Raw genomic sequence first — 41682 nt, forward strand, 5'->3', positions numbered from 1 at the left:
AAATCATTTGATTGGGATAAGTTCAATCTATTTCTTAGAAAATATCCATTGTCGAAGCTACGAGTAAAAGTGAACATATACGATCTTAGAAGCGAATTAAGCTATATTCTGTAAATGATGATGGAGAAGAGCCGTGTGCGGGAGTACCGCTCGCACGGTTCTGTGAGGGGGGCGGAGCACAATCCATAATGGAAAGGCTCCCTCCTACTCGACAAATTTTGCTGCATAGATGCAATGTCTAGCTTCAGCGCCTAGGTGCTCGAGGTCGCTTCGATTCTTCCACAAACACAAAAAGCGTGTTATGTTGCAGAATCTCCAGCGCTTGCACTCACAAGCATAAGTGCAACTAAGGCAACCGCCTTCACAAAGCTTGGCGCTTACCAAGTTTTCTTTATCGCACCTGGTCAAGGCGCTTCCGCTTTTCTTATTAATCTATCGAATGCTAAAGTAAAAGAATAAAAAATTTCATTCTAGGAAAAGGAATTCTACTCTGTTTTGTCAAATATGTAGGATGGGTCTTTATCGGCAAATTTTTCAAAAAACAGTAGACCATTGATACATAGAAGGAGATGAATGAAATTGACAAATACGACAGCTAGCAAATCTGAGCAAAAATTCATGGAACTTTCTCAGAAGATTACGAGCTACAATGAAGCAATTGGACTCATCGTTTGGGATTTAAGAACAGGGGCTCCGAAAAGGGGAGTAGAACAACGCTCAGAAGTGATTGGGACACTTTCCTCGGAGGTATTTAAGCTATCCACCTCCAAAGAAATGAAAGAGTGTTTAGATTCCTTAAGTGATAACTCACTGCACCCTGAATTATCAATGACAACGAGAAAAGCAGTAGAGGAGTCAAGAAAGGAATTTGAACGCAACGAAAAGATTCCTGAAGCAGAATATAAAGAGTATATTATTCTTCAATCAAAGGCAGAGAATGTTTGGGAAGACGCAAAAACTAAATCGGATTTCTCCATACTACAACCTTATTTACAAAAACTTGTTGATTTCAAAAAGAAATTCGTTGGTTATTGGGGCTATGAAAAGCATCCGTATAACACGTTGTTGGATTTGTATGAGCCAGGTGTAACTGTTGATACAATCGATCATGTTTTCGGACAATTGCGGGAAGCGATTGTTCCACTTTTACAGGATGTAGTTGATGCAAAAGATAAGCCTGAGACATCCTTTTTATTTCAAAACTTTCCTGCAAGCAAACAAAAGGACTTTAGCCTTCATGTATTAAAACAAATGGGCTATGACTTCAATGCTGGACGACTCGATGAAACCGCACATCCATTTGCAATCGGATTGAACCCTGGAGACGTACGTGTAACTACGAAATACGATGAAAAAGACTTCCGTACAGCGGTATTCGGGACGATTCATGAAGGTGGTCATGCTCTCTATGAGCAAAATATTGATGCGAGTTTAATCGGAACACCATTATGCACAGGTACTTCAATGGGGATCCATGAATCACAATCCTTATTCTGGGAAAACTTTGTTGGGCGTAATGAGTATTTCTGGAAGAACAACTATGAAACATTTAAGTCTTATGCAAATGGTCAATTTGATCAAGTATCGGTTGATGACTATTATCGTGCAATAAACGTTGCTGGTCCATCTCTAATCCGAATTGAAGCAGACGAAATGACTTATCCGCTACACATCATTATCCGATATGAGATTGAAAAGGGATTGTTCAGCGATCAGCTGCAGGTTAAAGATTTACCTGAAATATGGAACGAAAAGATGCAAGAATACTTAGGTATCCAACCAAAGAATGATGCAGAAGGTGTCCTGCAAGACATCCATTGGTCTGGCGGTGACTTCGGTTACTTCCCATCATATGCGCTTGGCTATATTTATGCGGCACAATTGAAGGAAGCAATGGTAAAAGACATTCCGGACTTTGATGGTAAACTAGCAGAGGGAAATATGTTGCCAATTAAAGAATGGTTAACCGAAAAGGTTCATAAGCATGGTAAAACGAAGCAACCAATTGAAATTATTAAGGATGTCACAGGTGAGGGCTTGAATGCCGCCCACCTAATTAAGTACCTAAATACGAAATACCGTGACGTCTATCGAATCGGATAAACTAATTAAAAAAATACTGATCAATAGAGAAGCATTTATGCAAAAGTTCTCTGTTTGATCAGTTTTTTTGATTTAGGATTTTCAGAATGATCTCATCACGTTCATCATCCGTAAATACCGAAATGCAATGTAAGAACAAAGTGCAGCAGGCAAGCTTCCTTTTAATCGAATTAGGCATGCCTTCGTCCTCCTTTTTACTTATGGCAACTTTTTTTGTTTAATACAATATATGTTGCTTGTTGATGATTTGAAACATAATTATCTACCTAAATTTTTTCATTGGGAAAAAATAAATTCCCCTTGTAGCGACCTGCCATGAAGGAAATAGAATGAGCTAAGGCGAATTAAATAAAGAAATGTTTGAATTCGAATTGTTTGTGATAGGGTAAAGTATAAAAGTAAAAAAAGTAATAACGAAGGAGATGGTCGTATGTCTTATCAAAAACCTGATCAAAATACCATCAATGAAATCTTAAAAACTAAGACGCGAATCGCTGTCGTTGGATTATCAGATCGTCCTGAGCGAACCTCTTATCAAGTTTCCCAATACATGCAAAAAAATGGATACGAGATTATTCCGGTGAACCCGACGGTTTCGGAGGTGCTTGGTGCAAAGGCATATAAATCCTTAAAAGATATACCAGGGGATATTGATATCGTAAATGTCTTTCGTAGAAGTGAATATTTGCCAGAGGTTGCAAAGGAAACGAAGGAAGTTGGGGCAGATGTTTTCTGGGCACAACTAGGACTCGAAAACGATGAAGCAGCAGAGATATTGCAAAATACAAATACAACCGTTGTTATGGATCGTTGTATAAAAGTTGAACATGCTTCAATCTAGCTTAGATGAGCCACTCGGCACGGGGTGGTTCATTCCTTTTTTCTATACACCTGTATGAAACGAACAAGTTTCGGAAAGATTCAATGGTATATTCTTAATTCAGCATCTGTTGAGGTCGGATTAAGAATGTGTCATTATAGATATCTAGCTAATTTCGTTTTAGCCTTATGGTATAATGATTCACTGTGAGTAGAAATACTTAATAAGAACGGGCTATTTACCGATATTTTAAATGAAATGAACATTGTATGTGAACAGATGTTCTGGTATGATAACAAAGAAAACTAGGCAATACTGGGCTTTGGCGTAGACTGAGCCTAAGTTGCGTTTATTAAAAAGAAAGTAATAGATTGTTTGAGTTTTTGAAAGGGGCACGAGGGTTTTGGCTACTAGAGAACAGCTTACTTATAATGATGATGCGATTCAGGTTTTGGAGGGTCTTGAAGCTGTCCGTAAGCGACCTGGAATGTATATCGGGAGTACCGATGGCCGTGGGTTACACCACCTCGTACATGAAATTGTAGATAATTCTGTTGACGAAGCACTCGCGGGGTACGGAAATGCGATTACCGTCACAATATATAAAGATAACAGTATCAGTGTTACTGATGAAGGGCGCGGAATGCCTACGGGAATGCACAAGACAGGAAAGCCGACACCTGAAGTGATCTTAACTGTCCTCCATGCTGGCGGGAAGTTTGGACAGGGTGGATACAAAACAAGTGGCGGTCTTCACGGAGTTGGTGCCTCTGTCGTCAATGCATTATCTGAGTGGCTTGAAGTGACCATCCATCGTGATGGAGTGAAGTTCCAACAGCGATTTGAAAATGGTGGACGACCTGCTTCAACGTTAGAACGTATAGGTACCACACGCAAATCGGGTACAATCATCCACTTTAAACCAGATACGCACATCTTTTCGACCACAACGTTTAACTACGATACATTAAGCGAACGTTTACGAGAAGCTGCTTTCTTGTTAAAAGGATTGAAAATTGAGCTAATCGACAAGCGAAACAACCAGCAGGATATATTCCAATTTGATACCGGGATTGAGGCATTCGTCACGTATTTGAATGAGGAAAAAGATACGTTGAGCCCAGTTGTTTCCTTCCAAGGGTTCCATAACAGCATTGAAGCCGAATTTGCCTTCCAATTTAACGATGGCTATTCTGAAAATATGCTATCATTTGTAAACAATGTCCGTACGAAAGATGGAGGAACACATGAGTCAGGCTCTAAAACGGCAATGACACGTGTGTTTAATGAGTATGCCCGTAAAACAGGACTACTGAAGGAAAAAGAAAAGAACCTTGATGGATCTGATATTCGAGAAGGGTTAACGGCCATTGTTTCTGTCCGTATTCCTGAGGAAAAGCTCCAGTTTGAAGGACAAACGAAGAGCAAGCTTGGAACAAGTGATGCTCGTTCAGCGGTAGATGCCGTTGTTTCTGAGCAACTCAATTACTTTTTAGAAGAAAACCCAAAGACGAGTGAAATGCTTATTCGTAAGGCAGTTAAAGCTGCTCAAGCACGCGAGGCTGCTCGAAAAGCCCGTGAAGATGCTCGCAATGGTAAAAAGAACAAACGGAAAGATTCGATGCTAAGTGGGAAGTTGACACCTGCCTCATCTCGTAATCCGAATAAAAATGAACTATACCTGGTTGAGGGTGACTCTGCAGGTGGATCTGCAAAACAAGGACGCGATCGTCGTTTTCAGGCCATCTTACCGCTTCGAGGTAAAGTCATCAACACCGAAAAGGCAAAGCTCCAAGACATTTTTAAAAACGAGGAAATTAATACGATTATCAATGCAATCGGTGCTGGTGTCGGTACTGATTTTACAATAAAAGAAACCAACTATGACAAAGTCGTGATAATGACAGATGCAGACACGGATGGTTCTCACATTCAGGTCCTGTTGTTAACATTCTTTTACCGGTACATGAAGCCATTAATTGAAGCAGGCAAAGTGTATATTGCACTACCTCCTTTATATAAAATTAGTAAGGGAAAAGGAAAGAAAGAAGTTGTAGAATATGCGTGGGATGAAGACGGCTTAAAGGATGCAATTAAAAAGATTGGCAAAGGCTATACAATTCAACGCTATAAGGGTCTTGGTGAAATGAACGCAGACCAGCTATGGGAAACCACGATGAACCCTGAAACCCGCACTCTCATACGTGTGAAAATTGAGGATATTGCTCGTGCTGAGCGTCGTGTCTCGGTATTAATGGGGGATAAAGTGGAGCCGAGAAGAAAATGGATCGAATCGAACGTTGCATTCGGTCTGGATGAAGAAACGAACATCTTAGAAAATGAGAACCTGGCTGTTGTAGAGGGGGAGTAATGTTTTGTCGAACGCAGAGAAATATCTTGATTTACCTTTAGAAGACATCATTGGTGATCGTTTTGGTCGCTATAGTAAATATATTATTCAAGAGCGTGCATTACCAGATGCGCGTGACGGTTTAAAGCCAGTACAGCGTAGAATTCTATATGCGATGTATCAAGACGGAAACGTAGCGGATAAACCATATCGAAAATCTGCCAAAACAGTCGGGAACGTAATCGGGAACTTCCATCCACATGGTGATACATCCGTCTATGATGCTATGGTCCGGTTAAGCCAGGATTGGAAGGTAAGGAACGTCTTAATTGAAATGCATGGGAACAACGGAAGTGTCGATGGAGATCCGCCTGCTGCAATGCGTTATACCGAAGCAAGACTTTCAGCAATTGCATCTGAATTGCTTCAAGATATTGATAAGAATACTGTTGATTTCACCCCAAACTTTGATGATACACAAGAGGAACCGGTTGTCTTACCAGCGATGTTTCCCAACTTACTTGTAAATGGCTCTACAGGTATTTCAGCTGGATATGCCACAGATATACCTCCCCACCACCTAGGAGAGGTAATTGAGGCTGTCACCATGCAAATCGATCAACCTGATTGTACCGTTGATGATTTGATGACAGTAATGAAAGGTCCTGATTTTCCGACAGGTGGTATTGTGCAAGGGGCAAAAGGGATTAGGCAGGCTTTTGAAACCGGTAAAGGAAAGGTTGTCGTGCGTGGCAAGACTGAAATCGAAGACATGCGCGTGGGACGTAAACAGATCGTGATTACGGAGATTCCATACGAAGTGAATAAAGCAAATCTCGTAAAAAGAATGGATGAACTTCGTATTGATAAAAAAGTGGACGGTATCTCTGAAGTGCGGGATGAAACGGATCGTACTGGTCTTCGAGTCGTTATTGAGTTAAAAAAAGATGCAGATGCACAAGGCGTTCTTAATTATCTCTTTAAAAACACCGATCTTCAAATTTCATTTAACTACAACATGGTTGCGATTCATAATCGAACACCGAAGTTAATGGGCTTGAAATCATTGATTCAAGCATATATTGAGCATCAGAAGGAAATTGTCACGAACCGCTCAAAATATGAATTGAAGAAAGCTCAGGATCGACAGCATGTAGTCGAAGGTCTGATCAAAGCCATTTCAATTTTGGATGAAGTGATCGCTACGATTCGTGCATCAAAAGATAAGCGTGATGCGAAGCAAAATTTGATTGATAAATATGAGTTTACTGAGCCTCAAGCAGAAGCAATCGTTACGTTACAGCTTTATCGTTTGACGAATACCGATATTGTCACCCTTGAAAAAGAAGCAAACGAGCTTGAAAAGAAAATCAAGGAATTACTTGCGATTTTGAACAGTGAACAAAGGTTACGTACAGTAATTAAAAAAGAGCTTAGTCGTGTTAAGAAAACGTACGCGGATGAGAGACGTACGATAATCGAACAAGAGATTGAAGAGATTAAAATAAATCTTGAAGTAATGATCCCGTCGGAGGACGTTATGGTATCTGTTACGAAGGAAGGGTATGTGAAGCGAACGAGCCCGCGTTCATTCGCTGCTTCAAACGGAGAACCGCCTGGTATGAAGGAAACCGATCGACTACTTAAATTATTCAGCAGCAATACAACGAATACACTGTTGTTGTTTACGAACAAAGGGAACTATCTGTACATTCCAGTTCATGAATTACCAGATATTCGCTGGAAGGATGCTGGTCAGCACGTCACTAATATCGTTTCGATCGATAAAGATGAAATGATCGTTGATGCGATGGAGATTGTTGACTTTAGGGAAGATCAATACTTGTTGTTCTTTACAAAAAACGGAATGGTCAAACGAACCGAACTCTCAAAGTACAAAGCGCAACGGTACTCAAAACCGCTGATGGCACTTAAATTGAAAAACGAGGACGAACTTGTAGATGTACATGTGACAGACGGAAGCAAGGAAGTCTTTATTGCGACTCATACAGGCTATGGTTTATGGTATCAAGAGGAAGAAGTCAGCGTCGTTGGCCAACGGGCAGCTGGTGTTAAAGCTATCAATCTCAAGGAAAACGATTATGTTGTGAGTGGATTTGTGAAAGAAAAAGAGGAAAACACGCAAATAGTGGTCGTAACCAATCGTGGTGCAGTAAAGAAAATGAGACTCCACAATGAATTTGAACTAGCTTCACGTGCAAAGCGCGGAGTTGTCATGCTGAGGGAACTGAAATCGAATCCGCATCGGATCGTAGGAGTATTATCAGCGAACGAAAATGAACTCATTATGATGCAGGCTGAAAAAGGGAAATCAGAGGTAATCGATCCAACCCAATTAAGACCTGCAGACCGGTACAATAACGGATCCTTCATAATCGATGTAGCAACTGAAGGACAAGTAATAAAAGTTTGGAAAGAAGAGAAAGAAGAAGAAGGATACTAGTTTCTAAACAATAAAAGCGGAAGCGCCCTGCTTAGCCACGAAGGTCACTGGAAGACCGACGAGAGGAGGCTGTTGCCGCCGCAGGAGGACTGAAGTGATCCAAGTGGCTGGGCGCTGGAGCTAGACATCACTTCTATGCCTACAAAATTTTATACTTTCTTAACGTGCAAAAAAAAGTGTGATTTCTTAAATGAAATCACACTTTTTTAAATGTTAAAGTATAAAAAATTGCCGCTTTTCTAAATTGTGAAATAAGTCAGTAAGGAGAGACAGATTGAAGTTATCAGCATAGCAATAAGTGGTCTTAATGCCTTAGTACGTAGATCCCGAAGGCTGACGTTCAAACCAAGCCCGACCATCGCTGCTGTTAAACACCAGGTTGTGATCACTGAAACTCCCTCAACAAAACCTTCTGAAATAGGAACTACTGGACCAAGAATATAACTTCCAATGATACTCATCGCTAGAAATCCTATTAAAAACCAAGGAAATTCAATCTTAGTTTGAGCATCATTCCCTACATTTTTTTTCTTCATAATCACAATTAAAATGAAACATAAAGGTACAAGCAGGAATACTCGACCTAATTTTGCAAGTAAGCCGATCGCAAGTGAATCTTCTCCACCTGGTGCAGCAGCAAGCGCCACATGAGCCACTTCATGTAAACTGATTCCTGTCCACATCCCATATTCTACTGGGGATAAAGGTAATATTGGGCGTAAAATCGTATAAGTGATTGCAAAAATGGTACCCATCAGTGCGATTATGCCTACACCGATAGCTGTGTCTTCATCCTTCGCTTTAATAATTGGTGCAACTGCAGCAATTGCTGCTGCACCACAAACACCGGTACCGACTCCGAGTAAAAGGGAGATTTTTTTATCGGCGTTAAATCGTTTTGCCAGCCACACCGTAAACAAGATTGCAAAAAGGATAACCGCGGCATCTCGTAAAAGCAATCCAAGGCCATCTTCTAGGACAACTCCAATATTTAATTTCAAACCATAAAGAATGATTGCAAAGCGTAAGAGCTTCTTAGAAGAAAATTCGATCCCTGTACGGAGGGGTTCTGGATATCCAAATATTTGTCGATAAGCTACAGCAATTATTATAGCTGAAGCTAGTTGGCCAATATGATCGAATCCAGGTACCTTTGCCAAAAGATAACCTAGAAAAGAAATAAGAAAAGTAAAGGCAATACCACCTATCCAAACCCCGAAAGAAGAAGGTTCTTTTTTAGACTGCTGTACTCCCGGATTTTGCGATAGATCATTCATTTTATCTAACTCCATATCTATACCTCCAAAGTTGAGTATACTATAACGATAATGCATAATAAGGTATAAGGAAAATTAATAATTATGATGTTGATGATAAGTAAATTATATGATAAAAACATATATCAGTTACCGTTGGGGGTGAAGGAATGGATCAACAGTTACTCGTCTTTGTGACCGTTGCTGAAAAAGAGAATTTTTCAAGAGCAGCAGAAGAATTGCATATGACTCAACCAGCAGTAAGCCAGTATATACAGGCTTTAGAAAACACACTTGGGACACGGGTGTTAGAACGGAGTAATAAATATGTACGATTAAATAAAGCGGGTGAAATTGTCTATCATCATGCAAAAGAAATAGTAGGACTCTATTCGAAAATGCAGCACTTAATTGACGATCTCACCAATAATGCAAGCGGTAAACTATCCATTGGTGCCAGTTATACGTTCGGAGAATATATATTGCCACACTACATTGCTCAGATGCAAACTACGTTTCCATTAATTAATCCTTCTATAACAATTGGAAACACAAAAGAAATAGCAGAATTAGTCCACGCGCATCAATTAGACGTAGGAATTATCGAAGGGGATCTGAAGGATAATCAGTTACATATTGTACCCATTATCGAGGATTCAATGTATGTAATCGCGGCGTCTAGCCATCGTTTGAGCCAAATAGAGAAAGAGGTAGGTGCAGCCGATATAGAAAAAGAACCGTGGATTGTCCGTGAAATTGGGTCTGGAACGAGAGAGGCTTCTGAGAAATTGTTTAAATCATTAGGGATCATGCCTAAAAAAATATTAGAATTCGGCAGTACGCAGCTTATAAAAGAATCGGTTGAATCAGGACTTGGAATTAGCTTATTATCACAATGGGCATTTCGAAAAGAACAATCCCTAGGTACTATAAAGGTACTTAAGATAAAAAACCTCAATTTAACAAGAAAGTTTTCAATTATTGTAAGAGCACCTTACCAGACAAAAGCATTAGAGGTGTTTATAGATTTACTTCATGATAAACAAATTTTGGCTTCTTTAACGACGACCAATTCCGTAATTGATTTAAAATAAAGGATTTTACAACCTTTTGTCGAAAAAGAAGGGGTCAGATTTCAACTAGCTTCTTAAGGAGATGGTTTTGTGCGATTTGAAGGGAAAAATATTTACATACGTTATTGTGAGGAGAGTGATGCTGAGGAATTTTTACAATTTCAAAATCGTAATCGCGAATTCTTTCAGCAATTTTCAGCAATAAGAGAAAAGTCATTCTATACACATGAAGCACAACTTGATTTAATTAAAGATGAACTAAAGAAGCGGGAGGAAGATCGCCATTATTCGTTCGGAGTTTATCTTCTTGAAACCGACGAATTAATCGGAAAAGTAACACTCATGGAGGTGTTAAGAGGAGGTTTGCAAAGTTGTTTTATAGGCTATTTCCTTGATAAAAAACATAATGGAAAAGGGTATATGACAGAAGCTGTGAAACTGGTTGTCCTATATGGATTTGAAACGTTAAAGCTGCATCGAATCGAGGCAGGGGTAATGCCGCATAATATCGGGTCAATTCGGGTTCTTGAAAAGGCAGGCTTTGAAAAAGAAGGGATAGCAAGGAAAAACGTAAATATTAATGGAAAATGGGAAGATCATCAAGTGTTAGCAATCATTAATGAAAATTGGTAAAAACATAAAGAAAACTTGGCTATCGTCTTATTTGCTCTTATACTTTCTTAACGTGTGAAACAGGGCTGCCCTTAGCTTTTGGCCACCCTTGTTTCCTTAGAATAGGTTACAGACAATGTTTACTTACCAAAAGTAAGCATTCTGGTTTCTACCACTTGTGGAATTTAACCGAATATAGACACTGTCTGATTAAAGGGAGTAAAAGAATCACCATTCCACTCTAAATTAGTAGTGAGCAACCCGAGTCCATCAGCGTTATAAAGCCCCGTAATTCGCTGATATGTCAAAAGTTCATAGGTTCCATCACGTTCAAAGTCTACTGGATAAACTGCACCAAGTGGATTTACGCCACCGGTAATGGGCTTTTTTAGTTTCCCATTTTGATTATAAATTTCAGATAGATATTCGTTACCCTTGTATTGAATATCAATTACAAATGATTCTCCAGAATTATTGTTCATCACCTTAACTTTATATCCATCCTGATAATTGACTTGATAAGAATCTTCTTTGTTAAACACTTCATAATCAAAAATCTTATTTGACTGGTTTCGCAAAAAAGAGTAGATATAATCATATGTCACACCACCGGAACCGCCGGAGTCCATTCGTATCAAAATATCCTCGACTCGATCCTTAGTAAAATCCCCGAGGAAAAGTGTTGGGTGATATCCAGTGCTCGTACTGAGTGGGACCTCCGTTCGCTGATTCGTCCGACCATCTTGAACCCAAAGCGTGATCTTTTCATAAAAAGGACTATCGGGGAAAGGCTTCGAACCAGTCAAATAGACGATATCAGGAATGCGGTCTCCAGATACATCCCCTCTTTTCATATCTAGTAGAGCCCGGTTATACATTGCGCCTCTCATACCAACCATCCTCTCTAAAATTCTGCTTTGCTATTGTATGCGTTTTTTAATGTTAGGTGAATGGTTATATTTTTTATGAATTTTCCCGCTTTCTATTTATCAAAGAGCTTGATCCCACACAGTTCAAATGCATCCGAACTTGGTGTATATCCAACCAATTTTTTCGTTTCTTCTATATCAAGTCGTTTAAACCTATTGTTTGAAATGCCATGTAAAACAGAAAAAGGTGGTAAGTTCTTTGCAGTGATTGACTTTAAAAGAAGGTCATTAAAATCTTCGGGACTTAGGTAGGCACTCATATCCCGAGCTGAGAGAGATTTACCATTTGGTTTATAATCATCATATGCCCCTATTCGGATAGCAATGCTTTGCAATCCTTCTGTATATGCAAAATATGAAGCAACCGCTTCTACAAAACACTTACTGACTCCGTACATATTTTTTGGCCTAATAGGTGAATTAGCATTTACTTGGGAATCCAATGGATAGCTTTCGATTGTTTGAGCACTAGAAGCAACTATCATTTTGGATACGTTATTATCTTTAGACGCTCTAAAGATATTATAGGTTCCCTTTATATTACTTTCTAATAAAGAGCCATAAAAATCAGCATCTGGTGAAGGATCACCAGCCAAGTGTATAACTAAATCTATATCTGTGCTAGCTTCTTGACAAGCTTCTAAATCAGATACATCTAAATAAATAGTCTCATGATTCGTATCTTTGAAAACCTCTAAAGCAGATAAGTTAATATCTGCTAGTCTTAACTGGTAATTTTCCTGTTTACCTAAAATGTTTGCAACATCTTGGCCGATCTTACCTGCTGCGCCTGTAACTAAAATTCTTTTCATCTAATTTCATCCTCCAACCACTAAGTTATATATCAACCAATAAAAAGCACGTACTCGATAATTAGCTATTCCAATTATCCCAATTATCCCTATTCGAGGCAGAGGTTGATTTTTCATAAGCGTCATCCCTTTTAGTACGTTTGTTCTTTTTCTTATTCAACTCATCCCCATAAAATTGGTTTCCGAGTCCGAGTTTAGACCGAATAATCCCCCAAAGTATAGGCACGGCAAATAGCACGATAATCCCTAGTAACATCCATAATCCGGTACTCATAAAATCCCTCCTTTTTGATGTATAAGTATATACTCATTATCCTAAGTTCAGTTTATCATGAATCACAAATTAACTGGATGGATTATGCATATTTTATAGACGCTGGGACTTGTTTTACAAGACTCAGCGTAGCAGGGCTTCTATCAAATTGATAAAGAGCCTGAAGGAAGGCTCTTTGTTTTTGCAACAGTTATTTGTTACCTTAAAAGAATTAAACTTCAGTTTTCTTGTTTCCTGGAATGGATGATGTACTACTACCATCCGTCACGACTTCTAGAAGCTGATGTTGTTTTTTCGTAAGACTCCTCTTTTTTTGTTCTTTTATTCTTTTCTTTATCCATCTCATCCCCATAGAACTCGTTACTAGTCCCAAGCTTTGATTTTATTATCCCCAATGTAATTGGTAAGAGAAAAAGCGCGATAATAATTATTACTATCCAAAATTCAATGCTCATAAAACTCCCCCTTATCACTCGAGTGTAATTGGTCGTTTTACATACTTATTCTTATTTATTGCTAATATTATCATGATTTACCAATTAAATAGGTTGTTTTGTATATTTAACCTTCATTCGAAAAACACTATTAAAAAAGGAGGTATCGGTATGGGAAAAGAACATTTTACAGCAGTCCGGAAAGATGAGGATGGTAAAATCCAAATGTTTCAAACCAGTTCTGGAAGAGAAGTATCTTATGAAGAAGCGATTAAAGAAATCGACAACGAGAAAATTGAAGGCGTCAATGTTGTCAGGGAAGAAGATGGAGAGACCTATATTCGTTCCAATCCTGACAATCGAACAGATAATAACTTAGATGGATTACCGATTTTTTAAAGCTGGAATCCCCAGCTTTTCTTTATACTATAGAAAGTATAAAAATACTTTCTATAGTATAAAGTTCAACTAAGGCGATCTCCAGTGCATAATTTTTTCTGAAAGAGAATTAAATCATTTGCTTTTTTAAAAATACGTGCTATTATATTAATTGTTGATATACTTTAAGTAAGTTACTAACATAAAAGGATTAAGTGGAGGGGAATATACAAATGGCAGAAGTACTTTATATTACAGCAAACCCAAAATCAGTCGAGGAATCAATTGGACTTTCCGTTGGGGAAGAGTTCATTCATGCATACAGAGAAGCGAACCCAGAAGATGAGGTTGTACGACTCGATCTATACGAATATGACATTCCTTATATCGACACAGATGTATTTAATGGCTGGGGTAAGTTACAACAAGGTACGGCATATGATGAGTTATCTGTTGATGAGCAGGATAAGGTTAGACGAATCAATGCGCTTACTGAACAATTCAAAAATGCTGATAAGTACGTCTTCGTGACACCGATGTGGAACTTCAGTGTACCACCAAGAATGAAAGCATACATTGATACGATCGCAATTGCTGGTCAAACGTTTAAATATACAGCGGAAGGACCGGTTGGACTCTTAGGTGATAAAAAAGCACTTCATATCCAAGCTCGTGGCGGTATCTATTCAGAAGGTCCAGCAGCGGAGCTTGAAATGGGAGATCGCTATATCCGTAACATAATGAGCTTCCTTGGAGTCAATGATGCGGAATCATTAATTGCAGAAGGTCATGCAGCAATGCCAGATAAAGCAGATCAAATTAAAAATGAAGCAATGGAAAAAGCAAAAACACTAGCAAAACAATTTTAATGATTTTAAACATGAAGAGCCCCGGGTTGATCACACCCGAGGCTCTATTTTTTTGCTAAAAGGTAAGAAAGTAATGAATTTTACTTCCGCTTTTGGTCTACCTCCAGCGCCCAATCACCCGGTTCCCATCAGTCCCTAATTAGTCAGCTTGTGTGAAGCGAGAAGTTCAAGGGAATGAAGTTCTGAGGACCGGAGCTTAGTTCACCTAAATGAGGGGCTGGAAGAACAAAGTTTACGACGAAATTCGAAGCTAACCGTAAGATGACGCGCTTATTCGTCGTGTGGTTTGTAAGGAACTTGATCGAGCGGTACAACCATCGAATAATCATAGGAATAGAATTTTGAAGGGACGGCACCATTTTGGTAATCCAAAACAGAATCATTTAACGTGTTGTCACTCTTTACATTTTCAAATGTTGGAACTTCACGTAGTGGTATATCCTGGCGGTGATTATACACATATAAGACCCCCATATTTTGAATTAATTAGTCTATTCGACACAAGACCATTGTCATCCTCTAATATATGGAAAAATATTTAGAAATATACACATGCCTAATCTTGCAAGAAAATATTGACAATATTTTCTTTATATGGTTAGTTAGATAAGTAATTAACGAAAGTGTTCGGTGAAACACCTTATGAAAACAATCATGTGCTCAGTCGGGTATGCTTCATTAAAGAGGGTCAGAAATACCCAGATAATTATCGCGTTATCGATGTATTAAAGGTTGCTTCTTCAATTTTCCCGAAATCAGGACACGATAGTGTGCGTGGAAGATACACGACTCTTCGTCTAATCAGGTTGTCTACGCGGAACTGCCAGGTGCGGAACATGTTTTTGATATGTTTCACTCCATTTGTAACGAAGCAGTCATGGACGGCATCGAAGCCTTCGCTGCATGGGTACGAGCCAATAACAAACACAATACTAATCGTGCTTAAGCGTTTGAACGAGGAATCCTTGTTATCATGGTAGGGTTATCTTAAATAGGGAGGGGTGGAGGACATGCCGAAATTTTTGTTTGAGGTGTCGGAAGTTCAGACATTAGAAAAAGAATCGGATGATCAAATGCTTGAAAATAAATTGGCAATCGTGAAAGCAGAAGTCATTAACAAAGAATCAGGTACTCGTATTTGTAAAGGTGTCATTCCGGTCATGTATAATGATGATGGCGTCTATCCCTCCATAAGTACAATTAATTCATTGGATGCATCCAAATATATAAAAACAGAGCTAATGTTTCGTTCCAAACGGTACATAAAAAAGCTAAGAAGGTGGTTATAGATGAAATTGAATTTTCTCTGATAAATAGGATGAAAACCCCTTTCTAAAGATCAATTATAATGTTTATATATAACATATAGAACTTACTGTAAAATCAATGTCGATCTAATGATTAAGCAGTTAAAATGAAGCAGTAAATAAATTTGCTTAGAGGTGAACAGAATGAAAAAGTTAAGGTTTCTGACGGTTTCATTATTGCTAATCGGAACATTAGGGTTAAGCGCAATTTTCCAAACACCAGATGAAGCAGGTGCATCTGAGAAGAATCTGAATGTTAAAAAGCTCGACGTTGATGAATTTTTCTCTGATCATGAAGGAACGTTCATTTTACGTGATATGAAGAAAGGAAGAACATTTGTCTATAATCAAGAAAGAGCTGATCAAAGACTTACACCGGAATCGACGTTCAAAGTTCCTAATGCACTTATCGGACTACAAGTAGAAGCGGTACAAGATGAATATGATATAAAGTATTGGGATGGTGTTGAACGGGAAATCGAAATCTGGAATCAGGATCACACACTTGGGTCTGGAATGCGTCATTCCGTCATTTGGTATTATCAAGCGATGGCTCGTGACATCGGAGAGGACCGAATGGAGGAATGGGTCCAAAAAATTTCCTATGGTAACCAAGATATTAGTGGTGGAATTGATCAATTTTGGTTAGATAGCTCACTCAAAATCACCCCATTGGAACAAACCGAATTTATGGAAAACTTATATAAAGAAACACTTCCTTTTGATAAAAATGTGATGAACACCGTTAAACAGATGATGATCCAGAAGGAAGGGGATGACTATACCCTTTATGGAAAAACAGGTACACGTTTATCCGACCTAGGATTAGGCTGGTATGCTGGTTTTATAGAAACAAAGGGCCGAGACTATGTTTTTGTCACAAATGTCGCAGGGACTGGTACTACGGCAAAAAACATTACGTTAGACATATTAGAGAAATATCATATAATAGCAGATTGACTACCCGCCACCTACCGTACGTTTGAAGTGGAAGCTTCTGGTTCAGACATACGTTGCTGTACGACCGTTTCCCTTTCAATGAGGAAGCGGTTTTTCCACTTTTCAATTACGACAAACCTTTTTGTTCTCAGTTTGCAAGAGCACCCGGAACAAGAAACAAACACCAGAAGTCATGATATAGAGAATGAACCTTGGTGATGTTGAAGGAATCACTCCTATGTCTAATTTTCAAATCTACCCGTGAAACATATATATATTTTAAAGATGTAATAGGAAGGAAGATGTTTAATGAAGTTAAGGGAAGATTTATCAACGATAGGCTTTATAGGTACAGGTGTTATGGGAAACAGCATGGCTAAAAACTTATTAAATGCTGGATACTCGGTTTCAGTACATACGAGAACAAAATCCAAAGCAAACGAGCTTGTTGAAGAAGGAGCCACCTGGAGGAATTCTGTAGCTGACCTTGCTTCTGAATCGAATGTCATCATTACCATGGTCGGGTATCCTCACGATGTAGAAGAAGTATACTTTGGAGAAAAAGGGATCATAGAGAATGCTATGCCAAATTCGTATGTTATTGACATGACAACGTCAAGCCCGACTCTTGCTAGGAAAATATATGAATCTGTACTTTCAAGAAAGATCCATTCACTTGATGCACCTGTTTCTGGTGGTGATATCGGCGCTAGAAGTGGAAAGCTGGCGATTATGGTTGGTGGTGAACGGGAAGCTTTCGAAGCTGTCAAACCAATCTTTGTAGTGATGGGGGAAAATATCATTCTTCAGGGAAAAGCAGGTTCAGGGCAGCATACCAAAATGTGCAACCAGATAGCGATAGCTTCGAATATGATCGGTGTATGTGAAGCGATTGTGTATGCCGAAAAAGCAGGTTTGGACCCGTCAAGAGTACTGAAGAGTATTACCACTGGTGCTGCAGGAAGCTGGTCCCTCAGCAACTTAGCACCTCGAATGATAACTGGAGATTTCGAACCTGGCTTTTATATTAAACATTTCATAAAAGATATGAGTATAGCGCTCGAAGCAGCTAAAGAAATGGATATGCTGACACCTGGACTGGAATTGTCGCTATCACTATATAAATCATTGGCCGAACAAGGAGAGGAAGAACGTGGCACACAGGCACTGATTAAGTGGTTTCAGTCTAATTCTGTTTAAACTTTTATAAAAATGAAACGAACAATAGGATAGACACAATAACGGAAGATCAAAAAGCAGGCCAGCGCCTGCTTTTTACACGTTAAGAAAGTATAAATACTTTCTATAGTATAAGTGCAACTATGGCGATCACCTGCGCCAAGGCTTGGCGCTAGCCAAGTTTTCTGTATAATGGTCATTTCGCCCTTTTTTCTAATAGCGGTAATAAAGATCAACCGATAACCCTCCAATTAAAAGTATGTCAGATTATCTTACATAAGAGTTGAATGTCAGACTTTTCAGTATAAAATAAAAGTATCGAATGTCGGTGTCAGGTTTTTTGACATCAATAAATAATTAATCTTACATTGGGGGCGTTGTTCATGGAAGACATCATGTTTTCATTAAATAGTGTTTGGCTAATGCTGGGAGCTATTTTGGTCATCTTTATGCAAGGCGGCTTTATTTTACTTGAAGCGGGTTCAACCCGTATGAAAAATGCCGGTCATATTGCCGGAAAGACCATCTTTACATTTGGGATTGCGTCTATTTTATTCTGGGCTGTGGGATATGGATTTATTTTTGGTGATAACGGAAACTTTTTCATCGGATTGTCTGATTTTTTCTATTCTGGTTATGAAATCGAAGGAATGAGTTATTCAACGGCTGCTTACTTTATATTTCAGCTTGCATTCGCTGGTATCTCATTAACGATTGCGTTTGGAGGATTTGCTGAGCGTGCAAAACTTTCTGTCTACGTTGTTTTTGCCATTCTTTTCTCTGCCTTCGTATATCCGGTAGTTGCGCACTGGATATGGGGCGGCGGTTGGTTAGCGGAACACGGAAAGCAAGATTTCGCAGGTTCTACCGTAGTTCACTTAACGGGTGCGATGGCTGCGTTTGCGGCGACCATCCTTTTAAAACCAAGAATGGGTAAGTTTAATAAAAATGGTACAGTGAACAATTTATATGGTCACAATCAGGTTTTTACAGCTTTAGGTGTTTTAGTTTTATGGATCGGTTGGTTTGGTTTTAATGGCGGCAGTACATTTGTAGTTGATGATGGATTTTTCGGATTTGTTGCTGTAAATACCAACTTAGCAGCTGGTGCTGGAGCGGTTTCCGCTTTGATCATTTCATGGATCGTCCTAGGGAAATCAGACATACCGACGATGTTAAATGGTGCACTGGCAGGGCTCGTTGCTATTACAGCATCATGCGCTTTTGTTGAAACATGGGCTGCGGTTGTCATCGGGTTAGTTGCTGGAGTACTCGTATTCTATAGCGTGAAATTTTTCGAAAAACTTAAAGTGGATGATCCGATCTTTGCACTATCCGTTCACGGTGCTGCCGGAGTATGGGGGACGTTGTCGACCGGATTGTTTGCAACACCAGAATTGGCGACAGTTGGATTACCTGGTTTATTTTATGGAGGAGGATTTACGCAGCTCGGTGTGCAGGCGATGGGTGTTGCGGTTTCGGGTGCTTACGCCTTTGCAGTATCATTTGTAATTTTATACACTATGAAAAAAGTAATGAAAGGATTACGTGTTACTGAGGAAGAAGAGATTATTGGTTTAGATTTAAGTGAACATGGGAGTTATGGTTACCCAGAAGCATTCGTGACGAAAGAAAAGCAAAAGATTAGCAGCTGAACTTTAGAGATTAAAGCATTGGGATCTGATCTCAAATGCTTTATTTATCAGCTAGAAAACAATTGATAAAGGAGTGACCTCTGTGAAGCAGTGGATTAAAGAAGTCGGTCGTGGTAAAAGAGGAGCGAGGGATCTTGAGTATAACGAAGCTCTCCAAGCTGCTGACTCTATCATTAACGGAGGATCTACAGATGTTCAGATAGCAGCATTTTTGGTTGCTGAACGCATAAAAACTGAGTCGTCGGATGAGTTATTGGCTTTTATTGATCAATATAGAGCTTCCTCCCATAGACTACCATTTGCAAAGGAATCCAAAAAAGTAATTGATTTTGCAGGGCCTTATGATGGGCGCAAGACATTTGCAGCTACAATACCGGTTTCTATACTGCTTTCTGAAAGCGGAGTGCCTGTTTTTTTGCATGGGAGTGACCCATTGCCCCCTAAAAATGGCGTTTCTATAAAAAGTATTTTTGAAAATTTGCATGTTCCGATTGCAAAAACTGTTAAAGAAGCTTCTGAATCACTTGAAAGGGCAAATATAGGGTTTGCCTGTACGGAAAAGTTCTGTATATCATTGGCTAACCTTCGCCAGTTGCGTGAACAAATCGGAGTTCGTACTGTTTTAAATACGGTGGAGAAATTATTGAATTTAAGCAATGCGAAATCTATTATGCTCGGGGTCTTTCATAAAACAGCGGTCAACAAGCTCATCCCAATCATGCAAACATTAGCGTATGAAGAAGCTTTTATTGTACAAGGTGTGGAAGGTTCTGAAGATTTACCTGTTCACCGCAATAGTTTTATATATAAAATTACGAATGATTCCTCTGACTCTATGATTGTCAATCCGGAAGAGTATGGGCTTAAAAGAAAACAAAGGGATGAAAAAGAATTCATCCCGCTTGAAGAACAGGTAGCTATTATACAGAGATTATTGGATGGAGAACAATCGGACGATATTGAAGATTACAGAGCACAGGTAATCTTTAATGCCGGGGTTCGCTATTACCTTTTTGGTTACTCGAATTCAATAGAGGAAGGGATACAAGTTGCAAAAAGGCAGCTTATTGAAAAAAAGGGAACAGAACGACTTGAGAGATGGCAAAATCTATTAGTAACAAACTCTTTAAGGTGAGGGTTAATTGTTCGTCCCGCTAGATTTAATGAGTTAAAGGTTGTGTTTAAATGAGTAATCTTCATGAATCGTATTTATCCTTAAAAAATTGGTGTGATAATAACATCGGAAATCATCAATCAAGTACTGGTGAGCTAAATCATTTCCACGATATCGTTATGAGATATTTATTTGAAGTTGCATTGAACAAAGTAAAGGAAGAATCAGGCCCCCCTCCTTGTCAATTTTCCTGGTTTGTCATGGGTAGCGCTGGAAGATTTGAACAGGCTGTCGTTAGCGATCAAGATCATGGCTTGATTTATGAAGCAACAAACAAGGAAGCTAGTAACTACTTCCGGGAGCTTGGGAAAGAAATCACCTCAGGTTTACATTTTATCGGTTATCCTTATTGTGATGGTAATGTGATGAGTTCTAATCCATTATGGTGTAAGTCAAAACAAGAATGGGCAGTTCAACTATCGCAATGGATGGAAGATGAAAGTTTTGATTCCATTCGTTTTTTGTTGATCTTTTATGATGCAAGGGTTCTTGTTGGAGAAGAAAAATGTGTCAGCCGCTTAAAGCAACAATTACATGAATACATTGAGAAAAAGCCTTATTTTTTGAATCGCTTACTTGTCAATACAATGCATTTTAAGAAGGCGGTTGGGGTATTCCGCCAATTTTTACCCGAAACTCACGGTTCCCATACGGGGTGTATTGATTTGAAACATTTAGGTTTTTTCCCTTTTGTGAATGCAATTCGTTTATTATCAATTAAGGAACATGTTGAGGAAACCTCTACACTATCAAGGCTTGGGTGCCTTTCTGGATTACCTGAATATAAGAAGGGGTTAGAATTGTACGAAGGAGATTTTGAAAAGTTGTTATCCCACAGATTGCAACATCATCAAAAGGTTGCGGAATATTATGATGATGTTCATTTTCTTGATGTTAAAAAACTAGGAAAAACTGAAAAAAAAGAAATAAAACAGATTTTAATGAATGGTAAAAAGCTACAGGAGTATACTGAGTCCATCATCAAAAGGACATTGAAAAATGAGATTTGAACCGGTTATTCAGTTTATGAAACAGGTACAAGGCAAAGTTAATTCGAGCATTTATACATCGTTGCAAGGACAATCAAATCCTCAGCACCTTGCTTTATTAAGGCATTTAGAAAAAGAGATGAAGGTTGAAGAGAGTTTGTCAATTCCGTTGGATGAATTGAATGTCGTTGTATTTGATCTGGAAACAACGGGTTTCTTTCCTGACCAAGGTGATGAAATCATCTCGATAGGTGCGATAAAGGTGAAGGGCGGAACCGTTCAACACAGTGAAACCTATTATTCGCTTGTTCGTTGTGATCGCGTCCTTTCACCTGAAATTAAGCAGTTGACGGAGATAAAGGAAGAGGACTTAATCCGATCTTCTGAGCTTTCAGAAGTGCTTGTTGAATTTTATGATTTTGTAAAAGGGGATGTACTTGTTGCGCATCATGCTAATCATGAAAAGAAATTCCTCCAGCATACGAACTGGAAGCTGTTTCGTTCGAAATTCAAACACCGGATTGTCGATACGTCATTTTTGTTCAAAATTGCAGAACCGAATGTCCACTTAGTTAAGCTAGAAGATTATTGTGATCATTGTGGTATTCCTGTTCAAGAGCGCCATCATGCATTAGGAGATGCGAAGTTGGCAGCACAACTATGGAGTCTATATTTAAAGAAAATTCAGGCCTTGGGGTGCAAAACCTTACAAGATGTGTACGAACGTCTTTCAATGAGGCTTTAGAATGTATAAACCATAAGGGGTTGACCCAAAACAAAGAGTCAGACACCTCCAACACAACATTTGTACGTAACAAACCTACTTGTTACTATATGTTATGTTAATTGGAGAGAGCCAGACACTTGTTGGTCAACCCCTATTTTTTTATATTAAAATGTGCATTTATTTGTCCCCGGATCATTTTATTACGTTCATTTTTCGTTTGTTCTTTTTGTTTTTTGGACATTTCTTTTTTTATTTCATAGGTTTGTACGCCATCTTCAATTTGATCTGCAATTTCCATCAATGTTTCTACATCTGCAAACGAGTATTTTCGAGTCCCCTTCTCCGTTCTTTCTGGGAAAATTAATTTTCTTTCTTCATAATAGCGAATTTTCCGATGAGATAAGCCAGTTATTTTACTGATAATTCCAATTGACATTACTTTTTTATCTTTATAGTTTTTTTTGTCAGTTGACATACCGTCACCTCTTTCGCTATGAGTGCAAATCTATTATTTAATAACTTTATTGTTGTAATTATACAAATGTTTTTTGAAAATATCAAAAATTATGTAAGATTATCTAACATGTTTTTAATCGAATCGAAAAGAATATGCAATAATTCTACATATGAAAAACGGCAGCCATTTTTTGAAGGAGAGATTTTAGATGGGGAAAGTTTACTTAGTTGGCGCAGGACCGGGAGATTCAGAACTGATCACAATAAAAGGTCTTAAATGTATTCAAGAGGCAGATGTCATTATGTATGACCGCTTAGTTAATCACGAATTGTTGAGCTATGCGAAAAATGGTGCTGACTTGATTTACTGTGGTAAAAAGCCGGATTGTCATTTGATGGATCAAGAAATAATTAATCAACTTTTAGTGATGCATTCGAAACGAGGAAAGGTTGTTACCCGGCTGAAGGGAGGAGATCCTTTTGTGTATGGTAGAGGCGGTGAGGAAGCGGAAATGCTTGTAGAACATGGGGTTCAATTTGAAATTGTACCAGGTATTACATCAGGCATCGCTGCTTCCACCTATGCAGGGATCCCTGTCACACATCGCGACTATGGTTCCACGTTTGCATTTGTAACTGGGCATCAGCGAAAAGGACAAGATAATCATTTATGTTGGGAAAGCCTCGCAAAAGGTATCGATACGTTAGCGATTTATATGGGAGTTGGTAATTTGCCGTATATTCAACAGCAGTTAATGAAACATGGGCGTCCCGGATCCACTCCGGTTGCTGTTGTTCACTCCGGAACAACAGCGAAGCAACATACCGTCACTGGAACGCTTGCATCCATTGTTGGAATCGTCGAAAAACACCAGATTCAAAATCCGAGCATGATTATTGTCGGTAAAGTGGTCCTCCTCCGCGAAAAAATAAAGTGGTTTGAACAGCTTAAACACCATGAAGTAGAACTCGACGCTTTAATGTAAGAAAACATCTAAATAATATGTTACATTTTCTCACGCAAATAATGATATGTCTCAATCACGGTGTTAGTATTCAAGTTAACAAACAAAGAATAGGAGGGGAAGACAAATCGGTGTTAAAAACAAAAAAGTTGGGGTTCTGACATTTCTATTTCTTGCGATTGAAGTATGGTTTCAAAAATGTTAATTCATTAGATCTAATGAAAGGGTACTAAAGATGAGTAAAGGCCAAGGATCTGCATTATGGTTATCAACGATTGCAACAATAATTTCATTTACCGTTTGGACAATGATTTCGCAGGCTGCGCCAATAGTAAAGAATATGTACCAGTTAAATGAGACAGAGTTGAGTGTACTTATAGCAACACCAGTTCTTTTAGGAGCATTGATGCGAATCCCGATAGGAATTGTGAGTGACCGGTATGGTGGAAGAAAGATTTTTACGTTAACGATGTTCGTTCTGATCTATCTGCTGGTAGGGGCTGGATATACCACGATATGAAATGCTGTTGTTTTGGACGTTTTTGATTGGTATAGCAGGCGCCACATTTGCCATTGCTGTCTCCTACGTTTCTCACTGGTATCCACCTGAAAAACAAGGATATGTGTTAGGGATTGTAGGCTTAGGAAATATCGGAACAGCTGTATCCGGCTTTATTGTTCCATCAATGGTATCTAAATTTGGACTTTCATGGACGTTTTGGGGAAGTGCTGTATTAATGGGTTTGATGACCGTTGTTTTCTGGTTATTTACGAAGGAAGCCCCCTTTTTAAATAAAGAAACAACATTTAAAGAGGCTTTATCGGTTATGAAGTATAGACCACTTTGGATTTTATCTGTATTCTATTTCCTTACTTTTGGTGGATTTGTTGCTTTTAGTCTTTATCTCCCTACTTTGTTACAAGAAATCTACCATTTTTCAGTCATCAGTGCAGGGTTGAAAACAGCAGGGTTTGTAGTGATCGCTACATTTATAAGACCTTTGGGTGGTTATTTAGCTGATCGCTTTGGAGCAAAAAAAATATTAATGATTCTGTTTGCAGGAATTGCCGTTAACGTTGTATTAATCCCTTTTATGGCAGTTAATTTTGTAATATTCAGTATTGCATTTTTAACATTAGCCCTTTTTTTAGGGGCGGGAAATGGAGCTGTATTCAAGCTTGTTCCTAATGTCTCTCCGGGAAAAACAGGTGCATCAGCAGGCATAATAGGAGCAATTGGGGGGATTGGTGGTTTTGCCCTGCCGCTTGTTCTTGGAATGACAAAAGACATAACCGGGAATTACATGTTAGGATTTACGATTTTGTCGATATATTCCTTTATTTGTTTCATAACAACAATACGGGAAATTAGTAATACAAAAATGAGCAGTAAAGAAAAGAATGTTAATGCTCTTCCATCCATTCAATAATTTGGAGGTATTCATATGAAAAAGAAAAAACTAGTGTTGGTTGGAAATGGAATGGCGGGAGTCCGCTGTATTGAAGAGATCTTTAAAATTGACCCAGAAGCGTTTGAGATCACGATTTTTGGAAGCGAACCACACCCGAACTATAACAGAATTTTATTATCAACGGTTTTGCAAGGTGATACATCCATAGAAGATATTACGTTAAACGAATGGGACTGGTACAAACAAAATGACATTCAACTCTTCACAGGAGAAACAGTTGTGAAGATTAATAAGGATAGAAAACAAGTGTATACCGACCAGGAAAGGATAGTAGAATATGATGAATTAATTCTTGCGACAGGCTCTTTACCGTTCATGCTTCCATTACCCGGTGCAGATAAGGAAGGAGTTACAGCATTCCGGGACATCCAAGATTGTCAAACGATGATCGACTCAGCCCAAAATTATAAAAAAGCTGTTGTTATCGGCGGTGGGCTCTTAGGTTTAGAGGCTGCTAGAGGTTTACTTAATCTTGGTATGGAAGTGGACGTCGTCCATATTTTTGATTACTTGATGGAAAGACAGCTCGATCCAACGGCTTCAAAGATGTTACAAAAAAACTAGAAGCACAAGGTATGAACTTCCTGCTTAACAAACAAACGGAAAAGATTATCGGAAGCAAACGAGTAAAAGGGTTACTTTTTAAAGACGGTTCGAAAGTTGCAGCTGATTTAGTCGTCATGGCAGTTGGAATCAGACCGAATGTTCAATTAGCCAAGGATAGCCGTATACATGTAAATCGTGGAATTATAGTGGATGATTATATGCAAACGGATTCTCCAAATATTCATGCAGTCGGTGAATGTGCAGAACACCGGGAAGTTGTATACGGATTGGTAGCCCCTCTCTACGAGCAAGGAAAAATAGTAGCAGAGAAAATCTGTGGAGTGGAAGGGAAAAAGTACGAAGGCTCGGTTGTTTCAACGCAATTAAAAGTCTCTGGTGTGGATGTTTTCTCTGCGGGCCGATTTATGGACAGCGACGATACGAAATCAATCAAAGTTTATGACGACTTTGAAGGGGTTTATAAAAAGGTTGTTATTCAAGATAACAAGGTAATTGGTGCCGTGTTATTCGGCAACATTAGCGATGGCCCTAAATTGCTAGGTATGATTAATAAAGGGACCGACATTTCCGATCTACCAAAGGTCTCGATCCTTCAATCGTCGGCGGATGGTTCAAGTGAAAGCCCTGTGATTACTGTGATTACGATGGCTAACAGTGAAGTCATTTGCGGCTGTAATGGTGTGACAAAAAGTACGATATGTGAGGCTATTGTCGAAAACGGGCTTACGACGGTTGATCAAGTAAAGAATTGTACAAATGCTTCACGATCCTGTGGGGGGTGTAAACCACTCGTTCAAGATTTATTGGAACACACGCTCGGTGACGACTTTGATCAAAGTGATATAAAAGAGGCAATTTGCAGCTGTACAAACTTAAGCCGTGAAGAAGTAATTGAAGAAATAAAGGGTAAGAAATTGAAGTTTGTCAAAGAAGTGATGAATGTGCTCGGTTGGAAAAATGATGAGGGATGTTCTAAATGCCGTCCGGCTCTGAATTACTATTTGGGAATGTTATATCCATCAGAATATAACGATGAAGAAGAATCCCGATTTGTCAATGAACGATTGCATGCCAATATTCAAGCTGATGGGACATATTCTGTTGTGCCAAGAATGTATGGTGGGGTAACGAATGCTAACGACTTAAGAAAAATAGCAGACGTATCGGATAAATATGACGTTGCGATGATCAAATTAACCGGCGGACAACGGATCGATTTATTAGGAATCAAGAAAGAAGATCTTCCAAAGGTTTGGGCCGAATTGGATATGCCATCAGGATATGCATACGGGAAAGCGTTAAGAACAGTCAAAACGTGTGTAGGTAGTCGATTTTGTCGGTTTGGAACACAGGATTCGACTCAATTGGGGATCGATTTAGAAAAGAAATTTGAACGTCTTAATACACCCCATAAAGTAAAGATGTCGGTTTCCGCTTGTCCGCGAAATTGCGCTGAATCAGGCATTAAAGATGTTGGGATCGTCGGTGTTGACGGCGGTTTTGAGATGTATGTCGGTGGAAACGGGGGTACTCATTTACGTGCTGGAGATTTATTATGCACGGTGAAAACGGAGGAGGAGGTTTTCGAGTTTACGTCCGCCTTTCTCCAATATTATCGGGAAACAGCAAATTATTTAGAAAGAACGTCAAAGTGGGTAGAACGTACGGGACTGGAACATGTTCGTGAGATGTTGTTTGATCAGAAAAGCAGACAACAATTAGTGGAGAGAATGGATGAATCTCTTACCCATACAAAAGATCCATGGAAAGAAATCGTAGAAAATGAAAATAAACAAGAAAAGTTATTTCAAAATTTAAGTTCAGCAGTCCCTAGCCGAGTATAATACGAGGGGGAATCATTATGGAACGAATACAAGTTGCATATATAAATAACCTATCAGAAAGATTGGGTAAATCTGTGAAACTAGGTAACCTTGAAATTGCTTTATTCAAGCTATCAAACGGAGAGGTGCGGGCGATTGAAAATAGCTGCCCGCACAAGGGAGGTCTTCTTTCTCAGGGGATCGTAAGCGGGGAACATGTATTTTGTCCGCTGCATGATTGGAAAATTTGTACAGGAGATGGGGAGGTTCAAGCCCCTGACGAAGGTTGTGTGAGAACATATAAAGTAGAAATACAAGATGAAAAAGTATATGTTTGCTTGTAACAGAAGCAGGCAAAAGGTGTGACCAGCTATGCATGATTTGCTAAATCATTTCCGACACAAAGAGAACGAAAATGGAACCGAAAAAGCCACTGACACACAATGCCCATATTGCAGTGTGCAGTGTACGATGCAGCTAGTTGAACAGCGTATCGCGGGTCGTAAAAGTTACAAGGTCCTTTCGAAAGATAACCCTACATCGGAAGGACGCTTATGTATAAAGGGACTGAATGCCCATCAACATGCACTGCATCAAGACCGCATTAAATATCCGATGTTAAAGAAGAACGGAGAGTTTGTCCGAATTTCTTGGCAAAAAGCGATGGAATATTTACAGGAGAAATTTTCAGATATTCAACGTCAAAATGGTGTTGATGCAATAGGAGTTTATGGAGGGGGTTCTCTGACAAACGAAGCTGCCTATTTGTTAGGCAAGTTTGCCCGTATTGCACTCAAAACAAAGTATATTGACTATAACGGTCGTTTTTGCATGTCGGCTGCTGCCTCTGCAGCAAATGCAGCTTTTGGAATTGATCGCGGGTTTACGAACAAGCTGTCGGAAATCCCTTTTGCTCGTTGCATCATATTAGCCGGGACCAATATTGCTGAATGCCAGCCGACATTAATGCCCTATTTAACGAGAGCAAAAGATAATGGCTCGTTCATAATTGTCATTGATCCAAGAGAAACGCCGACAACGGAAATTGCTGATTTACACTTAAAAGTAAAGCCTGGTATGGATGCGGCTTTAGTTAATGGATTCTTGAAGATCATCTTTGATGAAGGTTATGTCAATGAGGAGTTTATTAAAGGGATTCGAGGACTTGGAAGGATTTATCGGTGCGATCAATTTACATGAAATTTCAGAAATGACAGGAATTCAAGTGGATTACATTCGACTCGCAGCTGTAAAATACGCGAAAAGCTCTACAGGTATGGTTTTTACAGCGAGAGGCGTTGAACAGCAAACAGACGGTTATATGGCGGTAAGAAATTTCTTAAACCTCGTATTAGTAACGGGAAAAATCGGACAACTCGGCTCCGGTTACGGTGCTATCACTGGTCAGGGTAATGGTCAAGGTGGGAGGGAGCACGGTCAGAAGGCGGATCAGCTTCCAGGGTACCGTCATATAGAGAACGAGGAACATCGGCACTATATTTCAAAGGTATGGGGAATAAATGAAGCTGAGTTACCCCGAAAAGGTGTTTCAGCTTATGAAATGATTGAGAAAATTGATTCGGGAGAAATTACAGGTCTCTTTGTAATGGGGTCCAATCCAGTCGTTTCAAATCCGAATGCTAATTTTGTAGAGCAATCGTTAAAAAAATTAAACTGCTTAGTTGTAGTGGATTTATTCATTTCCGAAACAGCTAGATTAGCAGACTTAATATTACCATGTTCATCTTATTTAGAAAATGAAGGGACGATGACGAATCTAGAAGGGCGTGTTACCCTAAGACAAGCCAAACGAAAATGTCCCGGGGAAACAATGCATGACTGGAAAATAATATGTGAGATCGCTCAAGCTCTTGGAAAGGGGAAGTTTTTCTCATTTTCTTCACCGGAAGATATTTTTAATGAGCTCAGGATGGCAAGCCGTGGCGGATTTGCGGACTATTATGGGATTACCTATGAACGTCTAAAACAAGAAAGAATCTATTGGCCGTGTCCTGAACACGATCATCCTGGGGAAAGCAGGCTTTTTGAAGAAACATTTGCACACACTGATGGAAAGGCAAATATGGTTACTGTCAACAACCACTTCCCGAAAGAGCGTATAAACAAAGATTATCCTCTATACTTAACAACCGGAAGAGTCATATCGCATTATTTGACGGGTGTACAAACGAGGCATAGTCCAGCTTTGAAATCCCGTGATTTTGAATCGTTTTTAGAGATTCATCCGAATACTGCAAAAAAATATAAAATCGAAAACCATTCCTTAGTAAAGCTTGAGTCAAAACGAGGAAGTATCACAGTTAGAAGTAAATATACAACTAAAATTCGCGAAGATACTGTTTTTGTTCCCGTTCATTGGGGAGATGATCAAAGTGTGAACCGACTTACCCATGAAGCACTTGATCCGACTTGTAAAATGCCGGGATTCAAAGTTTGTGCAGTGAAAATAGGTTCGGTTATTGACCTGACTTTAAATTAAATATCCTTTGGTCAATATACTTTAAGGACCAGAAAGACGTCTATTATGAAAACTTCAACTGGTCATCAAAAGCCCTCAGACAACAAGAAATCTTCGCAGAATGTAAAAATGAATCGCAAAGACTAAAAATCATCGAAAACATCAATCTGCTTCAAACCCTTACAACCATATAGAACATCTAACAAAAACAACATTCGAACCCATCTGACTTGCTCAAAAAGGCAAACGGTGATGTGAAATTGGCGCTACATGCATGCATAAGGGGATCTAGACTTCGGCTGTATCAACTACGTACCCATGTTCAGTCCGCCAATGATGGATTTAGATCGATTACTTGTTTTGGAATCTATAGAAAAAAGTGCATGGTAAGTCTATAATACTCAATAAGCAAGAAATCAGCAGATAATCGGAAACGAATCGGATGGTGAATAGGGAAGTAAAATTATTCGAGGAGGAAAAACTTATATGCAAAAACAAGAAACTACGGTAAACCCATCCAAGTCTAAAAAGCTCTTTAAGCCGCCGACATTTGAAACTGCAGCGGAGGAACGTCTACATCTTAAACAACGTTTGGCTGCCGCTTTTCGCCTGTTTTCTAAGTTCGGCTTTGATGAAGGAGTTGCCGGACACATCACTGCAAGGGATCCTGAAAGAAAGAATCACTTCTGGGTGAATCCTTTTGGTATGCATTTTAGTCAAATCAGGCCCTCTGACTTGATCCTTGTAAACCATGAAGGGGAAGTAGTTGAAGGTGATCGACCGGTAAATCGGGCTGCGTTTGCGATCCATTCCCAAATTCATGAGGCACGACCAGATGTGATTGCAGCAGCACACACGCATTCGCTATATGGAAAAACGTGGTCTACTCTGGGACGCAAGTTAGACCCGCTCACACAAGATTCATGTGCCTTTTATGAAGATCATAGTGTGTTTGATGATTACACAGGTCTCGTTTTGGAAACGGAAGAAGGAAAAAGAATTGCACATGCCCTTGGTAAACATAAGGCTGTCATATTGCAGAATCATGGGTTGCTGACTGTAGGGAAAACGGTTGATGAGGCTGCTTGGTGGTTCATTACGATGGAACGTTCTTGTCAGGCGCAACTGATGGCTGAGGGTGTAGGAACACCACGCCTTATTTCGGATGAAGGTGCGAAATCAGCTGCTTCTGAAGTTGGAACCTCTGTTGCCGGATGGTTCCAATTCCAGCCGTTATGGGATCGAATTGTGAAAGAACAGCCCGACCTATTAGATCAATAGGGATAGAAAAAGGACTGAGTGGAGGTGTGTTTGAACTGTACCCTCCAAAATAGACAGTTTAGTAAAAACACCTAAGCAGCTAATTGGTGACCTCGGTATTGTTCTGGGGTCATCTTTTCAATCTCCATTAATATTCCATGTAGTCTTCTACTTCTATTGTAACTCCCGAATGTCTTACAAGAGGAAGCATCTAGTTCATCCTTTAAGTGGAAAAAGAAGGAGTGCGGGAAAAGAATCAAATTAGTTTAATAAATCAAACATTTCCCTTGAATCTAAGTTAGCTGGTTTTACTGTTATTTATATCAACGGCTATAAGTGTAGAGACCATTTTGGAATGACCTTCTCCACACGGAATCGTACAATAGACTTGATATTCTCCTGGTTCGAATATTACTTTCGTAGATCCTTCTCCCTCAATATTAACGTTCTCCAAACCTTTTATGCCAAGACCATGATAACCATCTTCACTCTTAAAGTTGATCGTCACCGGCTTCCCGGCTATTACTTTATAAACCTTTTTGTTAAATTCCCAATTGGTAGCACTTACTTCAATGACTGTTACCGGGGGATCATCCATTTGTTCTGCTTCATTTTGAATATTTTGAGTGCAAGCTGTCACGAATAATATGATGGTTACCATGAATAACTGTTTATATCCCACATTGTTTCCTCCAAAAAATCTGCATGGTGTATTATGTTCATTTTTCCCTTTAACGATAATTACATACAAAAAAGAACCGACTTATGTAGGGCAAGATCACATTTATCCTGTTCATCGGTATCCTACAATTAGCTACCTTCCTAAAAGGTCAGCGTACAAAGTCTATATGAAGCGAACATTGAGTTAGAGTGTGGAAACGCGATTATATTATCCCATAGCATAAACAAGTTTGACCGTTAAAAATGGCGGTTTACTTCTTTTTTGGAGGAAAAACATCACCTTTTGTCTAAGTTAATAGATGAAGGGAAGTGGGCATTATTAAAAAGTATTCAGTTTAACGAACATTAATAGTCATAAACAATTTAGAGTGATAGAGTACCAATCTAAGAAGGAGTGACCTAAAGATGGAAAAAAGAGTTTCTAAAGTTTTGTCTGATCAGTTGGAACTACCAATCATTGCTGCACCCATGTTTCTTGTCTCAAGTCCTCAAATGGTCATAGAATCTTGTAAATCTGGAATCATTGGTTCATTTCCACTTTTAAATGCTCGAACATCCGAGATTTTAGAAGAATGGATGAAAGAAATATGTCATGAGCTATCAGTGGCAAAATTGAACGAAGCAAATCATAAAGTGGGACCTTGGGCGGTAAATCTGATCGTACATAGTTCGAATAAGCGCTACAGAGAAGATTTGGAGTTGGTTAAAAAGTACCAGCCTCCAATCGTTATCACGTCACTTGGTGATCCAAGTCTGGTGACGGATGTTGTTCACGGATACGGTGGACTTGTATTTTCAGATGTCATTGACCTTAAGTATGCAAGGAAAGCTGTTCAAAAGGGAGTAGATGGCTTAATACTCGTATGTTCTGGTGCAGGGGGACATAGTGGTGTCATCAATCAAAACGCTTTTATTTCATCTGTCCGAGAGTTTTGGGATGGAATTATTGTATTAGCTGGATCAATCTCTAATGGAAATGATATCCTGGCAGCTGAGGTGTTAGGAGCAGATTTGGTTTATATGGGAACCAGATTCATAGCTGCAACTGAAAGTTTAGCAGGTGCTGATTATAAAGAAATGCTGGTCGATTCAACGTTCGAGGATATCATCTATACGGATGTGTTTAGCGGTGTAAAAGCTAATTACTTGATTCCTAGCATCAAAAAGGCGGGGATTGATCCTGATCAGTTACCAGATAGGAAATCAATTGATTTTTCTGAAATGAACAAGTCTAAAGTAAAAGCATGGAAAAACATTTGGTCAGCAGGCCATGGGGTAACTACTATTAAAAATGTACAGCCTATTGCTGAGATTATTGCTGAGTTAAAGCAGTCCTATTCAGAATCACTAGATTCATTATTAAAGACCAAAGGCCATAGCACTTTCTAAAAGCTGGGGAATTTTTTACACTATTGAACGGTATTTACGTTTTGTACTCTTAGTAATAACTACCTCACCAATTTGTCTACCTAATCTTAAGCCATCGTCGTTGTCTATTTTAAAATGTACCCCAGCATATAAACGAGATTGAGCACTTTCTTCCATCACTTTTTTTATTGCGGAGGACTCCGGTGGAAAGAAATAACTTAATATGACCTATGTACATCCTGCTACAGTGGCGTGTGAAGAAGGATAGGCCGGAAAACGGGGGAGTAGGTAATACGATAGCTAGGTTTCTGTCATATTGACATGGACGTTAGACATCCCAAGATATTTAAAAAACCACGTCATCACAAAGGTATCATTTATCGCAGTATGAAAATATCCTAACACTCTAGCAGCATATTGGGGGCCTTGTCTATATTTTTCAATGAAACTAAAAAGAATAGAGTGATTCGCTTGGTTAATTCTACTGTTCCCCAATAAAGGATTTTTCAAGGCCTAAAACCGATTATTTTTGAAGACTTTAAGGATTTAAAATCTTCAAAAATAATTAATGCAACGCTAGTGACTTATTTTGCACTAATAACACAAATAAAGGATCATACATATTAGTCAGACTAATATGTATGATCCTTTTATGTAGAGCTTTCGTAACCAGGTTTTAATGAAGTAGCAGACATTGTAGGGCCAACATTTGGAGAGTTCTCCGTAATCGTTTGAACTCCTATTGGTTTGGTAGTTTTCAATCATCTAATCGTTGTTTTTATTTCTTTGGGGAAGTTTCCCTTTAATTTACAGATCAATATAGATAATACTTATCTTTAGTTTCCTTAGTTTTCAACTTTGCTCTCGTTTATTTCGCTAACTAGTAAATATCCCCCCATGTAAATCATTTCTTCTTTTTTTCTAACAAGTTACTCGGTGAAATTCTTTGCTCGTAACATATCACTCACTTCTTGAAGCTTAGCGATGGAGGTTTTGGATGTTCTTCTTCCGAGCTCTATAACTAAAGATTCCAGTAGTAAAACCGTTGGAAGAATAGAATATTGTTTACTGCTTGCTTTCGTTTTTAAATTTACAGAAGCATACGATGCCGCTGGCGATGCTAGGTGGTCGGTAACAAGTATGACCGGCTTGCTATTTTTATAACAAAATTGCGTAGCTTCAATTCCTATCGTAGTTGAAGGGGCGTTGTCAATTACGAGAAGAACGTCAACCTCTGTAAACCTTAATAGGCGGTCAAAGATGAACTCTGTATCGTGGCTTAGTTGTTGAACTTCTGGATAGAATTCCTCTAATAAATGACCAATATAAATGGCTAATCCTTTACTTGAACGCAGTCCTAATATGCTAACTCTTTTTGCTTTTAATAATAGTTGAGTTGCAAGTTCAAACTCATTTAATAACGAAGGTGTTACTGTTTGATTAAGTATTGTTTCGGATTCCTTCAAACATTCTCTTAAAGTATGATCACTTTGATCGGTGTTTTTAAAAGACTCTTGCAGGTGCCACCAAGCAGATGGGGTACTTTGCATGGATGCGTCATGAATGTCTTTTTTTATATCAGAATAACTTTCATACCCGAGGTTTTTAATAAGTCGAATAACAGTAGTAGTGCCGACTTTGGCTCCTTCAGAAAGTTCAGCAATTGTTAATACGCCAACCGATTGATAATTTTTAATTAAATAATCACATAGGTTTTTTTGTTTTTTGGGTAAAGACTCTCTTTGATTTAGAAGTTTATTTAAAAAATTACTGTGACCCTCGCCAGTTAAAACATTAACTTTATCTTGATCTTTACTAGTTATAATTACCCCTCCTTGTAATTAAAAATCTAACTTTATTATATATCAAATAATTATATCAAAAATTAAGGTAGTTTCAAAAAGGAATATTTTAAACTTTTATTTTAATGAATGGTTGAATATATTCCTTTTTTGGTCTATTCTTAAAATTGTAAATTGAAATAAAATTCAAAATAAAAATTGGAGGCAAATCAATGAGTAACAATGGAGAGGTAGAAGTATTATGGTTGTCACAGGAAGAATGTATCCAAGGTGGAGCAAAGGACATGGATATGATACTTGAATACGTGGAAAAAGTTAATTTGTGGTTAGCTCAAGATAAAGTTGTAGAACCTGAGCTTTTGCATCTATTATGGGAAAAAGGTAATTATTCAGGGCAACGAATTGGTGTTCACGCAGCACTTATTCGCTCAGAAGAAATGCAAGTGGCTGCAGTCAAAGGGATTCCTAGTAACCCATTAAATCCAATTAAACGGAACTCTCCAAGATCAAACGGGTTGATTATTCTTTATTCAGAAGAGACAGGGTATCCGTTTGCGGTTATGGATGACACGATTGTAAGCGCCCTCAGAACAGGGGCATCGAGTGCGTTAGGTGCAAAATATTGCGCTAGACCAGATTCAGAAATTCTTGGATTAGTGGGTTGTGGGGTTATCCAAAATGCACACATTGAAGCGACAAGTAAAGTAATGCACAACATTCATACTGTACGACTGTATGATATTAACCCTGATAAAGCACGTGAATTTGCTGCTAAATGGGCACATCTGGGATATAAGTTTGAAATTTGCACAAGTATTGAAGAAGCAGTCGCACAATCAGATATCGTCTATACAGCAACAAATGTTAATTTAGGTAGTGAGTACATTCCTAAAGAGTGGATCAAAAAAGGATCATTTCATTCTGGTGTGTCGATGTGGGATCACAAAGATGAAGCAATTCTTGAAGGCTTTAACAAGTATTGTATGGATTATAAACTTCGTCTTCAAGATGACAAATATCCGTTATCCGAATTAACAAAATCGGGAAAGATTCAGTCGGAAAATATTATCGAGTTAGGCCAAATCATTACTGGAAATAAAACAATACGTGAAAGTGAAAATGACAGCGTTTTCTTTGTGACGCTAGGCATTTGTGCAACAGATACAGCAAACTCTTATCGTATTTATGAAAATGCGAAGGCAAAAGGGCTAGGAACTAAAGTGAAACTTTGGTCGGAACCAGCACTAGTATAACTACAATAATACTCAGATTAATAGTTACATTGGAGTAGGAGAGGAGCTAAAAAGCTCCTCCTTCTCCATGTTTCAATGAAGGAGGTTTATCATTGGCTATACATCCATTTAAAAATGAAAAGTCTGATGATTGGGAAAAAGGGGAGAGAAATGCCGAACTACAGCAAGCGTTAGCTTCCATTCGCGAACAATTTTCTACTAATTATCCTTTATATATAAACGGGGAAGAGATCTATACCGAGAAAACAGTGCCTTCTTACAATCCTAGTAACCATGAGCAAGTTCTCGGCTATGTAAGTCAGGCAAGAAAACATGATGTGGGAAAAGCCATTGATGCTGCAGAAAAGGCATTTGAAGATTGGCGATTACGATCCTTTAAAGACCGGGCGATGTATTTATTAAAAGCTGCGGAAATTATGAGAAGAAGAAAAGCAGAGCTTGTCGCATGGCAAATATATGAGGTTGGTAAAAATTATTATGAAGCAGATGGTGAGATTCTTGAAGCAATTGATTTCTTAGAAATGTATGCAAGAAAAGCTATTGCTTTAGGAGAGGAACAATGTGTTAATACATCACCTGGGATTGAAAATCGTTTAGAGTATCTTCCGCTTGGTATTGGTGTTATCATACCACCTTGGAATTTCCCGTTAGCGATTTTAACTGGCATGACAGCTTCGGCAATTGTAACAGGAAATACGGTTTTAATAAAACCATCGATCGTTACACCAATTACAGGATATAAATTTATGGAAATTATGCAAGAGCTTCACCTTCCAGATGGTGTTGTAAACTTTGTTCCAGGTTCTTCACGTGAAATAGGTGATTTTATGGTAGGACACAAAGATGTTAATTTCATTTCGTTTACTGGGTCCAAAGAAGTTGGATTGCATATCGATGAAATCGCCCATCAACGCACCAAAGGACAACGCTGGATTAAACGCGTTGTATCTGAAATGGGTGGAAAAAATGGGGTTGTTGTAGATGAAACAGCAGACCTCGATGCAGCTGCTGAAGCAATTGTCACATCCGCATTTAGATTTCAAGGGCAAAAATGTTCTGCGGGTTCACGAGCGATTATTCATGAGGAAGTATACGGTGCTCTAATTGAAAAAATTGTAGAACGTACTGCAACGTTAAAGGTTGGAAATACGTTAGAAAATCCTGATTTAGGTCCGGTTATTGATGAAAAGGCTTACAATAATATCGTTAATTATATAGAACTTGGAAAAAAAGAGGCATCTCTTGCACTGGGTGGCTCGAGTGATAATGGTGTTGGATACTATATAGAACCAACTATTTTCAAAGATGTAGCCCCCGAATCTAGGATTATGAGGGAAGAAATTTTTGGTCCAGTATTGGCTATTTGTAAAGTGTCTAACTTTGAAGAAGGGATTCGTGTGTATAACGATACTGAGTATGGGCTAACAGGTGCTTTATTTACGAAAGATCGAGAACGGATGGCATATGCTCGGATGCATATGAGGTGCGGAAATTTATTCTTTAATAGTAAATGTACGGGTGCGATCGTAGGAGTTCAGCCTTTTGGAGGGTATTACATGTCAGGTACGGGTGCAAAAACTGGTACAGGCGAGTATTTGCTAAACTTTGTTCAAGCGAAAACAACATCAGAAAAATTATAATTTTATTTAAAAAATTTTAAAAGGAGGGTTTTAGATGAAGGTATTAGAAGGAGGATGGCCACCGGAAGCGAAGTTTGAACCAACATTCAGAGGCGAGGAATATTATGACCTGGCTCATTTTGAAAAAGAATTAGAAAAAGTTTGGTTTAAAACATGGTTATGTGCTGGGCGTGAAGAAGAGATTCCGAACAAAGGCGACTATTTTACGGTTAAAATCGGTAATGAAAACTTAATTTGTATAAGAGCGATTAATGGTTCTGTAAGCACTTTTTATAATGTATGTCAACATCGAGGTGCTGTACTCTGTGAGGAGGAAAAAGGAAATTTTAAAAATGGGTTTATGACGTGCTTCTATCATAGCTGGACATACAGCAGTAACAACGGCGATTTACTAGGAACACCGAATATTCCTGACAAAGATTCAAGCTTCAGGAAGTGTGACCATTCCCTTCATACAGTAAAAACAGAAACTTGGGACGGGTATATTTGGATTAATATGGATCCTGATGCTCCGTCGTTAAAAGAGAGCTTTAAGCTACCAGAATCTTGGGCTCTTTACCAAAACTATCAAATGAATGAATTAAAGCTGGGAGCAGAAACAACTTATCATGTTAAGGCAAATTGGAAGCTTCTAATGGAGAACGCTTCAGAATGTTATCATTGTGGAAATATTCACCCAGGTCTGGGAAACGCAACACCGCCGAATCAGCCAAGGGTTTGGATCGACCCTAGCATACCTGGGACGAAAGTAATTAAGCACGTTGGTGGAATGGCCTTACGAGATGGCTTTGATCGTGTAAACTTAGATGGTAAAGCATACCGTTCAAACTTTGAAGGTATTAGTGAAGACGATCAACGAAAAATTTATTACCTTCATATTTATCCCCATGCCTACATTTGTATGGCTAGTGACTATGTGTTTATTACAACAATGTGGCCGATTAAGCCAGATGAAACATTAGTAAAGGCATATTGGCTATTTGACCCTATGGTCCTTGCAAGTGAAAGCCCATCGATCCAAGATGCGATAGATGTATGGGATATTACTAGCAAAGAAGACTGGAGAGCTGCGGAACTTGCTCAAATCGGTAATCAATCAAGAATGTATAAAAAAGGTGGCGTATACACGCCAATCGATTGGCGTGTAGCTAATTTTAAAAAATATGTATACTCCGAGTTAGAAAACTAAAATTTCCTCATATGAAGAATACTTCTTATGAACCCAGGACTCTGATATGTAACTGGCCTGACTATATATGACTGATTTATAATCGGGCCAATTTTTTCTATGGTAATGAATAGGGAAAAATCGATTTCTATTTTTGGAATATTCCCCCTAATCAAAAAAGATCCAAAAGGAATATTTGATATCCTCATTTAAATAAATAATTTTGCAGATAGGTTACTGAAGTAAATAGGTTTCTTGAAACTCTTTGAAGCAAATGTGAACATTGGGTGGATTCAGTAAGAATAAATCGTGTGTTTTGTAAGCGTTACCATAAACAAGCCGATTTATATTTTTCTGTATTAAAGGCAGAGAGCGAAATAATATTATACGGTTAGGTCTTTTTATCAAACGTATAATAGAGGAGGAAATTCATTGTTAAATAATATCGTTTTAAAAGCTTCATTATTTTTGTGTCTGTTGTTCATAGGGATAGGTGTACTATTTACAGAGGCGTTGTCAACAAGTGCTTCTACTATATTAAATTTCCTTATTACGCACTTTGATTGGTTTTATCTTACTTCTGGAACGATTTTTGTCATACTCTGTTTATATTTAATGTTTTCGAAATATGGAAGCATTCGACTTGGGAAGAATACAGATCGGCCTGATTATAGTACAAAGTCTTGGATTGCCATGTTGTTTAGTGGAGGTATGGGGGTAGGGTTGGTATTCTGGGCAGTGGCAGAACCACTGTATCATTATGTAACTCCGCCCTATGGCGAAGGAGGAACAGCGGAAGCTGCACACATAGCAATGCAATATACCTTTTTCCACTGGGGAGTATTTCCTTGGGCCATCTTTGCTGTCATGGGATTAGGACTAGCATATTTTCAATTTAGAAAAGGGTTACCTGCTTCTATCAGTTCTTTATTTTATCCGGTGTTAGGAGATCGAATCTATTCTCCGATAGGTAAATCGATTGATATTTTAGCTGTATTTATTACAGCGATAGGTGTAGCTAGTACGTTAGGTTTAAGTACACTACAAATCAATGGTGGATTGAACTATTTATGGGGAGCACCAAATACGGTAATCACTCAAATCCTTATCATCGCAATAGCGACTGCTTTCTTTTTAATATCGTCCTGTTCGGGGTTAGATAAAGGGATAAAGCTGCTGTCGAATGTAAATATGTTAATTGCATTTGCTCTTATGTTATCTATCTTTTTACTTGGTCCAACAGCACAAATTTTACAAGTACTTGTCAGTACGACAGGGTCACACGTCCAAACGATGATTGACACGAGTGTTCGATTACAACCTTTCAATAGTGAAGAAAATGCTTGGGTTTCTAGTTGGACTGTATTTTACTGGGCTTGGTGGATGACATGGGCTCCATTTGTCGGATCATTCGTTGCTAGAATTTCAAAAGGAAGAACAATTAAGGAATATGTATTAGGTGTATTACTAGTACCTACGTTTATTACTTTTATTTGGTTTTCCATTTTTGGAGGGGCTGCACTACACCTCGTTCATGACTTAGGATTCACTGCTTTAGCAGATGATGTTCATTCTGATATTACTTTAGCGTTATTTTCATTTTTTAGTTACTTTCCGTTAAGTATGTTACTAAGCATTGCTGCTTTAATCCTTATTTTCACGTTCTTGATCACTTCAGCTGACTCTGCGACATTTGTGTTAGGAATGCTGAGTGATGGAGGAAATCTAAACCCTTCTAATCAAATAAAAATTATGTGGGGGCTAATTATTGCAGGATCGTCCATCGTCTTTTTATTAGCAGGAGGATTAGAAGCAGTCAAGACGTTATCGATTGTTGTAGCATCGCCGTTCACTCTGCTTATGGTAATCATTTGTTACTCAATATTGAAAGCGTTGAAAAAGGATGGGTTTGAAACGTCGGAGGAATTGGAAGCAGAAAATGAATCAAACATTGATTCTATCCATTCTAATAGTTCAAAGAAAAAAAGTAGTTAAAAATTATAGTATTTGTATCCAAAACAAAACAACAACAGTAACCAATTCAGGAATATATAATGGATTAAAATCGATTGGATTGATTGATAGATAAAAAAAACAGGAAGTTTTTATAAATTGGTTTGCCATGCTTTTGGAGTTAACATAGCAACCCATATATTACAATCATTTTTAAAAAAGTTGATTTCTTCAAAACGAAAAACGAAAAGGAAATCAGCTTTTTTAACACGTTAAGAAAGCATTCCTGTAATAAAGCAAAATGAGGTTTGTACAAAAAAAGTCCCCTTGGTATGATACGAGGTGTCCGGAAAGCTAATCAGCGATAAAACGGACCCTTAACTAAAACCAAGGAGGACATACATGAATTATAAACAAAATCAAAAAATCTTACAACTGACAGAACAAACCG

At 38.6% G+C, this 41682-nt stretch carries 34 protein-coding genes and 4 pseudogenes; 28 read left to right on the forward strand and 10 right to left on the reverse strand.

Features of this window, described 5'->3' with window-relative positions; all coding sequences use genetic code 11:
- Positions 1-573 precede the first annotated feature (573 nt).
- The 4 genes from NON16_RS22230 to parC all read left to right on the forward strand — a co-directional run bounded on the left by NON16_RS22230 (position 574) and on the right by parC (position 7737).
- Positions 574-2103 (forward strand): carboxypeptidase M32, encoded by a 1530-nt coding sequence (locus tag NON16_RS22230; RefSeq protein ID WP_257351595.1) that lies wholly within the window; start codon positions 574-576, stop codon positions 2101-2103.
- Between the two features lie 430 nt (positions 2104-2533).
- Positions 2534-2944 carry a CoA-binding protein gene (locus tag NON16_RS22235; RefSeq protein ID WP_257351596.1) on the forward strand — a complete coding sequence of 137 codons (411 nt, stop codon included), beginning with the start codon at positions 2534-2536 and terminating at the stop codon, positions 2942-2944.
- Between the two features lie 382 nt (positions 2945-3326).
- Entirely contained in the window at positions 3327-5294 is a 1968-nt protein-coding gene (gene parE, locus NON16_RS22240) for a DNA topoisomerase IV subunit B (protein WP_257351597.1), read from the forward strand.
- A 4-nt stretch (positions 5295-5298) separates the two neighbouring features.
- A complete protein-coding gene (parC, locus tag NON16_RS22245; RefSeq protein ID WP_257351598.1) occupies positions 5299-7737 on the forward strand; it encodes a DNA topoisomerase IV subunit A in 2439 nt (812 codons plus the stop codon).
- 239 nt (positions 7738-7976) lie between these two features.
- On the opposite strand, the gene NON16_RS22250 is transcribed toward parC, so the two are convergent.
- Positions 7977-9029: a YeiH family protein gene (locus NON16_RS22250; RefSeq protein WP_257351599.1), complete on the reverse strand. Its 1053-nt coding sequence runs from the start codon at positions 9027-9029 to the stop codon at positions 7977-7979.
- A 134-nt stretch (positions 9030-9163) separates the two neighbouring features.
- Here NON16_RS22250 and NON16_RS22255 point away from each other — a divergent pair, with 134 nt between their 5' ends.
- Together NON16_RS22255 and NON16_RS22260 are read left to right on the forward strand one after the other, a co-directional pair.
- The gene (locus NON16_RS22255; RefSeq protein WP_257351600.1) at positions 9164-10087 is read left to right on the forward strand and encodes a LysR family transcriptional regulator; all 924 of its coding nucleotides are present in this window, start codon (positions 9164-9166) and stop codon (positions 10085-10087) included.
- A 69-nt stretch (positions 10088-10156) separates the two neighbouring features.
- Positions 10157-10699, forward strand: coding sequence for a GNAT family N-acetyltransferase (locus NON16_RS22260; RefSeq protein ID WP_257351601.1), 543 nt, complete (start codon positions 10157-10159; stop codon positions 10697-10699).
- 164 nt (positions 10700-10863) lie between these two features.
- On the opposite strand, the gene NON16_RS22265 is transcribed toward NON16_RS22260, so the two are convergent.
- The 4 genes from NON16_RS22265 to NON16_RS22280 form a co-directional block, all read right to left on the reverse strand.
- A complete protein-coding gene (locus NON16_RS22265) occupies positions 10864-11568 on the reverse strand; it encodes a VCBS repeat-containing protein (RefSeq protein ID WP_257351602.1) in 705 nt (234 codons plus the stop codon).
- Positions 11569-11660: 92 nt separating this feature from the next.
- A complete protein-coding gene (locus NON16_RS22270) occupies positions 11661-12419 on the reverse strand; it encodes an NAD-dependent epimerase/dehydratase family protein (protein WP_257351603.1) in 759 nt (252 codons plus the stop codon).
- A gap of 61 nt (positions 12420-12480) precedes the next feature.
- Positions 12481-12693 carry a hypothetical protein gene (locus NON16_RS22275; protein ID WP_257351604.1) on the reverse strand — a complete coding sequence of 71 codons (213 nt, stop codon included), beginning with the start codon at positions 12691-12693 and terminating at the stop codon, positions 12481-12483.
- Positions 12694-12947: 254 nt separating this feature from the next.
- On the reverse strand, positions 12948-13148 hold the full coding sequence (locus tag NON16_RS22280) for a hypothetical protein (protein WP_257351605.1): 201 nt from the start codon (positions 13146-13148) through the stop codon (positions 12948-12950).
- A gap of 150 nt (positions 13149-13298) precedes the next feature.
- On the opposite strand from NON16_RS22280, the gene NON16_RS22285 reads away from it, so the two are divergent.
- Together NON16_RS22285 and NON16_RS22290 are read left to right on the forward strand one after the other, a co-directional pair.
- Positions 13299-13526 carry a DUF3892 domain-containing protein gene (locus tag NON16_RS22285; RefSeq protein WP_257351606.1) on the forward strand — a complete coding sequence of 76 codons (228 nt, stop codon included), beginning with the start codon at positions 13299-13301 and terminating at the stop codon, positions 13524-13526.
- A gap of 212 nt (positions 13527-13738) precedes the next feature.
- Positions 13739-14374, forward strand: a complete 636-nt coding sequence (locus NON16_RS22290) for an FMN-dependent NADH-azoreductase (RefSeq protein ID WP_257351607.1) — start codon at positions 13739-13741, stop codon at positions 14372-14374.
- A 270-nt stretch (positions 14375-14644) separates the two neighbouring features.
- On the opposite strand, the gene NON16_RS22295 is transcribed toward NON16_RS22290, so the two are convergent.
- Positions 14645-14833: a hypothetical protein gene (locus NON16_RS22295; protein ID WP_257351608.1), complete on the reverse strand. Its 189-nt coding sequence runs from the start codon at positions 14831-14833 to the stop codon at positions 14645-14647.
- 161 nt (positions 14834-14994) lie between these two features.
- Here NON16_RS22295 and NON16_RS22300 point away from each other — a divergent pair.
- The 8 genes and pseudogenes from NON16_RS22300 to NON16_RS22335 form a co-directional block, all read left to right on the forward strand.
- Positions 14995-15126, forward strand: a pseudogene (locus NON16_RS22300) (ABC transporter ATP-binding protein); the annotation flags it as partial.
- Positions 15127-15384: 258 nt separating this feature from the next.
- A complete protein-coding gene (locus tag NON16_RS22305) occupies positions 15385-15663 on the forward strand; it encodes a hypothetical protein (RefSeq protein WP_257351609.1) in 279 nt (92 codons plus the stop codon).
- 162 nt (positions 15664-15825) lie between these two features.
- Positions 15826-16641, forward strand: coding sequence for a class D beta-lactamase (gene blaOXA / locus NON16_RS22310; protein ID WP_257351610.1), 816 nt, complete (start codon positions 15826-15828; stop codon positions 16639-16641).
- A gap of 288 nt (positions 16642-16929) precedes the next feature.
- The gene (locus NON16_RS22315; RefSeq protein ID WP_257351611.1) at positions 16930-17820 is read left to right on the forward strand and encodes an NAD(P)-dependent oxidoreductase; all 891 of its coding nucleotides are present in this window, start codon (positions 16930-16932) and stop codon (positions 17818-17820) included.
- Positions 17821-18182: 362 nt separating this feature from the next.
- A complete protein-coding gene (locus NON16_RS22320; protein ID WP_257351612.1) occupies positions 18183-19454 on the forward strand; it encodes an ammonium transporter in 1272 nt (423 codons plus the stop codon).
- An 82-nt stretch (positions 19455-19536) separates the two neighbouring features.
- On the forward strand, positions 19537-20589 hold the full coding sequence (locus NON16_RS22325; protein WP_257351613.1) for an anthranilate phosphoribosyltransferase: 1053 nt from the start codon (positions 19537-19539) through the stop codon (positions 20587-20589).
- A gap of 50 nt (positions 20590-20639) precedes the next feature.
- A complete protein-coding gene (locus NON16_RS22330) occupies positions 20640-21638 on the forward strand; it encodes a DUF294 nucleotidyltransferase-like domain-containing protein (protein ID WP_257351614.1) in 999 nt (332 codons plus the stop codon).
- A complete protein-coding gene (locus NON16_RS22335) occupies positions 21628-22362 on the forward strand; it encodes an exonuclease domain-containing protein (protein WP_257351615.1) in 735 nt (244 codons plus the stop codon). Before NON16_RS22330 ends, NON16_RS22335 begins: the two co-directional genes overlap by 11 nt.
- Positions 22363-22495: 133 nt before the next feature.
- On the opposite strand, the gene NON16_RS22340 is transcribed toward NON16_RS22335, so the two are convergent.
- Positions 22496-22819, reverse strand: coding sequence for a MerR family transcriptional regulator (locus tag NON16_RS22340; RefSeq protein ID WP_257351616.1), 324 nt, complete (start codon positions 22817-22819; stop codon positions 22496-22498).
- A 190-nt stretch (positions 22820-23009) separates the two neighbouring features.
- On the opposite strand from NON16_RS22340, the gene cobA reads away from it, so the two are divergent.
- The 7 genes and pseudogenes from cobA (at position 23010) to NON16_RS22375 (ending at position 31387) form a co-directional block, all read left to right on the forward strand.
- Entirely contained in the window at positions 23010-23786 is a 777-nt protein-coding gene (cobA, locus tag NON16_RS22345) for a uroporphyrinogen-III C-methyltransferase (RefSeq protein WP_257351617.1), read from the forward strand.
- A gap of 214 nt (positions 23787-24000) precedes the next feature.
- Complete coding sequence (locus tag NON16_RS22350; RefSeq protein WP_257351618.1) at positions 24001-24285, forward strand: MFS transporter; 285 nt, start codon at positions 24001-24003, stop codon at positions 24283-24285.
- Between the two features lies 1 nt (position 24286).
- On the forward strand, positions 24287-25195 hold the full coding sequence (locus NON16_RS22355; RefSeq protein WP_257351619.1) for an MFS transporter: 909 nt from the start codon (positions 24287-24289) through the stop codon (positions 25193-25195).
- A gap of 15 nt (positions 25196-25210) precedes the next feature.
- Positions 25211-27648: pseudogene (gene nirB, locus NON16_RS22360) on the forward strand (nitrite reductase large subunit NirB).
- Positions 27649-27665: 17 nt separating this feature from the next.
- Positions 27666-27971, forward strand: a complete 306-nt coding sequence (nirD, locus tag NON16_RS22365; protein ID WP_257351620.1) for a nitrite reductase small subunit NirD — start codon at positions 27666-27668, stop codon at positions 27969-27971.
- A gap of 28 nt (positions 27972-27999) precedes the next feature.
- Positions 28000-30127 (forward strand): annotated as a pseudogene (gene nasC, locus NON16_RS22370) (assimilatory nitrate reductase catalytic subunit NasC).
- A 465-nt stretch (positions 30128-30592) separates the two neighbouring features.
- Complete coding sequence (locus NON16_RS22375) at positions 30593-31387, forward strand: class II aldolase/adducin family protein (protein ID WP_257351621.1); 795 nt, start codon at positions 30593-30595, stop codon at positions 31385-31387.
- A gap of 277 nt (positions 31388-31664) precedes the next feature.
- Here the strand turns inward: NON16_RS22375 and NON16_RS22380 are convergent, their stop codons facing one another.
- Entirely contained in the window at positions 31665-32048 is a 384-nt protein-coding gene (locus tag NON16_RS22380; protein ID WP_257351622.1) for a cupredoxin domain-containing protein, read from the reverse strand.
- Between the two features lie 404 nt (positions 32049-32452).
- Between NON16_RS22380 and NON16_RS22385 the strand changes: the two genes are divergently transcribed.
- Positions 32453-33436: an NAD(P)H-dependent flavin oxidoreductase gene (locus tag NON16_RS22385; RefSeq protein WP_257351623.1), complete on the forward strand. Its 984-nt coding sequence runs from the start codon at positions 32453-32455 to the stop codon at positions 33434-33436.
- 908 nt (positions 33437-34344) lie between these two features.
- Here the strand turns inward: NON16_RS22385 and NON16_RS22390 are convergent.
- Together NON16_RS22390 and NON16_RS25765 are read right to left on the reverse strand one after the other, a co-directional pair.
- Positions 34345-34965: a MurR/RpiR family transcriptional regulator gene (locus NON16_RS22390; RefSeq protein ID WP_257351624.1), complete on the reverse strand. Its 621-nt coding sequence runs from the start codon at positions 34963-34965 to the stop codon at positions 34345-34347.
- An 18-nt stretch (positions 34966-34983) separates the two neighbouring features.
- A pseudogene (locus NON16_RS25765) lies at positions 34984-35241 on the reverse strand (MurR/RpiR family transcriptional regulator); the annotation flags it as partial.
- A gap of 188 nt (positions 35242-35429) precedes the next feature.
- Between NON16_RS25765 and NON16_RS22395 the strand changes: the two are divergent.
- The 4 genes from NON16_RS22395 to NON16_RS22410 all read left to right on the forward strand — a co-directional run bounded on the left by NON16_RS22395 (position 35430) and on the right by NON16_RS22410 (position 41273).
- The gene (locus NON16_RS22395; RefSeq protein WP_257351625.1) at positions 35430-36470 is read left to right on the forward strand and encodes an ornithine cyclodeaminase family protein; all 1041 of its coding nucleotides are present in this window, start codon (positions 35430-35432) and stop codon (positions 36468-36470) included.
- A 92-nt stretch (positions 36471-36562) separates the two neighbouring features.
- On the forward strand, positions 36563-38110 hold the full coding sequence (locus tag NON16_RS22400) for an L-glutamate gamma-semialdehyde dehydrogenase (RefSeq protein ID WP_257351626.1): 1548 nt from the start codon (positions 36563-36565) through the stop codon (positions 38108-38110).
- 34 nt (positions 38111-38144) lie between these two features.
- A complete protein-coding gene (locus tag NON16_RS22405; protein ID WP_257351627.1) occupies positions 38145-39299 on the forward strand; it encodes an aromatic ring-hydroxylating oxygenase subunit alpha in 1155 nt (384 codons plus the stop codon).
- A gap of 411 nt (positions 39300-39710) precedes the next feature.
- Complete coding sequence (locus NON16_RS22410) at positions 39711-41273, forward strand: glycine betaine uptake BCCT transporter (RefSeq protein ID WP_257351628.1); 1563 nt, start codon at positions 39711-39713, stop codon at positions 41271-41273.
- Positions 41274-41682: the final 409 nt, after the last annotated feature.

Source organism: Pseudalkalibacillus decolorationis (assembly GCF_024609785.1).
Lineage (GTDB): Bacteria > Bacillota > Bacilli > Bacillales > Fictibacillaceae > Pseudalkalibacillus > Pseudalkalibacillus decolorationis.

What these genes read in the sequence shown, in the direction of transcription:
- NON16_RS22230 (WP_257351595.1), top strand. Translation starts at nt 574, where the DNA reads ATGAAATTGACAAATACGACAGCTAGCAAATCTGAGCAAAAATTCATG.
- NON16_RS22235 (WP_257351596.1), top strand. Translation starts at nt 2,534, where the DNA reads ATGTCTTATCAAAAACCTGATCAAAATACCATCAATGAAATCTTAAAA.
- NON16_RS22250 (WP_257351599.1), bottom strand. Translation starts at nt 9,029, where the DNA reads ATGGAGTTAGATAAAATGAATGATCTATCGCAAAATCCGGGAGTACAG.
- NON16_RS22255 (WP_257351600.1), top strand. Translation starts at nt 9,164, where the DNA reads ATGGATCAACAGTTACTCGTCTTTGTGACCGTTGCTGAAAAAGAGAAT.
- NON16_RS22265 (WP_257351602.1), bottom strand. Translation starts at nt 11,568, where the DNA reads ATGAGAGGCGCAATGTATAACCGGGCTCTACTAGATATGAAAAGAGGG.
- NON16_RS22270 (WP_257351603.1), bottom strand. Translation starts at nt 12,419, where the DNA reads ATGAAAAGAATTTTAGTTACAGGCGCAGCAGGTAAGATCGGCCAAGAT.
- NON16_RS22275 (WP_257351604.1), bottom strand. Translation starts at nt 12,693, where the DNA reads ATGAGTACCGGATTATGGATGTTACTAGGGATTATCGTGCTATTTGCC.
- NON16_RS22280 (WP_257351605.1), bottom strand. Translation starts at nt 13,148, where the DNA reads ATGAGCATTGAATTTTGGATAGTAATAATTATTATCGCGCTTTTTCTC.
- NON16_RS22285 (WP_257351606.1), top strand. Translation starts at nt 13,299, where the DNA reads ATGGGAAAAGAACATTTTACAGCAGTCCGGAAAGATGAGGATGGTAAA.
- NON16_RS22290 (WP_257351607.1), top strand. Translation starts at nt 13,739, where the DNA reads ATGGCAGAAGTACTTTATATTACAGCAAACCCAAAATCAGTCGAGGAA.
- NON16_RS22305 (WP_257351609.1), top strand. Translation starts at nt 15,385, where the DNA reads ATGCCGAAATTTTTGTTTGAGGTGTCGGAAGTTCAGACATTAGAAAAA.
- blaOXA (WP_257351610.1), top strand. Translation starts at nt 15,826, where the DNA reads ATGAAAAAGTTAAGGTTTCTGACGGTTTCATTATTGCTAATCGGAACA.
- NON16_RS22315 (WP_257351611.1), top strand. Translation starts at nt 16,930, where the DNA reads ATGAAGTTAAGGGAAGATTTATCAACGATAGGCTTTATAGGTACAGGT.
- NON16_RS22320 (WP_257351612.1), top strand. Translation starts at nt 18,183, where the DNA reads ATGGAAGACATCATGTTTTCATTAAATAGTGTTTGGCTAATGCTGGGA.
- NON16_RS22330 (WP_257351614.1), top strand. Translation starts at nt 20,640, where the DNA reads ATGAGTAATCTTCATGAATCGTATTTATCCTTAAAAAATTGGTGTGAT.
- NON16_RS22335 (WP_257351615.1), top strand. Translation starts at nt 21,628, where the DNA reads ATGAGATTTGAACCGGTTATTCAGTTTATGAAACAGGTACAAGGCAAA.
- NON16_RS22340 (WP_257351616.1), bottom strand. Translation starts at nt 22,819, where the DNA reads ATGTCAACTGACAAAAAAAACTATAAAGATAAAAAAGTAATGTCAATT.
- cobA (WP_257351617.1), top strand. Translation starts at nt 23,010, where the DNA reads ATGGGGAAAGTTTACTTAGTTGGCGCAGGACCGGGAGATTCAGAACTG.
- NON16_RS22350 (WP_257351618.1), top strand. Translation starts at nt 24,001, where the DNA reads ATGAGTAAAGGCCAAGGATCTGCATTATGGTTATCAACGATTGCAACA.
- NON16_RS22355 (WP_257351619.1), top strand. Translation starts at nt 24,287, where the DNA reads ATGCTGTTGTTTTGGACGTTTTTGATTGGTATAGCAGGCGCCACATTT.
- nirD (WP_257351620.1), top strand. Translation starts at nt 27,666, where the DNA reads ATGGAACGAATACAAGTTGCATATATAAATAACCTATCAGAAAGATTG.
- NON16_RS22375 (WP_257351621.1), top strand. Translation starts at nt 30,593, where the DNA reads ATGCAAAAACAAGAAACTACGGTAAACCCATCCAAGTCTAAAAAGCTC.
- NON16_RS22385 (WP_257351623.1), top strand. Translation starts at nt 32,453, where the DNA reads ATGGAAAAAAGAGTTTCTAAAGTTTTGTCTGATCAGTTGGAACTACCA.
- NON16_RS22390 (WP_257351624.1), bottom strand. Translation starts at nt 34,965, where the DNA reads ATGCAAAGTACCCCATCTGCTTGGTGGCACCTGCAAGAGTCTTTTAAA.
- NON16_RS22395 (WP_257351625.1), top strand. Translation starts at nt 35,430, where the DNA reads ATGAGTAACAATGGAGAGGTAGAAGTATTATGGTTGTCACAGGAAGAA.
- NON16_RS22405 (WP_257351627.1), top strand. Translation starts at nt 38,145, where the DNA reads ATGAAGGTATTAGAAGGAGGATGGCCACCGGAAGCGAAGTTTGAACCA.